55 protein-coding genes and 1 pseudogene (1 of these 56 running past the window's edge) are annotated in these 57,671 nt (G+C 34.7%); 37 read left to right on the top strand and 19 right to left on the bottom strand.

Annotated features, from left to right (window positions below; all coding sequences use genetic code 11):
- The 5 genes from BM211_RS04560 to BM211_RS04585 all read left to right on the top strand — a co-directional run.
- Positions 1-263 (top strand): thiol-activated cytolysin C-terminal domain-containing protein (locus BM211_RS04560; protein ID WP_305728494.1); only part of this gene is annotated, 263 nt, incomplete at its 5' end.
- A gap of 772 nt (positions 264-1,035) precedes the next feature.
- A complete protein-coding gene (locus BM211_RS04570; RefSeq protein WP_090995335.1) occupies positions 1,036-1,773 on the top strand; it encodes a YwaF family protein in 738 nt (245 codons plus the stop codon).
- A 250-nt stretch (positions 1,774-2,023) separates the two neighbouring features.
- Positions 2,024-2,491: a hypothetical protein gene (locus tag BM211_RS04575; RefSeq protein ID WP_256216832.1), complete on the top strand. Its 468-nt coding sequence runs from the start codon at positions 2,024-2,026 to the stop codon at positions 2,489-2,491.
- Between the two features lie 97 nt (positions 2,492-2,588).
- The gene (locus BM211_RS04580; protein WP_177206880.1) at positions 2,589-3,047 is read left to right on the top strand and encodes a GNAT family N-acetyltransferase; all 459 of its coding nucleotides are present in this window, start codon (positions 2,589-2,591) and stop codon (positions 3,045-3,047) included.
- 15 nt (positions 3,048-3,062) lie between these two features.
- A complete protein-coding gene (locus BM211_RS04585; protein ID WP_090995340.1) occupies positions 3,063-3,578 on the top strand; it encodes a P-loop NTPase family protein in 516 nt (171 codons plus the stop codon).
- Between the two features lie 287 nt (positions 3,579-3,865).
- Here the strand turns inward: BM211_RS04585 and BM211_RS04590 are convergent, their stop codons facing one another.
- Positions 3,866-4,306 (bottom strand): YaiI/YqxD family protein, encoded by a 441-nt coding sequence (locus tag BM211_RS04590; RefSeq protein ID WP_035437558.1) that lies wholly within the window; start codon positions 4,304-4,306, stop codon positions 3,866-3,868.
- A 531-nt stretch (positions 4,307-4,837) separates the two neighbouring features.
- On the opposite strand from BM211_RS04590, the gene BM211_RS04595 reads away from it, so the two are divergent.
- Complete coding sequence (locus BM211_RS04595) at positions 4,838-5,461, top strand: CPBP family intramembrane glutamic endopeptidase (protein ID WP_218160780.1); 624 nt, start codon at positions 4,838-4,840, stop codon at positions 5,459-5,461.
- Positions 5,462-5,742: 281 nt separating this feature from the next.
- On the opposite strand, the gene BM211_RS04600 is transcribed toward BM211_RS04595, so the two are convergent.
- Together BM211_RS04600 and bla are read right to left on the bottom strand one after the other, a co-directional pair.
- Positions 5,743-7,131 carry an MFS transporter gene (locus tag BM211_RS04600; protein ID WP_035437554.1) on the bottom strand — a complete coding sequence of 463 codons (1,389 nt, stop codon included), beginning with the start codon at positions 7,129-7,131 and terminating at the stop codon, positions 5,743-5,745.
- Between the two features lie 634 nt (positions 7,132-7,765).
- Entirely contained in the window at positions 7,766-8,695 is a 930-nt protein-coding gene (bla, locus tag BM211_RS04605; RefSeq protein WP_371261856.1) for a class A beta-lactamase, read from the bottom strand.
- 312 nt (positions 8,696-9,007) lie between these two features.
- Here bla and BM211_RS04610 point away from each other — a divergent pair, with 312 nt between their 5' ends.
- From BM211_RS04610 to BM211_RS04620, 3 genes are all read left to right on the top strand, one after another.
- A complete protein-coding gene (locus BM211_RS04610; RefSeq protein ID WP_090995707.1) occupies positions 9,008-10,780 on the top strand; it encodes a BlaR1 family beta-lactam sensor/signal transducer in 1,773 nt (590 codons plus the stop codon).
- 20 nt (positions 10,781-10,800) lie between these two features.
- The gene (blaI, locus tag BM211_RS04615; protein ID WP_035437551.1) at positions 10,801-11,181 is read left to right on the top strand and encodes a penicillinase repressor BlaI; all 381 of its coding nucleotides are present in this window, start codon (positions 10,801-10,803) and stop codon (positions 11,179-11,181) included.
- Positions 11,182-11,624: 443 nt separating this feature from the next.
- Positions 11,625-12,326: a hypothetical protein gene (locus tag BM211_RS04620; RefSeq protein ID WP_090995345.1), complete on the top strand. Its 702-nt coding sequence runs from the start codon at positions 11,625-11,627 to the stop codon at positions 12,324-12,326.
- A gap of 279 nt (positions 12,327-12,605) precedes the next feature.
- Here the strand turns inward: BM211_RS04620 and BM211_RS04625 are convergent, their stop codons facing one another.
- The 3 genes from BM211_RS04625 to dhaS form a co-directional block, all read right to left on the bottom strand.
- A complete protein-coding gene (locus BM211_RS04625) occupies positions 12,606-13,955 on the bottom strand; it encodes an erythromycin esterase family protein (RefSeq protein ID WP_035437546.1) in 1,350 nt (449 codons plus the stop codon).
- Positions 13,956-14,315: 360 nt separating this feature from the next.
- On the bottom strand, positions 14,316-15,314 hold the full coding sequence (dhaQ, locus tag BM211_RS04630) for a DhaKLM operon coactivator DhaQ (RefSeq protein WP_035437545.1): 999 nt from the start codon (positions 15,312-15,314) through the stop codon (positions 14,316-14,318).
- A 15-nt stretch (positions 15,315-15,329) separates the two neighbouring features.
- Positions 15,330-15,899, bottom strand: a complete 570-nt coding sequence (dhaS, locus tag BM211_RS04635; protein ID WP_035437543.1) for a dihydroxyacetone kinase transcriptional activator DhaS — start codon at positions 15,897-15,899, stop codon at positions 15,330-15,332.
- Between the two features lie 278 nt (positions 15,900-16,177).
- On the opposite strand from dhaS, the gene dhaK reads away from it, so the two are divergent.
- The 6 genes from dhaK to BM211_RS04665 all read left to right on the top strand — a co-directional run bounded on the left by dhaK (position 16,178) and on the right by BM211_RS04665 (position 23,007).
- Positions 16,178-17,935 (top strand): dihydroxyacetone kinase subunit DhaK, encoded by a 1,758-nt coding sequence (gene dhaK / locus BM211_RS04640; protein ID WP_035437541.1) that lies wholly within the window; start codon positions 16,178-16,180, stop codon positions 17,933-17,935.
- Positions 17,936-18,439: 504 nt separating this feature from the next.
- On the top strand, positions 18,440-20,092 hold the full coding sequence (locus BM211_RS04645) for a pyridoxal phosphate-dependent decarboxylase family protein (protein ID WP_035437540.1): 1,653 nt from the start codon (positions 18,440-18,442) through the stop codon (positions 20,090-20,092).
- A gap of 117 nt (positions 20,093-20,209) precedes the next feature.
- On the top strand, positions 20,210-20,857 hold the full coding sequence (locus BM211_RS04650; RefSeq protein ID WP_035437539.1) for a GNAT family N-acetyltransferase: 648 nt from the start codon (positions 20,210-20,212) through the stop codon (positions 20,855-20,857).
- Between the two features lie 291 nt (positions 20,858-21,148).
- Positions 21,149-21,910: a class I SAM-dependent methyltransferase gene (locus BM211_RS04655; RefSeq protein WP_035437537.1), complete on the top strand. Its 762-nt coding sequence runs from the start codon at positions 21,149-21,151 to the stop codon at positions 21,908-21,910.
- 29 nt (positions 21,911-21,939) lie between these two features.
- Positions 21,940-22,467 (top strand): DUF6886 family protein, encoded by a 528-nt coding sequence (locus tag BM211_RS04660; protein ID WP_035437534.1) that lies wholly within the window; start codon positions 21,940-21,942, stop codon positions 22,465-22,467.
- Positions 22,468-22,803: 336 nt separating this feature from the next.
- On the top strand, positions 22,804-23,007 hold the full coding sequence (locus BM211_RS04665) for a hypothetical protein (RefSeq protein ID WP_141771586.1): 204 nt from the start codon (positions 22,804-22,806) through the stop codon (positions 23,005-23,007).
- A 227-nt stretch (positions 23,008-23,234) separates the two neighbouring features.
- On the opposite strand, the gene BM211_RS04670 is transcribed toward BM211_RS04665, so the two are convergent.
- A complete protein-coding gene (locus tag BM211_RS04670) occupies positions 23,235-23,978 on the bottom strand; it encodes a GntR family transcriptional regulator (protein WP_090995348.1) in 744 nt (247 codons plus the stop codon).
- Between the two features lie 144 nt (positions 23,979-24,122).
- Between BM211_RS04670 and BM211_RS04675 the strand changes: the two genes are divergently transcribed.
- Positions 24,123-24,707: a Crp/Fnr family transcriptional regulator gene (locus BM211_RS04675; RefSeq protein ID WP_090995351.1), complete on the top strand. Its 585-nt coding sequence runs from the start codon at positions 24,123-24,125 to the stop codon at positions 24,705-24,707.
- A 4-nt stretch (positions 24,708-24,711) separates the two neighbouring features.
- On the opposite strand, the gene BM211_RS04680 is transcribed toward BM211_RS04675, so the two are convergent.
- On the bottom strand, positions 24,712-25,434 hold the full coding sequence (locus BM211_RS04680) for a DUF4386 domain-containing protein (protein WP_090995353.1): 723 nt from the start codon (positions 25,432-25,434) through the stop codon (positions 24,712-24,714).
- 1,121 nt (positions 25,435-26,555) lie between these two features.
- Between BM211_RS04680 and mraY the strand changes: the two genes are divergently transcribed.
- Both mraY and BM211_RS04695 read left to right on the top strand, forming a co-directional pair.
- Positions 26,556-27,509 carry a phospho-N-acetylmuramoyl-pentapeptide-transferase gene (gene mraY, locus BM211_RS04690; RefSeq protein WP_090995358.1) on the top strand — a complete coding sequence of 318 codons (954 nt, stop codon included), beginning with the start codon at positions 26,556-26,558 and terminating at the stop codon, positions 27,507-27,509.
- Positions 27,510-27,772: 263 nt separating this feature from the next.
- Entirely contained in the window at positions 27,773-28,651 is an 879-nt protein-coding gene (locus BM211_RS04695) for a radical SAM/SPASM domain-containing protein (RefSeq protein ID WP_090995362.1), read from the top strand.
- Positions 28,652-28,721: 70 nt separating this feature from the next.
- Here the strand turns inward: BM211_RS04695 and rluF are convergent, their stop codons facing one another.
- On the bottom strand, positions 28,722-29,438 hold the full coding sequence (gene rluF / locus BM211_RS04700; RefSeq protein WP_177206881.1) for a 23S rRNA pseudouridine(2604) synthase RluF: 717 nt from the start codon (positions 29,436-29,438) through the stop codon (positions 28,722-28,724).
- A gap of 321 nt (positions 29,439-29,759) precedes the next feature.
- On the opposite strand from rluF, the gene BM211_RS04705 reads away from it, so the two are divergent.
- The 3 genes from BM211_RS04705 (at position 29,760) to BM211_RS04715 (ending at position 33,898) form a co-directional block, all read left to right on the top strand.
- Positions 29,760-31,205 (top strand): DEAD/DEAH box helicase, encoded by a 1,446-nt coding sequence (locus BM211_RS04705; protein ID WP_035437524.1) that lies wholly within the window; start codon positions 29,760-29,762, stop codon positions 31,203-31,205.
- A gap of 346 nt (positions 31,206-31,551) precedes the next feature.
- The gene (locus BM211_RS04710) at positions 31,552-33,177 is read left to right on the top strand and encodes an ATP-binding protein (protein WP_035437523.1); all 1,626 of its coding nucleotides are present in this window, start codon (positions 31,552-31,554) and stop codon (positions 33,175-33,177) included.
- Positions 33,170-33,898 (top strand): response regulator, encoded by a 729-nt coding sequence (locus BM211_RS04715; RefSeq protein WP_035437521.1) that lies wholly within the window; start codon positions 33,170-33,172, stop codon positions 33,896-33,898. Before BM211_RS04710 ends, BM211_RS04715 begins: the two co-directional genes overlap by 8 nt.
- Positions 33,899-34,149: 251 nt before the next feature.
- Here BM211_RS04715 and BM211_RS04720 read toward each other — a convergent pair whose 3' ends face one another.
- Complete coding sequence (locus BM211_RS04720) at positions 34,150-35,184, bottom strand: 2-hydroxyacid dehydrogenase (RefSeq protein WP_035437519.1); 1,035 nt, start codon at positions 35,182-35,184, stop codon at positions 34,150-34,152.
- A gap of 31 nt (positions 35,185-35,215) precedes the next feature.
- Positions 35,216-36,274, bottom strand: a complete 1,059-nt coding sequence (locus BM211_RS04725; protein WP_035437517.1) for an AEC family transporter — start codon at positions 36,272-36,274, stop codon at positions 35,216-35,218.
- Positions 36,275-36,785: 511 nt separating this feature from the next.
- Here BM211_RS04725 and BM211_RS04730 point away from each other — a divergent pair.
- The 8 genes from BM211_RS04730 (at position 36,786) to BM211_RS04765 (ending at position 44,673) form a co-directional block, all read left to right on the top strand.
- A complete protein-coding gene (locus BM211_RS04730) occupies positions 36,786-38,243 on the top strand; it encodes a DASS family sodium-coupled anion symporter (protein ID WP_051957400.1) in 1,458 nt (485 codons plus the stop codon).
- Positions 38,244-38,901: 658 nt separating this feature from the next.
- Positions 38,902-39,606, top strand: a complete 705-nt coding sequence (locus tag BM211_RS04735) for a lantibiotic protection ABC transporter ATP-binding protein (protein ID WP_090995365.1) — start codon at positions 38,902-38,904, stop codon at positions 39,604-39,606.
- Positions 39,607-39,609: 3 nt separating this feature from the next.
- The gene (locus tag BM211_RS04740; protein ID WP_090995367.1) at positions 39,610-40,362 is read left to right on the top strand and encodes a lantibiotic immunity ABC transporter MutE/EpiE family permease subunit; all 753 of its coding nucleotides are present in this window, start codon (positions 39,610-39,612) and stop codon (positions 40,360-40,362) included.
- A gap of 1 nt (position 40,363) precedes the next feature.
- Entirely contained in the window at positions 40,364-41,122 is a 759-nt protein-coding gene (locus BM211_RS04745) for a lantibiotic immunity ABC transporter MutG family permease subunit (RefSeq protein WP_035437510.1), read from the top strand.
- Positions 41,123-41,174: 52 nt separating this feature from the next.
- On the top strand, positions 41,175-41,837 hold the full coding sequence (locus BM211_RS04750; protein WP_090995370.1) for a response regulator transcription factor: 663 nt from the start codon (positions 41,175-41,177) through the stop codon (positions 41,835-41,837).
- Positions 41,825-43,186: a sensor histidine kinase gene (locus BM211_RS04755; protein WP_090995373.1), complete on the top strand. Its 1,362-nt coding sequence runs from the start codon at positions 41,825-41,827 to the stop codon at positions 43,184-43,186. The genes BM211_RS04750 and BM211_RS04755 overlap by 13 nt, the downstream gene beginning before the upstream one ends.
- Before the next feature lie 169 nt (positions 43,187-43,355).
- Positions 43,356-44,189, top strand: coding sequence for a GNAT family N-acetyltransferase (locus BM211_RS04760; RefSeq protein ID WP_090995376.1), 834 nt, complete (start codon positions 43,356-43,358; stop codon positions 44,187-44,189).
- A gap of 43 nt (positions 44,190-44,232) precedes the next feature.
- Entirely contained in the window at positions 44,233-44,673 is a 441-nt protein-coding gene (locus BM211_RS04765) for an SMI1/KNR4 family protein (RefSeq protein ID WP_035437503.1), read from the top strand.
- 332 nt (positions 44,674-45,005) lie between these two features.
- Here the strand turns inward: BM211_RS04765 and BM211_RS04770 are convergent, their stop codons facing one another.
- Positions 45,006-45,200 (bottom strand): DUF3955 domain-containing protein, encoded by a 195-nt coding sequence (locus BM211_RS04770; RefSeq protein WP_090995379.1) that lies wholly within the window; start codon positions 45,198-45,200, stop codon positions 45,006-45,008.
- Between the two features lie 120 nt (positions 45,201-45,320).
- A complete protein-coding gene (locus BM211_RS04775) occupies positions 45,321-45,950 on the bottom strand; it encodes a formylglycine-generating enzyme family protein (RefSeq protein ID WP_177206886.1) in 630 nt (209 codons plus the stop codon).
- Positions 45,951-46,192: 242 nt separating this feature from the next.
- Between BM211_RS04775 and BM211_RS04780 the strand changes: the two genes are divergently transcribed.
- Positions 46,193-46,990 (top strand): MFS transporter, encoded by a 798-nt coding sequence (locus tag BM211_RS04780; RefSeq protein ID WP_256216839.1) that lies wholly within the window; start codon positions 46,193-46,195, stop codon positions 46,988-46,990.
- A gap of 161 nt (positions 46,991-47,151) precedes the next feature.
- On the opposite strand, the gene prsA is transcribed toward BM211_RS04780, so the two are convergent.
- Entirely contained in the window at positions 47,152-48,000 is an 849-nt protein-coding gene (gene prsA, locus BM211_RS04785) for a peptidylprolyl isomerase PrsA (RefSeq protein WP_035437498.1), read from the bottom strand.
- A 245-nt stretch (positions 48,001-48,245) separates the two neighbouring features.
- Between prsA and BM211_RS26925 the strand changes: the two are divergent.
- Positions 48,246-48,317 (top strand): annotated as a pseudogene (locus BM211_RS26925) (YjcZ family sporulation protein); the annotation flags it as partial.
- A gap of 31 nt (positions 48,318-48,348) precedes the next feature.
- Here BM211_RS26925 and BM211_RS04790 read toward each other — a convergent pair.
- Complete coding sequence (locus tag BM211_RS04790) at positions 48,349-48,543, bottom strand: hypothetical protein (protein WP_081904977.1); 195 nt, start codon at positions 48,541-48,543, stop codon at positions 48,349-48,351.
- Positions 48,544-48,749: 206 nt separating this feature from the next.
- Here BM211_RS04790 and BM211_RS04795 point away from each other — a divergent pair, with 206 nt between their 5' ends.
- On the top strand, positions 48,750-49,085 hold the full coding sequence (locus tag BM211_RS04795) for a DUF1878 family protein (RefSeq protein WP_090995384.1): 336 nt from the start codon (positions 48,750-48,752) through the stop codon (positions 49,083-49,085).
- Positions 49,086-49,092: 7 nt separating this feature from the next.
- Here BM211_RS04795 and BM211_RS04800 read toward each other — a convergent pair whose 3' ends face one another.
- Together BM211_RS04800 and BM211_RS04805 are read right to left on the bottom strand one after the other, a co-directional pair.
- Positions 49,093-49,650 (bottom strand): HTH-type transcriptional regulator Hpr, encoded by a 558-nt coding sequence (locus BM211_RS04800; RefSeq protein WP_035437495.1) that lies wholly within the window; start codon positions 49,648-49,650, stop codon positions 49,093-49,095.
- Positions 49,651-49,948: 298 nt separating this feature from the next.
- Positions 49,949-50,311 carry a YtxH domain-containing protein gene (locus BM211_RS04805; protein WP_035437493.1) on the bottom strand — a complete coding sequence of 121 codons (363 nt, stop codon included), beginning with the start codon at positions 50,309-50,311 and terminating at the stop codon, positions 49,949-49,951.
- 113 nt (positions 50,312-50,424) lie between these two features.
- On the opposite strand from BM211_RS04805, the gene BM211_RS04810 reads away from it, so the two are divergent.
- On the top strand, positions 50,425-50,616 hold the full coding sequence (locus tag BM211_RS04810) for a membrane protein YhzF (protein ID WP_090995387.1): 192 nt from the start codon (positions 50,425-50,427) through the stop codon (positions 50,614-50,616).
- Positions 50,617-50,653: 37 nt separating this feature from the next.
- On the opposite strand, the gene BM211_RS04815 is transcribed toward BM211_RS04810, so the two are convergent.
- Positions 50,654-51,088 carry an HIT family protein gene (locus BM211_RS04815; RefSeq protein ID WP_035437490.1) on the bottom strand — a complete coding sequence of 145 codons (435 nt, stop codon included), beginning with the start codon at positions 51,086-51,088 and terminating at the stop codon, positions 50,654-50,656.
- 551 nt (positions 51,089-51,639) lie between these two features.
- Between BM211_RS04815 and BM211_RS04820 the strand changes: the two genes are divergently transcribed.
- The 3 genes from BM211_RS04820 to BM211_RS04830 all read left to right on the top strand — a co-directional run bounded on the left by BM211_RS04820 (position 51,640) and on the right by BM211_RS04830 (position 54,409).
- Positions 51,640-52,386 carry an ABC transporter ATP-binding protein gene (locus BM211_RS04820; protein ID WP_035437489.1) on the top strand — a complete coding sequence of 249 codons (747 nt, stop codon included), beginning with the start codon at positions 51,640-51,642 and terminating at the stop codon, positions 52,384-52,386.
- Positions 52,379-53,605, top strand: coding sequence for an ABC transporter permease (locus BM211_RS04825; RefSeq protein ID WP_090995389.1), 1,227 nt, complete (start codon positions 52,379-52,381; stop codon positions 53,603-53,605). Before BM211_RS04820 ends, BM211_RS04825 begins: the two co-directional genes overlap by 8 nt.
- An 87-nt stretch (positions 53,606-53,692) precedes the next feature.
- Positions 53,693-54,409, top strand: a complete 717-nt coding sequence (locus tag BM211_RS04830) for an EcsC family protein (protein ID WP_035437486.1) — start codon at positions 53,693-53,695, stop codon at positions 54,407-54,409.
- Between the two features lie 377 nt (positions 54,410-54,786).
- On the opposite strand, the gene BM211_RS04835 is transcribed toward BM211_RS04830, so the two are convergent.
- Positions 54,787-57,195 carry a PAS domain S-box protein gene (locus tag BM211_RS04835; RefSeq protein ID WP_090995391.1) on the bottom strand — a complete coding sequence of 803 codons (2,409 nt, stop codon included), beginning with the start codon at positions 57,193-57,195 and terminating at the stop codon, positions 54,787-54,789.
- A 309-nt stretch (positions 57,196-57,504) separates the two neighbouring features.
- On the opposite strand from BM211_RS04835, the gene BM211_RS04840 reads away from it, so the two are divergent.
- Positions 57,505-57,671, top strand: the beginning of a protein-coding gene (locus BM211_RS04840; protein WP_090995395.1) for a PH domain-containing protein. 310 nt of this gene lie beyond the right edge of the window; 167 of the gene's 477 nt are visible here — the first part of the coding sequence; it begins with the start codon at positions 57,505-57,507; its stop codon lies beyond the right edge, outside the window.

A 57,671-nucleotide genomic window follows, 5' to 3' on the forward strand; every position in this document is an offset into this window, starting at 1 on the left:
TCTCATATGATCAAAATGGAAAAGAAGTATTAACTCATAAAACTTGGGATGGAAACGGTAGAGACAGAACTGCTCATTTCAATACAGTGATCCCACTTCCAGCGAATGCGAAAAATGTAAAAGTTATGGCGAAAGAATGTACAGGTCTTGCATGGGAATGGTGGAGAACAATTATTAATGAACAAAATGTTCCATTAACAAATGAAATGAAAGTTTCAATTGGAGGAACAACATTATACCCAAATGCTAATATTAGTCACTAATTAAAAGTGAAGCGCCCTGTTTACAGGGCGCTTTTTTACTTAGTCGTAAGTATATCGGCGCTTTTACATTATTCATTTTTAATGCTATAAACAACATAACGTTGTAAATCCACATTTTCGGGACGCTACCCCTATTAAATTAGTATTAGACTAAAGTAGTGAACCACTCTTGTAGGAGGTGAATTATATTGAAGAATTTTATATTAGACTCTCTAGGCCCTTTTTTGTATCAATTAGTCTTCGAACCAATTATTTGTATTTCATTTGGATTAATAGGTTTTTATATTTTTAAAAAGGTATGGATCGCACCTGTAATAACAATGCTTTTTCAAATATCTATGTCATTTTATTTTATGGAAATGGGAATTTCTTCGTGGTCCCTTATTTTCCCTTTCATTTCTTTTTTTATCGCTCTCTCTATCCACAAAACAAAGATATAGTTTATTTGGATTTGAGTCAATATTTTGGACACAAAAAGGTAAATCTAAACTATTTTTTATCAAAATAAGGTACTAAGAAGCTATATAGAAAAATAGAAACCAAGCAAAATGATAATACTACCTACTAAAAAAAGAAAGATATGAAACTAACTTTAATTAATTCCATAAAAAATATTAAAGTAACGTAGAGTAATGTCTATTAAACTTCAAAGCATAATATTTTAAAGTTAGTATAGCCATAAAAAACAGTAAATTTGAGCTTTTGCAGAAAGTAAATAAGTTGACGAGCCTTTCCTTTTTTACCATAATATTGGTAGAAAGGAGGTGGGAGCATGGAAGCATATTTTCGAGCAGCTCCATTAGAACCGTTTGTCCCATACTCGAAGCAACACGTTATTGTACTTCTTCTTATTGGTTTAGGAATTTATTTTCTATATCAATATCAGGATTTACTTCGCCAAGAGCAATGGAATATAATGGTTCGCTACACAATTGCTTTTTTATTTATAGGCAGTGAAATTGGATTGGACATATGGCAGGTGAAGGCAGGGCTTTTTAAACTTAGTACATCATTGCCATTTGAGTTATGTACGATTAGCTTATTTTTGGCATCCATTATGATTATAACGAAAAGTTATAGGCTATATGAAATTGTCTTTTTTACAGGAATTCTTGGGGCATCACAAGCCATTTTAACTCCAAACTTACAGTATGCCTTTCCGCATTTTCGCTTCTTAGAATATTTCATCGCACATGCATTACTCGTTCTGTCACCGCTCTTTATGACATGGGTGGAAGGGTATAGACCAACTTTTCAATCGATTAAACGTACGATGTTATTTTTAAATGCATTGCTACCAATTATTTTATTTGTAAACGGTAAAACAGGCGGGAACTATATGTTTTTAGCGCATAAGCCAGAAACAGCTTCCTTACTTGATATGCTAGGTCCTTATCCTTACTATATTATTTCATTAGAAATTGTTGCGTTTATTGCATGTCTACTCTTGTATATACCGTTTAATAGAAATAGAAGAAGTATGAACAAAAAAATATTAAGAAACATTTGAGTGAGAGACCACACCCCGCTATAAATTTAGCAGTGGTGTGGTTTTGTTATTCTATTTACTCTAAAGATTTTTGAATAGTTTTCTCTTGAAATACCATTCTATGGTCAATATACAATTTCTCTCCTCTAGACGGAAAATAAAATCAATTGTAAGATAATTGTGTATTTTATAAATGGTAATTTGATAAAGTATTCTGCTAGGTATGGGGGGAATAGACATGCAATTGGTTTTTTAAATTACATATCATCGTATGTACGACCACTATCGTCCGAAACTACTTCAAGCAATTCATTGTTTACATACTGAAGAATTGTGGAAGCAGGAGATGAATTCAATTGGTGGAATTGTTCTACACATTTGTGAGCATATAAAAAGAAATACAGTTCGGTACTCGAATTCAAATATTAAGTTTGAAGAAGGGATTGAAGAGTACCTTCCTCATTTAGACATATCATCAACTGCGTTATGTTCCATTATTGAAGAGACCTTTACGAATTGGAAAAGAGAGTTTGCGAAAGCTGTAAATAGTAAACAAAATGTAGAAATAGATATACATAGTCTCTTTCATCTTGTTGAACATACTGGCTATCATTTAGGACAAATTGTGGACCGCGTGAAACGAATAAAGAACACAAAATTTGATTTTTGTCAAAATGGACTAAATGAAAGAAATTTGAAAGCGATGATTGAAAATAATAGCGATTTGCTAGATTCATAAGTATTTCTTATTTATATGCTAAAGTTTTGACTAATTTTACCGAAATGAAAGATATTGTAAGATTGATTTAAGTATGAAATGAAAGGAAGCGATGCCAATGCTTACATTTCGTTGTGTCGATATCGAAAAAGATAAACAAACAATCATTCGATTTTTCACAGATACAGATGAAGAACTTGAGTTTCATGAGGGTGAATATATAAAGTATGCAAAGCAAAAACAATTGAATTTTCCAGAAGGGTTTGTTCTCTTAGAACGTGATCAACAGGCAGTCGGAGAATTAGTACTTCGGTATGATACGTATGAAGGAAGAGAGATTGGGTATGTCAGTTTTGTATATGTAATTCCTGAGGGACGCGGGAAGGGATATAGTAACGAGCTGTTTCAATATGCTGAGGAGCAGTTTAAAAAACGGAATGTGATGGAATATCATCTTCGCGTTGCACAGTCCAATTTGCGCGCGATTAAATTCTATGAAAAGCAAGGGTTTGAAAGATTGGGAGAAGAGCGAAATTCTTACAATCATCGCTGCTGGAGAATGGGGAAGAAGATGTAGATAGAAAATGGGGCGATGATTGTGCTGAAATATAAACATCCTAATAAAATTCATATCATAGGTTCTGTCGGAAGCGGGAAAACAACTTTAGCAAGAACATTATCCTTGGAGTTAAACATTCCATATTATGAGCTCGACAATGTCGTTTGGAAAAGGTCTGAAAATGGAGACATAAGAAATACGCCTGAAGAAAGAGATAGGCAGCTGAATGATATTGTCAGTTCTAATACATGGATTGTTGAAGGGGCTCATCATACATGGGTATCTCAAAGTTTTCAACATGCAGATATCATCATTTTTTTAGATGTAGCTCTTTCAAAAAGGGTATATAGAATAACGAAGAGATACATTTTACAACTGCTTCGGCTAGAAAAGGTAAACTATAAGCCGAGTTTTAACATGTATTTGAATATGTTTAAATGGACGAGAGATTTTGAAAGAAAGAATAAAGCGGAGATTTTGTATATGTTAGGGGAGCGTGGTGATAAGGTTGTTGTTGTGAGGGATAATAGGGAAGTTGATATAAGTTAAAAAAAGAGGTTTAAAACATAGAGAGTGAGCAAGTACAGGTCATGTATTTAAGTTAACATTCTAAAATGATAATAAGGATAAAACAAAGAAGTAAAAAAGAGCTAGCGTCATGGTAACCCTTTTTTACTTCTTTTGGTTACGCCGCTATACCTTCGTTCTCATTATTTTAACATATTTCCAAAAGAATTCCCCTTCCTCAAGGAACGAGAAGGATAGAAGTGCACCCCAATTGTTAGACACAGTCTAACAATTGGGGTGCACTTCTAAGGTAGATAAGGAGGGGTTATTCACAGTGAAATTGCTTTTTTAAAAAGCTCCCTAAATTTCTCCCTATCTTCTGATGTAAATGGTTTTGGCCCCTTTGTACGCTTGCCACTTTTTCGAGCCATTGCACTTAAATAACGTGTTTGTAATAATTGGTCAATGTTTTCATTTGTATAGCTATACCCATTGTGGTGAAGAACCGTACACCCTTTTGCTAAACCTAGCGAAGCAAGACCATAATCTTGCGTAACGATTATATCTCCTTTTTCTGCTAACTTCATAATCCGATAATCCGCAGCATCTGCTCCAGAATCAACATAAATCTTTTCTACCCCTGATGGTTGTTCCGCATTAGAAAAATGAGAAAAGCTAGTAACAAGGATAACAGGAATTTTAGCATTCGTACCTTCAGAGATAATAATATCTTTTACCGGACAAGCATCTGCATCAACATAAATTTTCATCTTTATCACTCCCATAAATAAGTTCGAGTTGATAATAAAGGCAGATTTAGCTTTTGTCAAACGAAGATGCTTTACTTAAAATCATTAAAAAAACAGTTATTCTATTAAAGGGCGCTTTAAGTGAGAAAGGATAACAAAAATTATCAAACTTTATTCCAAGGCTACAACTTCCTAATCGAGGGACAATTCCGTAAGCTATCTCTTAATTCAGATGGGCTGTTCCTTTAAAGATGAAAGGAAAATAAAATATTTTAAATAGGCGTCTTGACCTGTGGGAACACCATAGTATATATTCCAATTATGTGGGATAAAATGTAAAATTGTTCTATTGGCTTTATTTATTTTCTAATAAACTCAGTGGGGGGATATTGGTTGGAAAAAATAGTAAAGCGATATATTGTTTGGACATACGTAATATTTTATTGTTTTCTTCTACTAATTGGGATAACAATGAACGTTTTAAAAGCCCAAATACTAACTAACATATTGATAATTATATCAGCGTGGACTTCTACATTTGTTTTCATAGTTATGTTTCGTAAAATCAATCCAAAAGGTAATCTAAGGGAATATATAAAAAGTCAATTCAGGGAAAAAATAAAAATTTCAACGATATTATGGATTTTTCTACTTCAATTTTCTATTTTCCTAGGAAGTCTTTTATTTACAAGTATTGACCAGAACATACCAATAAAAGCTCAATTAGCTACTTCTTGGAGTACACTACTAGTGGCATTTGGTAATCATTTCATTCGAGGACCATTAGGAGAAGAACTGGGCTGGAGAGGGTATGTATTAAATGAATTGCAAAAAAAATTCAGCCCATTAAAATCAGCAATTATAGTTGGCGTGGTGTGGGGATTTTGGCATGCGCCGCTATGGTTTATATCTTCAGGATATACAGGAATACAATTGGTTCAATATATTATTTGTTTTTTAGTTTCTATTGTTTCTGTATCTATAATTATGACGGTATTTTATAACCTGAATCATAATCTAGTTATAACAATGATGATTCATCAATTTTTTAATTATTTTATGGCGATCCAAATTGGAGATAAACTACATACTTTTGTCATTACTACTATATTATATTTTATAGTTGCGGTAGCTCTAGTTTTGGTGAAATATAGAAAAACCTTTAATAAGTCGTAGCGGAGAACCATTATTTTTTCCGATATATGAAAGTAGATTTATAATGACTTAATCAAAGGAATTGAATATGGAGCAAAATAAAAGGTCAATTTCAAAAATTTATAGAGAAGCATTATAACAACAGAGAAGAGGAACAAATTCACGAATTTTTCCAGAGAAGAAATATGCAAGTAAAGTAGTTCGATGAAAGCAAATATTCGCTTTCAATCAGATTGTACAAATAATAAAAAAGAACCCTAAGATTTTAATCTTAGAGTTCTAACTTTAAAGGGTCTATAAATCTATTTTGTCGCTTTTCTTCCTACTAATACCCAGTACAGAGATAAACTGAATAGAGTAACTAGTACAAGAATGAATAGAATATTACTAAACATAGAAGCGTCCACATTGTTTATAATTCCAAGGAAATTTTTCTTTATTGCGGAATTGTCCATCATTGCTGCTGTGTAAGCAATTCCGATTGACATCGCAACATTTAGTGTTAAATTATAAAATCCGATTGCTGTTCCTGTTTTTTCTTTATCGATTGTACAAATGCAAGAGTCAAGTAATGGTGCATACATGAATGCAAATGAACTAGAGAAAAGAACCATTGATATTACGAATACAACAACAGAAGTTTTAATAAAGAATCCGCCTAATAGTAAGCTGAGCATAATGCTGCACATAGCAAGTGTAATACATTGTTTGCTTCCCATAACCTTCGCAACTTTTCCAGAAAGAGCTCCGACGATAGTCGCTGCTATATAGCCTGGAATCAATAATAGTGAAATTGTATCTAGCTGTAAACCATAGATCTTTTCAAGTAAGAATGGGAATAGGAAAATATATGCTAACTGCACAGAGTAAATGATAAACGCAACGCCAAGCAATGAGATAAACTGCTTATTTTGGAAGAATGAGATTCCGATAAAAGCTTTTGAGTTCTTACTAATATAAGTAAGGAACAAGGCAATTGCAACAATAAACAAGATTAGGTAAAGCCAATTGAAATCTGTAATATATAGTAGTAGGGACGCTGAAATGGCTCCAACTAGAAATAATCCTAATATATCTACATGACTGTTTTCCGTTTCTTCCTTAGGAAGATATTTCAAAATAAAAGGAAGAGTGAAAAGTGTTACTAAAGAAATTAAAAATAAAGTTGTCCAATGGAAATATGTTGAAACATAACCTCCAGTTAATGCACCGATAAGCTGTGAAAGAGCAAAACTACTTGTACTTAATCCTAAAAATTTCTTTTGTTCATCTGCAGGTAAATGCTTTGTGACAAAGATTACATATAACGTTTCAGCTGATGCTAAACCGGCAGTTTGAATAATTCGTGAGATAACAACTAGTAAAAACGAATGCTGAAAAATATATCCCATGACTGAACCAACGCAGATTAAAAGAATACCAGCGGTAAAAAGTTTTCTAAAACTAATAGAATCCGCTAAAGCTGCGTAAACGACTGCTCCAATTCCGATTACAAGACCAGCTAATGTTGCTTGCCAGCTAACTGTTGTCGCTGAAATGTTAAAATCCTTTGCCATATCAACAGAAATAATCTTAAACGAGTTGTCAATTATTAAACATAGTAGAAATAACAGTAAAGTAACAGGTACTGCTTTCTTAGCACTATATTCTTGAGTTTTCTTCATGCTTGAATTTGCACTTATTGTAGACATAGTGATATTTCTCTCCTTTTGTAATTCAGGAAATGGTCTTCCTGAGTCATGATTGTTTAACTATCAATTGATCAGATGGCTTTCGTAATTTTTACGCCATTTGTTTCCTATGAGGGATTTCCTTGTGCACAGTTGTATCCACTTTTGTGTCTTCCTTTTTATGATGTTTAAAGGAAGCGTTTGCATGTATGACTGAAATAATCATGCGTGATAACTATTTAAACTATCGTATAGTTGTCTAAAGACTTGTATACATATAAAGAGTGGAAAGGATACCATACTTCTTGTGATGTTTACAAAAAAGTATAGGCATGAATAGCGAAAAACATCTTATAGTTGATTCCGCTTTCATGATTATGCAAAATAACTCTTTGTGATATACGTTATTGTATAGTTGTCTAAAAACTTGTATACATCTTAACAATGAAAAGGATACCATACCTTTTTGTTGCTCACAAGTCATCTTTTCTTTTGGAATTTGTCTGTTTTGTTACAAAAAGAGAAAGGTTGTATATTTGAAGAGTTTGTAATAATTGAAGTAAAAAAGAGTTAGCATGACGCTAGCTCTTTTTGTACTTCTTTGTTTTATCCTTTAGATAACATTGGATTAATAAATGGGGAAACTGGGATATTATTACTTGAGAGCGTTAATTGTAATCGTGGCAGTCTGCGCGATCAGTTCATTATCATAGGTAGCATCCTTTGTATCACGACTGGACAGAATTGCAATGATAATGGGTTTTCTATTCGGTGGCCAAACGATTGCAATATCATTTCGTGTTCCGTAGCTTCCGGCTCCTGATTTATCAGCGACTTCCCAGTCTTTTGGTAATCCAGCGCGGATAAGTTTGTCTCCTGTAGCGTTTCCACGCATCCAATCTGTAAGAATTTTACGTTTGTCAGCTGGGAGTACATTTCCAACTGTGAAAGCCTTAAGATCGGTAGCAAGTGCTTTAGCTGTACTTGTATCACGGATGTCACCAGGAATAGCTTCGTTTAAATCTGTCTCAAAGCGATCTGCCTGGGTAACTCCATCACCAATCTGTTTGAGCGCTTTTTCAAATCCTTTAGGCCCGTCTAGTTCCTTAAATAAAAAGTTCCCTGCGGTATTATCACTGTAACGAACGGCAGCTTCTGCAATCTCTCCAAGTGTCATACCGGTATCTACATATTTCTCTGTAATGGGTGAATATTCAACTAAATCATCTTTTGTATAAGTGATAACTTCGTTTAATTTGTCAATTGGATTTTGCAGTAGCACTGCTCCTGCAGCTAAAGCCTTATATGTTGATGCGAAAGCAAACCGTTCATTTTGTTTATAAGAAACTGTTCGATTTGTACCGGTATCAATAGCATAGACACCTAGTCGAGCGTCGAACTTTTTCTCAAGTTGAGCGAACTCCTGATGAGTCGCATGATTTGTATGTTTGGTTTGCTTTGTTTTTTCTTTTGCTTCCACTTGCAATGGTTCACCTGTAAAGAGTTTTACACTTGCAAGACTTAAACTTAGTATGCCAACACACATCCCTATTTTTAGCATCCTTGTACTTTTCAAAATGATCATTCCTTTCACACTTTTAATACTTAAAACAAATGTTAAATTAGATACAATGTATACAATTTGAACACCGGTTTTTACTATTACATGTAAAACCTCCTAATTATTTGATTAGACTCTTATGTACGAATTGAAAGAACAACCTTATTCAAGGAGTTTCAAAAGATTACATTTGTAGTCTGATTACATCTGTAGTACAATATTACAGATGTAATCAAGTGAAGTCAACTCTTTATTTTTCATCATCAAGCTACTATAAATATGCTATATACCTGTTTTTAAAAATTAAAAAATCCAAGAGAGTTGGTGTTGAGAGACATGTTTTTAACTCATTTTATAATTGGCCTATTGGTGTCTTCATTTTCCGTTGTTGTTATTCTACTTACACGAAAATGGTTTGGAAGACAACTAACAGCAAAATGGCACTATCATTTGTGGATGTTTCTTTTTATCGCTTTAGCACTTCCATTCATACCTACTCATTTATATAATTTTAGTTCTCTCTTTAGCGGTGGGAATACATATCAGACTAATGCGCTCAGCCCTAATACAGAAATAACTGGAACTAATATGATGCAGGGTCTACACCTGATACAAGACTTTTCTGTATCTGTCAATCGGCCGGATCTGTCCTTACTTAATATGGGAGTGATGGGATTATGGATGTCAGGGGTGCTATTGTATACTTTTACTATAGTTCGTGGATGGATTACACTTAGAAGGATAAAGAATTATTCTTCTACGTTTTCCAATCAAGAAGTTCTCGTGCTTTTCGAAGAATGCAAGAAAAGACTACAGATTAAAAAATCAATAAAGATTGTTATTTCGAAAAAAGTCCAATCTCCAATGATATTCGGACTTTTTCAAACATATATCGTCTTACCTTCTCAGCATGAAAACTGGCTCAACTTGAAACATTACGAGTATATCTTTCTTCATGAACTGAATCACTATAAAAATAAGGATCTGCTGACAAATTACGTGATATTGTTCTATCAAATCGTTTATTGGTTTAATCCCCTTGTCTGGCTTGCTTTTAGAGAAATGAGATTAGATCGGGAAATCGCATGTGATACATCTGTTTTACATTTACTAGATGATAATTCATTTAGTGAATATGGAAATACAATCATTAATTTTTTAGATCTTTCGAAACGGTCAAGTAAGCTACAGTTAGTAACACAAATAAACGGTTCGAAGAGTCAAATCAAAAAACGAATTGAACAAATTGCTGCCTATAAGCCTGGAGCAAAGAAATCAATAAGAAAAAGCGTCTTTATTTATGTGTTGGCCAGTATCATTTTGACAGTCCAATTACCTGTCATTTCTGCATTTGCGACGGAGAACGACCGATACTATTTTAATAATGACGGAACAGTTTATGAGGATTTACATCAATTCTTTAAAGGGTATGAAGGAAGTTTTGTTTTATATGATCAGAGTGCAAAACAATATCGCATTTATAATGAAGAGAAAAGTGCGTTGCGGGTATCACCTGATTCCACATACAAAATCTATAGTGCCTTATTTGCACTAGAATCAAATGTGATATCACCCGAAGAATCCACCCTTTCATGGGATGGGACGGAGCAACCCTATGACGCTTGGAATATGGATCAGGATGTCTCATCTGCTTTACAAAAATCTGTAAACTGGTATTTCCAAGAACTAGATCGTAGAACAGGAATTGAAACAATACAATCTAATCTACAAGATATAAACTATGGAAACTCCAATGTATCTGGGGGGGTAGGTGAATTCTGGCACGAATCCTCATTAAAAATTTCTCCAGTCGAGCAAGTGCAACTGCTGCAAGCCTTTTATTATAATCAATTGGGATATAAGGAAGTGAATATCCAAGCTGTGAAAGAAGCACTATTCTTAGAAAAGAATGAAGAAGCTCGCCTATCAGGAAAAACGGGTACAGGAACAGTGAATGGAAAAAACATCAATGGTTGGTTTATCGGGTATGTAGAGACGAAGAACAATACTTATTTCTTTGCTACCAATATACAAAATGAAGATGATGTATCTGGAAGCAAGGCTATAGAAATTACTTTATCAATTTTAAAGGATTTAGGAATCTATTAAAGAAAATGGAGGGGATAAATATGGAGAAAAACATCCCTAGTATATCAGAATCAGAATGGGAAATCATGAACGTGCTTTGGGATAAAGCTCCTCAAACAGCGAATGACATCATACTTTCCTTACAGGAGAGTACTGATTGGAAACCGAAAACCATACGTACTCTTCTCGATCGGTTAGTTCAAAAAGATGTAGTAGGTGTCAATAAAAATCTAAGAGTTTACACCTTTTACCCGCTCTATACACAGGAAGAGTTCCAGCGTGCCGAGACCAAATCATTTATTAAGCGTATCTATGGAGGTACCCTGAAATCCATGCTTGCCCAATTCATTCAGGAAGATACCCTATCTGATGATGAAATCAATGAACTACGCTTTATTTTAGATAGGAAACCTAAAAAGTAATAATATTAAAAAAGGCGATTTGGAATTTTTTTAAATCGCTTTTTTCGGTCGAAATCGAAATAGTGGGGGACATATTACTCATGTAATTATCATTTCTACTCAGATTAAAAAGAATCACTTTCTTCCCGTCCGTTAGTCATAATGAACGAAACGACCCCATGCTCATTCCACCCCCATACGATAAAATGAGCTTTTTGGTTACAAGTTAGCACAAAATTTCGTTCTGGGGGCATTATGAGATCTTAACTTGATGGGCATGGACTGTTACTGCTTCTTTATTTGCAGGGTTTACTACATGGTCGGATAAAAAATCTTTAGGAAAGGTAGCAGTTACTATAGAGCGGATTTATTCATACTCATTGATAGGAATAGAAACGTCTTATATATTTTCTTATTGTTATTATATTTAAATAATACATAAAGATGAAAAAAGGGGTAAAGCCATGGATTATAACGCATTTCTTAAGCAAGTAATTAATGGAGATTGGAAGTCAACTCAAAAGGGTTTTATTGTTTATACTCCTGAAAAAACCATTGAATATTTTGAAGATATATCAAATGAAAAGGATATATTTTTAGCGGATTTTAAGTATGTTGAAGATTTATTTTTTGAAGCATGTTCTAATGTCATAGAAAAATTTTCTCGTTCCGAAAATAATAAAGATGTATTTGTACTCGCATTGTACGTTGATACTGAGGGCGGCTATTTTGGTATATCAATAAATACAGAACCGGAATACCGAAAGATAATTGATAAGTGGTATCCTGATGAATCAGAAGAAGAGCTTAATAGCTTATATGGAGTTCGGTACCATGATTCAGCATTTCCGTTTACCTTTTTCAGTGAATTAATCACTCCGCAATTAGAAGAAATCACAAACGCATACTATTGTATAAATACGGAGCATCCAATACTTGATGTTCAAAGAAAGATAGCATTTCGTAAATCCTTTTTTGAAGAACATCTAATATTAATAGGAATCAACGTGATGAATAGACTTAAAAATATATTTTCATTGTTGGATACAACAGAAGATTTTTTTGCTTATGTAACCTTGCATGATGTCAATGCTGAACTTTCCGAATTGTTGATCAAAAAAACAGTTCCAAATTTATTGTTCGAGCAGCTATTTTCCAAAAAATAAATGAAATGAATACAAAAGTCATTGAGGGATGTTCATCCTACGAAGGAATAAATCAAATCCTTTTTATAATTATTTTTTGAGGTGAAGAGAAAAGGAATAGTTCTAACTAGTTTGTATGATACATGAGACTCTTAGGCACCTATATAAAGTGTCTTTCCTTGTTCACATTCAGCAGAATACGTATAACCTAATCGTTTCATAAAATTAAAGAATAATATATTTCTTAAGGAACTATAAAACAAAAAGCGCACCATTTATTGCATTGGCGCGCTTTTTGTTTTACTTAATTCGTGAAGGGCTAATATGCTCTAGCCATAGAATCCCATCATATTGTTGGTTAGGAATCATGACTTCATCTAGACATCCCCAATACTGTCCGATAATAGGCATATACATCCAAGAGGTTTCAGGACGATTTTCCTCACCTTTTAAATTTACAAATACTTGCGGATGCTGTGCAGCCTTCAAAATTTCTTCGACACTATTTGTTTGATGTTTTTCTATTACAGAATAAGGCGTCTTATTATCCGTATCTAAACTACTACCACTATATGCATATAAACCGACTGTGTACATTTGATTTTTCAAATACTGTGGTATCATATCCATCATATTTGGGAATGGGCGTTCGGTTGCGGCTTGAATCATTTTAGAATTTTGTTTTCTAATATGATAATTGTGTCCCCACACAATTATTTTTTTATTCTTAAATTGCATCTCGCTTAACCATGCTAAATTCTGTGCCATCCGTTGATCTCGAGTGTAAAATGAGTAATCATCTGGATATTTTTCACGTGGAATTTTCTTCTGCTCTTTCACATCGCTTGGCATATATGTTTTAAGCGCATCGATTCGAATCTTGATTGATTTTTCTAGAAGATTTACATCATAGGATGTTTTAGGTGCTACTTGTTGCAATTCATTTTTATGTTGTTGGATAAACTCTTTTATGTTTTCATATTTGTCTAAAAGGGGTGCCTGCATTGCTTGAAATTCCTTATAAGAAGAGACAGAACGGTATTTTACGATTTCTTTTTCTGCTTCTACAAGTAATTTACCTACTTCAGGATCCAATTTCCCAATCCATTCATTTGCATATGTTGCAAATGTAGCAGTATTGACATTCCAAGGTATTTGTATATCAAATCCTGTTAAAATAAGAGGTGTTCCTTTTTCTTTTTGTTCTTTTATGTATTGAAATAATTCTTCCACATCTTCTGTAAACCACGGGTTATAAATAGCTTTCTTCATGGCTTGTTCAGCTGTTAAATCATCTATATTTTGATACACAGCATTCGCTTCCGCAAAGTTTGATTCAAATGCAATCACATCATAACCCATTTCTTCATGCAAATACTTAATGATACGAACCTTTGATTGATTCATTTCTGTTGAACCATGAGTAGACTCACCTAGTGAAACAATCCGTTTGCCCTGTAAGATTTGTTTCAAAAATGATAAATCTTCATTCGAGCTAGCAGTTGGTTCTTGTAATTTAACTGCATGTTCGCGAACCCAACTCTGCCATTTTTGTTGATCTGCAGGCATTTCTTCAGCAGATGCTACTGTCGAAAATGTTGTTAGCGCAAATAAAGTAGTTATGAATCCTTTTTTCCATTTTGAAAACACACATACCCCTCCTGATTTTTTATAACCTTTATTACATAAATCTAATTATCTATCATTCATTTGAAAAAATGGGAATAATTAGATTTATATATTTATACTAGAGGATAGGGTTTATAAAAATCAAGAAAAAGGTGATAATTGAGTTAAGTCATAAAATTCTGTAAATTTAAAAAGAACCGTTAGAGTAGAGTTCTAGGAAATATTCTGCATGGTTACTACAAGTATATGGCGTTATTAAGATTTGAGTTAGATAGGATTTAAAGAAAGACGGCTGCTATTTAATTTGTTGAAGTAATCAATATGTTTACGAAACACACAAAGCCTCAAGTGTGTTCATACATTCACACCTGAGGCTATTAGCTACCAGTTAGCCACTTCAACATTTGTCTTTAGCCACTTTTCCCAAAGGGGGTCCTCTATTTTCAGTAAACTTAATGACGTGCCTTGCATGTCTAAAGATGTTAGATGGGTTCCGACTTTGACAAATCGAATATCTAATCTTTCAAGTTCACATAAACGACGAATGTCATTGGCGAAGATATACTGTTCCATTAATGGGGTAGCACCTAAGCCATTAATTAGAATGGCAAACCTGTCTCCTTGTTTCCAGCGGTAAATGCTTTTGAGTTTGTTCATAAGCTCGATTGCCAATTTTTCAGAAGAAAATAATGCCTCTTTACGGTATCCTTTTTCTCCGTGGATGCCGACTCCATAAAAAACTTCATTGTCTTGCAAGGTAAAAGAAACTTTGCCTTGGATAGGATTGGTTGCTGGAGAGAGGGCGACTCCTAATGTATGCAGATTATGAATAACAGAGTGACCAACGTCTGTTAATTGTTGTAATGAATAGTTTTCAAGAGCTGCTGCTCCGAGTATTTTATGAACAAAAATCGTTCCAGCTACTCCTCGCCTTCTTTTATTAAAAGAAGCATCATCTTCAATGGAAACATCGTCATTTACAATTACATGATCAACAAGTCTTCCTTCCTCTTTTGCCAAAGCTTCAGCAGTTAAGAAGTTTTCTACGTCAGCTTTAAAGTTTTTAATGATTAAGAGGACACTCTTATCCTTAGGAACAGAGCGGATTGCTGCTAATATTTGTTCTGGTGTAGGAGGAGTGAAGATTTCTCCATTGACTGCTACTGAAAGCATTCCTTCACCTACATAACCAATATCAGCTGGTTCATGCCCGCTGCCGCCGCCGCTTATGATTACAACGTTTTGTCCAATTTCGGAAAGATCTTTCTGATAAATAATGTTATGTTTTGCGTTGTAACATATTTTATCGTTATGTTCAAAATAAAAACCATGTAACATATCCTGAACAATATTTTGAACATCATTCATGATTTTTTTCATTGTTTTTCCACCTTATCATTTGTTTGCTGATTGCTGGAGTAAAAGTACTAATTGATTGTTTATCATATTTTTCATCATAGAAGACATGATAGATGGATCTACAGCGCAGTGGTTTTCAATCCAGTCTTTTATCGTCCCAACAAATCCATGACTATAAAAAGAGGCCAGTGTATCTTTTTTCACTTCAGAAATAGCTAAATTACAGCCAACTAATAGCTCATCGATAATTTTGATGTATAAGTTTTTCGTATGTTCAAATAGATAGTAATTAAATGAGTTTTGCTCGATTACTTTAAATGCATTTTGGTAGAAGTGTTGATTTTGGTGAAAGTAATCAAATAATAAGTCGAAAATATTTTCCCATTTTTCATAATCAAGAAAGTCTATAATATTTTCCTTCGTTTCTTCTTTATAAATCCAACCTAACAGTTCAAATTTATCTTTAAAGTGATAATAAAAAGTTTGCCTGCGCATCTGACAAATTACCATAATATCACTCACAGATATTTTATGAAAAGGTTCTGTTTCCATTAATTGTTTTAGCGAGTTGGCTATAATTTTTTTGGAAATAATAGAAGAGGTCATTTGAATCCTTTCTACAACTTTATTCTTTTCTAATAATTAACATCCTATCTATAAATAAATAGGGATGTCTTTAGACAAATCGTAAATTTTGTCCGTTTATTGTAAAACGCTTTCATTTTAATATAGTTAGTAATAATACGCTTTCAAATATATCATAATTCAGAAGGGAATGTACCGTGGCAGCAATACTCTATGAATAAAGAAATCTATGAAAGTGTGTATACGAATAAGATAAACAATTTAAGAAAATAGCAAAATGTATAGAGGAGGAGTAATAAGTGAAAAAAATTATAAATAAACCTGAAACTCTCGTTATGGAGATGTGCAATGGAATGGTTATGGCTCATCCGGAGCTGGAATTGTTGAAAAAGTATAAGGTAATGAAGAAAAAAGAAATGGACGAAAATAAAGTAACGTTAATTAGCGGTGGCGGTAGTGGACATGAACCGGCACATGCGGGTTTAGTTGGGAAAGGGATGCTGGATGCTGCAGTCTGCGGGGATGTGTTTGCTTCACCTTCACAAATACAGGTATATCAAGCGATTAAAGCAACAGCTAGCAAAAAAGGTACGCTGCTCATTATTAAGAATTACAGTGGAGATATCATGAACTTTAAAAATGGAGCTCACTTAGCTACTGAGGATGGCATTCAAGTAGAATATGTCCGCGTAGATGATGATATTGCCGTAGAAGATAGTCTGTATACAGTAGGACGCCGCGGTGTTGCAGGGGTTGTATTCGTACATAAAATAGCCGGTGCAGCCGCAGAAGAAGGTATGGACTTGCTGCAGGTTAAAGCTGTAGCGGAAAAAGCAGCGGCAAATGTTCGCACAATTGGCCTAGCGCTAACATCCTGTACAGTTCCTGCTAGTGGATCACCTACTTTCAAATTGGGTGAAGATGAGATGGAATATGGCGTTGGTATTCATGGAGAGCCGGGCAGAAAACGGGAAAAAATGGCGACTGCAGACGAGTTGGCTTTACGCATGACAAATGACCTTGTGAAGGATTTACAGTTAGATGGTAATGAGGGTGCTGAAATTGCTGTTTTAGTAAACGGATTTGGTGGTACACCGCTTCAAGAACTTTATTTATTTAACAATGCGATTACTAGGGAGTTAAGCGGCAGAAATATACGGATAAATAGAACGTTTGTCGGTAATTACATGACTAGTATTGATATGGCCGGAATTTCTCTAACAGTAATGAAGCTGGATGATGAGCTGAAAACGTTGCTATCGAAAGAATGTAATACACCTGCATTTAAGGTAGACGGGCCAGTTGAGAGTGTAGAATACGTTGCTGTTGAGGAGAAAGAGGAAGAGAAACCAGTTTTCTTTGAGACGGAAACAGCGGAAGAACATGCGATCATCAAGAATGAGGTCATCACATTAGATAACATGGTTTATCTTGTAGATAAAATGAGCGAAGTCATTATCAAGAATGAAGTGCCTTTCTGTGAATTGGATACCCATGCAGGTGATGGCGATTTCGGAATGAGCGTCGCGAAAGGATTCAAGCAATTAAAACGAGAATGGAGTTCGATTTTGAATCAAGAACGTTTACATATAGGGAAATTCCTAGATGCATGTTCTATGGTTATTATGGAACATTGCGGCGGAGCATCTGGTCCAATTTGGGGCGGAGCTTTCCGAGCTGCAGCTAAGGCTGTAGAAAACAAAGAGGAATTAACAGTTAAAGATTTTGCTGACATGTTGCAAGCTTCACTTATCGGTATTCAGTCTATTGGAGAGCGATCTTTCGGAAGAGGGGCAGAAATAGGTGATAAAACGCTTGTGGATGCACTTGCGCCTTGTGTAAATTCTTGGTCAGAAAGTGCGATAACTGGCGTGGACGTTAAGACTGCTTTTGAAAAAGGGGCAGCGGCTGCCGTTAAAGGAGCGGAATATACGAAAGAAATCGTTGCTCGAATGGGCCGCGCTGGAACAGTTGGTGAAAGAAGCTTAGGTTATCCAGATGCAGGAGCCTACGCTCTAGGGGTTATATTTACAGAGCTCTCTCGTAGTTTAAAATAATAGCACTACTTTAGAAACGTTATCTTTTCTAGATATGACTAGGAAAGATAACGTTTTTTATGTTAGGGGGTCCCCATATAGTAAAAAATATATGAATAGGTGCCTATATCACTTCACGATAATCCTTTATAAAATGAACTCCCGCTCCATGATTAACAACCAACAAAGGGAGCTATCTCCAAATTTATTAACATAAAAAAACATATATGTTTGTTAATTTAGAATTTATTGTTAATTATTTATCAATTTCAAAAATACATATTCTTACATAATATACAAATATATACCTTTACTTTAATTTCCAAGGGAAATATAATTTTCTATGTAATTACATTTTTATGGGATTTTATCGTAAAAATTGGAAAAAGGGTAGGGGAAACAGAGTTAAACAGTCGGTGTTTGTTAATTTATTAACTTTGTTAAGTTTTTTATTCTCCTGTAAGTAATTTAAGTATTTTCATATAAAGAAATTGAAAATAGATATCTATAAGGAGATGAACACATATGAAAGATATTTTAGAATTATTCCCAAGTGCTGATGGTAATCCAAAAACACAAGAGCTATTTTTGGAATCGATAAAAAGAATAGTTAGCAATCTTGGTCATTTAAAAAATGAAAATCGAGCAACCTTAGGAAATATTGAGGAAAAATCAGTAGAATATTACAATGAATTAATTTGTAGCAGTCATATACCAGAAACGGGTATTGGTATCCCTAATGTTATTGAAGAGCTAAACCAATTTATGAACGGACACCCTTATCCGAATAAATATTATTTATCTAATGCTGTACCTCTTCCGAGCATTCCATCATTACTAGGTACATTGACCATGACACTATTAAATGGTAATGGCGTTTGGGATGTATATGGTCCTGCAGCAGCAGAAGCAGAAGTAAAAGTTGTGTCTATGCTCTCGAAATTGATTGGTTATGATCCAAATAATAGTGGTGGTTATACAACATGGGGGGGACAAGGCTGCGTATTTTCAAGTTTACGCTTAGCTATTTCAAAAAGCTTTCCACAAGCAAAAGAACAAGGTGTTCCTCGAAATGTATATTGCTTTGCTTCTGAGAATGCACATTATAGTTTATTGAAATCGGCGGAGGCAACAGGAATTGGTACAAATAATTTAATTAAAGTAAAAGCTGATCCTTATACAAATTCTATAGACATAGAAGATTTAGAGAAAAAGATCATAGAAGTTATCGACAAAGGAGGCATCCCTCTTTATATTCTAGCAACTATGGGTACAACAGATACATTTGCGATTGATAATATAAAGAAAATTAAAGAGGTTGCTGAATTAATAGAAGATCAATACAAATTAAACCCTATTTACATTCACGCTGATTCTGCAATGGGCGGTTTCTATAGTTTCTTTAATCATTATGACTTTGAACAGAATCCACTATTGTTTGAACCTTTCGTAAGAGATGCCTTGCAACAAATACAAGAACAAATGCAATACATGTATCTTGCTGATAGTGTATGTTTTGATTTTCATAAATTGGGTCAAACCCCTTATGCTACAAGTATTTGGATTGTTAAAAATCATAATGATTTGCGCATTATGGATATAGAACAAAATGACACCCCTTATCTTGGTAACAGATCATATGGTAGTTATCATACAGGCTATACATTAGAATGCTCACGGTCTGGAAATGCTATTCCAATGTACGTGAATTTACTAGCATTTGGCGTGGAAGGATATCAAAAATTATTAGCAAATTATGTTCGAGTAAATCTTTTATTTAGAAAAAAATTAAGAACAGCTTTACCTCAAGTAGCCGTAACGAATGATTACACGTATGGTCCAATTACGACATTTCGTTTCTATATGCATGGCGATGGTGAAGAGAATTGGAATGAAGAAAGAACAGGAAAATCAACGCAAGAAACTATAGAGGAAACAAACAAATTAAATATTGAAATATTTAATCACCTAGGAAAAAATCGAGATCAGATCTTTTTAGGCGATACAACTCGTTCTTGTGTAGTTAACGTTATAAATGGAAGTGAACGCTATCCAATTTCAACTATTAAGTTTTTCTCTATATCCCCATATACAACAGTTGAATGTTTAGATGAGATTGTGGCATTTATTAAAAAACATGTTCTTATTGTAACGAATAATATCTATGCTTGTGTTTAATAAATTCATATATTATTGATTTAATATTCAAGGTTTAGTTCATTTTTCATTAAGAAATATCACTAATATCTTTATAAACATACCTAATTTAATTGTCTATGAAAAGAGGAATAATAGATGAACATAGAAATACTAGGAACTCAACATATTAAAGATGCAGCTACCTTAATTGCACAATCTTTCGTAAATGGTGAACCCCTTGTGAGTGGTTTGCAAATTCCTTTCGCTTCTTTTAATAAAATGTGTGAAGAAATGGTAAGTCAAGCCGTTTCTCAATCTATGTCATTTGTAGCAATGGAAAATTTCCAAATGATAGGCGTTCTCTTAGTAAGAAAAGCCAATCAACCACTTATAGATAAAGAAAAAGCAAACGAAATATGTCCTCAAATGGGCTCGATTTTTCAACTATTAGATACATTAGAAGTAAACTCAATAGAATTCTCCCATCTACATAAAGAAAATTTAGTTTACCTAGATATGGGAGCTTGTCACCCAGATTGGATGGGGAACGGCGTAGTCACTGATCTTCTTTCACATGCAATGCAAGAAATAGCTCTAAAACGAAATTTTGATATAGTTGCTGCTTGTACAAATAAAATTTCTCAACAAGTTCTCAAAAAACGATATAAACCTGTTCAGATTAACGAAATTGTATATAGTGACTTTCTTTATCAAGGTATGTATCCATTTTCACACATAACATCTTCTTTAACAGCTCAGTTGTTATATATACCTCAATCACAATTAGTAATTAAGGCTATTTAAAATATATAGAGGCCAACACATATTGAAAGATTTGGGTGTGAATGCCACTGTTTAATAAAATGGAACAAAAATACAGTGTAAGTAAAGGTTTATAAAATATTATAGGAATTAAAAAAGCCAGACATCCAATTCAGGATATCTGGCTTGATTTCGTATTAAAAAAGACATGACACTATCTACATGATATAAAAAACTGAATTATAAGTCTATATCTTTTTTTGAAAAAATGAAAAAATAAGAGTGTGCACAAGAAACGTAACGTTACGACCAATATAGAAAAGAGGGCGTACGATGAGAAGAACAATGACGACTGATGAAGCAATTAAGCGTTGGAACAAACATGCTGAACATTTTACAGCAAACTATGATGAGCATGGCGGTATTCATAGAGAGGTATTGTTAAATCCTGCACTTTTTTCATTAATAGAAGATGTGAAGGGAAAAAAACTTTTAGATGCTGGATGCGGAGAGGGTTATTTAAGTAGAATCCTTGCCAAACAAGGAGCCACTGTGACAGCTGTTGATTATGCGGAAAAGATGATTGAAATTGCTAAACAAAGAACGAAAAGCGATGAAGCAATCGAATATAAACAAGGGAATTGTGAGAAACTCGATTTTCTAGCAGATGCACAGTACGATATGATCGTTTCAAATATGGTTATTCAAGACTTAGAAAATTATGAAGCAGCATTAGGTGAGATGTACAGGCTCTTAAAGCAAGGTGGTACATTTATTTTCTCCATTCTTCACCCTTGTTTTATCACGCCAAATAGTGGATGGATGGGGCGTGAACAAGTCGATCAACAATATTGGAAGGTTCAGCGTTATTTTTATGAAGGGGTATATGATCAAAGGTTTCCGATAGATTCTGATGAAAAGATTGTATTTTATCATCGGACATTGACGAGCTATTTTAAAGCGATTCACCGAGTTGGGTTTACTTTAGTAGATGTTATCGAACCGATGCCTTCTGTAGAAATGCTAAAAAAGTATCCGCAATTTGAAGAGGATTTACACTGTGCGGACTTCATTATATTTAAATTAAGAAAATAAGCAGTCATATATGATAAGGAGGGAAATGTGTGCGGATATTTCATGTCAGTGAAGAGAGTGATATTCAAGTGTTTCAGCCCCGATTACCGAATCGACCGGATTTAGATCCAATGAAAGGGCTCGTATGGGCAATAGAGGAACGGTGCTTACCTAATTTTTTAACACCGAGAAATTGCCCGCGTGTTTGCTATTATATCGGTCCAAATACATCTGAAGTTGATATGCAAGCATATTTATCATCAAAGTCATGTTCGCATGTTGTCGTTATTGAAAACAAATGGTTTGAAACGATGAAAAATACGAAATTATACTTGTATGAATTTGATAGAAAGCAATTCACACTGCAAGACGAGAATGCTGGCTATTATGTAAGTGAAACAGTGCAAATTCCAATTGCCAAGTGGGAAGTAGTTGATATATTTCAAGAACAGTTCACACGTAATGTTGAATTGCGCCTAGTAAATAACTTGTGGGATATTTGGGATGAAATTCAAAACACAACATTTCATTGGTCAATGTGTAGAATGCAGTTTGCGCAGCCGAGGTTTGAGGGATAAGTTGTGATCTGATAAGGGAACCTCTTTTGAATAATCTTTTCAAAAGGGGTTTTCTTGTTTTGATGTAATAGGAGAGTTTGAGAAGGATTTTTATAAAGTGAAACTTCCGTCAGTGGGGGGGTCTTCATCCCTCACTGACGGTTAGTTGAACCAATCGGGCTTTTACGGGCAGTAAGACCCCACCTATCTTCTTTGCTTCTCTCTAAATCTTGAGGTGGGGGTCTTACTGCCCACGAATAGCGGGATAAATCTGAAATAGAGTTGTACCGTTTTAAAAAAAGGGATTTGCAAATGTTAACAGAAAAGAATATTGAGAAAGAAAAATGGAGGGTATATATGACGAATTACTTATTGCCGAATTTTATTATTAAAGAACGTAGTAAGGTATCGGAATATTTTATTAAATTAAACATGTATGATTTTCACCGTTCTTACATACCGATGTGGCTAGAAAAACATAAATTGAATCAAGAATTTGATTTGGATAGTCTATGGAAAGTTAGAGAAGAATGTATCCAAGAGTTGTCAGCAACATCATAAGAATTTTAGCTTCCTTATGTAATTAACAGGATGTCTTATTTATATAAACATCATGGAAATTAGTTGTTTTTTATAAAAAGTAAATTTGTGATTATGTATGTAGAGCAAGTTTTGATCAATCTGCTTTCTCCTTTTGTTTGAAACATTACATGTGGCAGAAAAGAGGCCCTGACCGCTTCTATGTACGGCCAGATCCTCTCGCCCTCCTAAAAAAGGGGTTTCTCTCATTACTTCGATGTTTTAATCTTAATCTGACTAAACTCTTTCGGTATATAATATTTGTTATAAACAACAGGATACTTATCGCTAATATAGACACTTTCTAAAATTAAATCACATTCCTCACCGTGGAACAGCTGATATTTTAATGACGACGGTGTATTGACAGAAGTAGACCGCTTAATTTCAATGGTAGAGGAATTAGCGAGTTCATATATTTTCTCCTCCAACATTTCTAATAATTGGTTCTCGTTTTGTAAGTCAAGGTTTAACTTCGAAACCGCTTCGATTGGCATCATCGTAAAAGCAAAAGCTACGATTTTATCGTTACTTTTATACCAGCGTTCCAATGCAACCACTGCAGTCATTTCTTGATTTAATACTTGCATCGCATAGTCTGTGACTAGATCAATTCGAAAAATAAGTTCGATATCATCTATTTTTTCGGTATAGCATTTATATAAAGGGTTCCCTAACTTTTCCAAGCCATCCATACCTTCATTATGATGAAAGTATGTAATGAAATTTCCTTTTCCATGGATATTTTTCACCAATCCATCTTCTTGCAACAGTGCTAAAGCATGTCGTAATGTCATTCTGCTTACACCAAATATTTTTGCTAATTCGGGTTCTGTTGGAAGTTTGCTGTTTGGAGGAAATGTTCCATCCATGATTAATGTATACAACTGGTCATATACAGTGACAAATAACGGCTTTTTTTGTTTGCTGAGTTCTTTAAGTTTATTGTTCATGTTTTTATACCCCTATAGCTTTTTCAAATTCATAACTATCAATTGCGAATTCTTTGTTCTATTGTAACTTACTTTTTGCTGGAAATTAATGCGCTTTCAAAAATTCATTATTTCGATTGAATCAATCGGTGAAAGGGAAGTTATATGGAAAAAATATTATTGAAGTATTTAAGTAAATTTACAACGTTTAACGAAAAAGAGCAACAGCAAATTGTTAAAGACATACTGATTGAAGAATATAAAAAAGGAACAATGCTCCTTAGACAAGGGGATATTCCTATGAAATGTTACTTCGTATTACAGGGATGCGTTCGGCAGTATTCAATAGATGAAACTGGGAGGGAAGTCACATCTAATTTTTACACAGAAGAACAGGCGATTGCGAATTTTAATTATCATAAACAAGATAAGGCATCGTCGTATTCTTTAGTTTGTATAGAAGACTGCATATTGGTCGTTGGTGATCTTGCTGCCGAACAGGACATGTATAACAAATATACACAATTGGAAACAATGACTCGCAAGATGATTGAGGAAAAACTAGGTGACATGCAAGATGAATTGGCTTCATTTATCGCCTCTACACCTGAAGGACGCTACAAGTCACTATTACGGAAACGACCTCATTTAGTCAATCGTGTCCCTCAACATCAGTTGGCGAGCTATCTTGGGATTACTCCAGAGTCGTTAAGTAGAATTAAGAAGCGCATTTATAAAGAGAATTGTTAGGAAATTATCGTCCATTTTGCGAGGTTTTTCCGCCTTTCAATAAGAGCCATATGCCGAAGCCAAGTTCTCCGGCAATCATCGGTATACTAAACAAAATTTGAAGTATGGAAATGAACTTGTCATTCTCTGAAGAAAACGTGTTGCAAAAGTGAATGACAATATAGCCTACTGAGGCAAGAAGCAATAAGATGCTAATGACTTTTGGTATGCTGGCTGATTTAAAAGTTAAGTAACCGACAATCATAAGGTGTCCACCAAAAATGATTAAGCCAATCGACCAAATCGATTCAAATGCTTCTAAAAATAGCATAATATGTGCTTGAAGTTGATCAATTTTAAAGAATGATAGATAAGTTGTATTTTTCGTGAGAAGCAGTACAAATAGTAAATTGAGTATGGCAATTCCTAATACCGTCGCATAAATAAGACGGAGCCATGCCGCGAGTAATGAAAGGTTTTTATGAATGGGCTTTAAGAAGATATAGAAAGCCCAGGCGACCACAATATCCGTTATTAGGATGATGAACCAGCCAAAGATTTCCGCCTTGAAAAGAAGAAGTGCCGCCATGATATTGTGATAGGTTGCACTATCGTCCCCTTTTACAACGAGGTTTGCATGGGCAAATCCAGAGGAAAAAAATGCAACAACTGCCATGATGATAAGAGATATGCCAGCAGTCAGAGCAACTTTTCGCTGATTGGATTGCTCTTCTATTGAAACGGTCATAAAGTAACCTCCTAATTATATGTTTGGTTTTATTTTAAGGGGGAAGGTTATGTGCGGGCATTGACTTAAGTCAAGAGCAGGAATTCTTTTTTCTAAAAAAGCGAGTTTCCTACTCATACAAATGAGCTCCATAGAATTACGGCTCCTACCCTTGTTCTTTGCGGTAATAAGAAAAAAGTCGGACCGGAGGAAAAAGCGGGGACTATTATATTTAACCATATTCCAAAAGCTACTCTCGGTGTATTTAAAAATGCTTTTGATCCCTTAACGACGATGAGACGGGATATCTTTAACGAAATGGTACTGGATTTTCTTGGAGATCGTCCGTTGCAATCTTATGAAACTGTGACGTATACAAGGAAGTAACTTAAAAGAGGTAAAGTGAAATCTTTATTTTATTGTAACTACTCAGTCCCTCTATGAAAAAAAGGCAGAAAAGCACTTTTTTTCATAGAGGGACTGGCTATGTATGGCTGAGTAGTTACATTTTATTTCCGATAGCAGCTTCCAAACAAAATATAGTAACAACAGTTTCCTCAAATAAGCATATTTTCGTTTATGAGAGATTATGATGTAATAGTGATAGAACAATAGTTAATCCTGTTTTAAGATTTAGAGATTACGAGTGTATGTAACCTGGTTCCTGAACAGGAAAAACGGCTGGCTCGTCATCAGTAGGGAGTAAAATAGTAAAAAAGATGGTAAAGGCAAGATAGATTTTATAGTCTCTTATGAAAAATAATTTAATTCCTCTTAAGCCATCCTAAGTTACCTATAAATACTTTATTGTAAATTACCATGCTTGTATGGTAATTTTTATTATATAAATTTATGTTTGGAGGTAAATATGGAACGTTTCTCAATTTATATTTTTTGAAAATTTGTACTTCTGTGAGGTTAAGTAGCATACATAGAACTGTATTAGTGTTATTCGCTATGAAATTTGTGAGATTTCTAAAATATTTACTAGATTTAGAAGGTGAATTTGTCCAAGTATACTTAAATAAATGGAATTATATTCGCCTCTCTTTAGCTAAAATGGATGCAAAGAAATCTTTAATGAAAAATTCTTAACTTAAAAATTTTGAATATACAAAAAACTAGAAACGGGTGAATAAATTATGTTAGTGGATCTTAAACTACTTATACTGTCATTTGTTTTAGTCGTTATTGCTACACCATTTATTCTTTTTATATTGAAAAAAATCAACTTTACCCAACCTATTCGAAAAGAGTTACCTTCTGACCATCAGAAGAAAAAAGGAACTCCTCTAATGCTGGGGATTGTTTTTTACATTGGAGTAATTATTTGTCTATATTATAACCATTCGCCTTTAATGATACTCTTATGTTCTACATTTATACTATTTGGATTTATCGGATTTCTTGATGATTTTTGGAAGGCTTATAATCAAGATCCTGGTGGGGTATCTAGCAAAACTAAATTAATTTTACAGTTCACGTTTACTAGTTACATTCTTTATACTTTAATAATGAACTTTGACTTTGAGTTCAAGATTTCTCTTACTCAAGATAATACTTTATATTTACCTAGCTTTGTATACATCATTCTAATTACTTTATTTATTGTAGGTACGGCCAATGCAATAAACTTTACTGATGGAATGGATGGACTCCTAGCTAATGTTTCCATACCTTCTTTTTTATTTTTTTTCTTAATAAGTGAGCATCAAGAAATAAGGATTTTTTCATTAGTGATGATTGGATGTCTAATAGGATTCTTAATTTATAACTTGTACCCTGCAAAAGGGTTTATGGGTGATACAGGTTCTCTTGCAATTGGTGGAATTTTAACCTTCTTTTCTGTTATTGAACACGTAGAGATTCTAGTACCATTATTATTTATTATTTATTTTGCAGAGCAATTCTCAGTAATTATACAAGTGTATTATTTCAAAACAACCGGGTCTAGAATATTTAAAATGACTCCTATACACTTTCATTTCGCATTAAAATATGGTTGGCGCGAAAATCAAATTGTAAGTATATTTGGTTTAGTTTCTTGGATAACTATGCTAATTTGTTTTGTTTATTATAAACTATTTTTGATTTGATTAATAAATCAATTTCATAATTTCTCCCCCCTTACTACAATTGAATTTCGGGAGCACGACAGAGGAGGTGTCAAAGATACCTTCTCTGTTTCATATGCGACAAGGAAGTTACTTTAAGATATCCTTCCATTCTTCCAAACAAAAAAATAGTAACAATAGTTTCCTCAAATAAGCATGTTCCCATTTATGAAAAATTATGCTGTAATAGTGATAGAACAATAGTTAACCCAGTTCTAAGTAGTCAAAGAAGTGAGGAATCGAGATTGGGAAAGTTTAAGAAGTTTTATTTAGAGATTACGAGTGTATGTAACCTCGCATGCAGCTTTTGTCCGCCAACAGAACGGCAGAAGCAATTTCTTTCTGTGGAGGATTTTACAAAGCGATTAGATCAAATTAAGCCTCACACAGACTATATTTATTTACATGTAAAAGGTGAGCCGCTGCTCCACCCTAAAATAGGTCAATTGTTAGATATTAGTCATGAAAAAGGATTTAAAGTTAACATTACAACGAACGGAACATTAATTAATAAAAAGAGAGACAAATTATTAAATAAACCTGCGCTCAGACAGATGAATTTTTCACTTCATAGCTTTGATGGCCATGAAGGTTCTACAGATAAGGAAGGATACGTACGCAGTATACTTTCTTTCATTAAAGAAGCAACGAGTCAATCAGATTTAATTGTTTCGCTCAGACTATGGAATTTAACGCAAGACAATAAGACGAATCTTGAAATAAAGCGAAACAGAGAGTTGCTAGAAATTATTGAGAAAGAATTTAATTTACCGTACAAGATTGAGGAGAAGCTTACGCCAGGAAAAGGTATAAAAATTGCGGACCGCATCTTCATCAATCAAGATTACGAGTTTCAGTGGCCTGCACTGCATGAAGAAGAGGATGATGGAAAGGGCTTCTGTTATGGCCTTCGAAATCAAGCGGGTATTTTAGCGAACGGAACGGTTATTCCTTGTTGTTTAGATGGTGAGGGCATTATCAATCTTGGAAATATTAACGATGCTCCGTTTTCTGATATTATCGAAGGGGGACGAGCAACAAACCTAGTAGATGGTTTTTCACGAAGAGAGGCCGTAGAGGAACTATGTAGAAAATGCGGATATCGCAAACGATTTGGGAAATAGATAGGAAAACGTAAAATAGTACAGTAAAAAATGGACCAAAACAGTTTCTTCCTGTTTTGGTCCATTTTTTTTACCATTCCTTTGGCTCATAGTTCAAGTCTTGGAATAATCGATTGCGCTCTTTTTTAGATAAGTCTCTCCATTGTCCAACGGGTAGATTACCTAAATGAATATTCATAATTCGAGTTCGCTGTAGTCTATAAACATCGTAGCCAAGTGCTTCACACATGCGACGAATTTGACGATTTAGTCCTTGAGTTAAAGTGATTTGAAAAACGTATTTGGAAAGTTGTTCCACCTGACAAGGCAGCGTTTTCGTACCTAAAATTTTTACACCTTCAGCCATTCGTTTTAAAAATTCAGGAGTAATCGGCTTGTCTACTGTAACAATGTATTCTTTCTCATGCTTATTTTCAGCACGTAAAATTTCATTGACTATATCTCCATCGTTCGTAAGGAGTATTAAGCCATCTGAATCTTTATCTAGTCGCCCAATATTAAAAATTCTTAATGGGTGATTGACTAAATCAACAATATTACCCTTAACATTTTTTTCTGTTGTACTCGTAATACCAACGGGTTTATTTAAGGCAATATAAACATAATTACTTGCCATGCGTATTTGGTTACCGTTTACACGAACATCATCCCCGGGCTCGACTTGGCTGCCTATTTTCGCAACCTTTCCATTTATCGTGACTCTTCCTTCATTGACTAATTTATCTGCACCGCGTCTAGATGCTTTTCCAGATTCACTAATGAACTTATTAATACGTATGTTAAACACAACCTTTAATAGAGAGTTAATAGTATTAGAATATTGGATTTACATTTGATTTTCAAGGGGACAAGCATAATGAATTACAGAATAGCGGAAAAAACAATAAAAAATATATGGAATGTGTTTTGATTGAGAGATAACTTTGTTCAGAAAAAGATGTGTTAGATTTTGTAGGCATATGTGTTGGAAATGACGTATACTTATTAATACTCTACATTGATGCATTTTCTGAAGGCTTGAAAACAGGTTTAGCAGGAATTATGCATATGGTATTCATACAATGGTGAAAAATAAATAAAAGAATATATAACAAAATGAGGTTAGTATATGAGTCCACAAAGTTTTAACAATTACGCATTGAGTAAGGAAATTATAAGAGCACTTGCTAGCTTACAATATGAAAAGCCAACAGAAGTGCAAGAGAAAGTCATCCCAATTGCATTAGAAAAGAAAGATCTTGTTGTAAAATCACAAACAGGAAGCGGTAAGACAGCTTCTTTTGGGATTCCGCTTTGTGAAATGGTTGAGTGGGAAGAAAATAAGCCGCAGGCGTTAATCCTTACACCAACAAGGGAACTTGCTGCGCAGGTAAAAGAAGATATTACGAATATAGGCAGATTTAAGCGTATTAAAGCAACTGCGGTTTACGGGAAATCTCCATTTGCGCGTCAAAAATTAGAACTAAAGCAAAAGACACATATTGTTGTCGGCACTCCTGGACGTGTATTAGATCATATTGAAAAAGGGACTTTCTCGTTAGAGTGTTTGAAGTATTTGGTGATTGATGAGGCAGATGAAATGTTAAATATGGGCTTTATCGATCAAGTAGAAGCGATTATTGACGAACTACCTACGAACCGAATGACGATGCTATTTTCTGCGACATTACCAGCAGATGTTGAAAATTTGTCTCGTACATATATGGAATCACCAATCAACATCGAGATTAAAGCATCTGGTATTACGACAGATAAAATTGAACATAGCCTTTTAGAAGTGAGGGAAGAAGAGAAGTTCTCTCTTCTGAAAGATATAACAACTATTGAAAATCCAGATAGTTGCATTATTTTCTGCCGTACGCAAGAAAATGTAGATGATGTATTTAGACAGCTAAAACGTTCTGGCTATCCTTGTGATAAAATTCATGGTGGTATGGTGCAAGAAGATCGGTTTGCAGTAATGAATGACTTTAAAAAAGGGAAATTCCGTTATTTAGTAGCGACAGATGTAGCAGCACGAGGAATTGATATTGAGAATATTACGCACGTCATCAACTACGATATTCCATTAGAAAAAGAAAGTTACGTACACCGTACAGGAAGAACAGGACGTGCTGGTAATAGCGGAAAAGCAATTACATTTGTAACTCCGTATGAAGAGAGATTTCTAGCAGAAATCGAAGAGTATATCGGTTTTGAAATTTTAAAAATAGATGCACCTTTAAAAGAAGAAGTTACAAAAAGAAAGGCGGCATTTGAAGAAAAAATAAATGCTAAGCCAATTATTAAAAAAGATAAAAGTGCTAGTCTAAATAAGGGAATCATGAAGCTTTACTTTAATGGTGGGAAGAAAAAGAAAATCCGAGTAGTGGATTTTGTTGGTACAATTGCCAAAATTCCAGGTGTTACAGCGGATGATATAGGAATTATTACGATACAGGATAATGTTTCTTATGTTGATATATTAAACGGAAAAGGACCACTTGTTTTAAAAGTAATGAAAAACACAACGATAAAGGGGAAGCAGTTAAAGGTTCATGAGGCAATTAAATAAAAGGTAAACTATACCCCGAATCATGGACACTTAAAAAAAGCTCCATGATTCGGGGTTTTTGTGTATTTTTATACTTTTCGGTATGACTCAGCTCAGCGAATCGACTACTTGTATGTTGAACATCGTCGAAGGATCTTTATATCGTGTCGAATCGCCGATATATTGCAAAGAACGGTCGATAACGGAAAACGTACTAATCTTAGTATGTTTTTTCAACACACAATTGAAGGCAATGCACTTCATTTTCGATTGGTAAATATATACTTGTGACGTATTTTTGAAGAAGTAGAAGCGGAGATAGAAAATTGTTAAAATAGCAATAAACTAATATAGAAGGATTTTAGATATGATGCGAAATAAATGGTTATCTAAATTATCATTAAAAACAATGACGACATTATTGGTGTTACTATCAGTCATCGTTTCGTTAATAGCAAGTGCGACTCTGTTACATTTTTATGTATTGGATCGAGAAAAAGATGTTGTAAATGAAAAATTGAAAAATACTGCTAGAGTGGTTGCAAAAGATCCTCGTGTCATAAATGGAGTCGCGAATGATTCGTCTAGTGCGGCTATAGAGCAGTATACGCTGGAAGTGATGGAATCAACCGGTGTTAGCTTCGTTGTCGTGCTTAATAATGAGCTCATTCGAAAATCACATCCAGATAAAAGCGTCATAGGAAAACCTTTTTCGGATATTGAGGATGCCAAACAGTCATTAAATGGTTCTGAGCACTTTTCTAAGCAAGTTGGTGTATTAGGAGAGGGAACACGTTTCTTTACGCCGATTTGGAATGAAAAAGGTCAGCAAGTTGGAATTGTTTGTGTAGGTTTTGTACAGAAAACAATAAATAAAGAGTTATGGAATGCACAGAAAAATCTATACTTTGGCTTAGGGGTTGGGCTTTTTGTAGGAATATTGGGTGCGTTATATTTAGCGAAGCAATTAAAGAAAATATTATTAGGATTCGAACCTACGCAGATCGTAGCGAATATAAAGGAACGCGATACGATTATAGATTCTGTAGGTGAAGGAATCATTGCGGTGACTCCAGATCGAAAAATCCTTTTACAAAATTTAAATTTTACAGAACTCATAAAGAAGGCTAAGTTTATCGGGAACAATATGAAAGAAGGATACCTTGATAAAGATATCTTTTCAACATTTTTTGGAGAAGTATTTACAACAGGAGAGTCAATTTCCGATCATGTAATTGTCGTGAATCAGTTTGAGTTCATCGTTAATATTCAGATTATTCATATAGATAAAAAGGTTTATGGAGCGGTTGCAACGTTACGTGATCAATCAGAAATGCAGCAACTTATTCGAGAGCTTAGTGGAACAGAACAATATATTGACGCCTTGCGTGCGCAAAATCATAAATTTATGAACCAATTGCATACGATTTTAGGATTGATTGAATTAGAAAAATATCAAGACGTCAATCACTTTATTCGTGTGTTAAATGCTGATTATCACCGAGAGATCGGGTTTGTAGCTGATAAAATTAAAAGTCCAGCAGTTGCAGGGTTTTTAATTGGAAAAACGAGTGAGTTAAAGGAACAAGGTGTAACGTTAATAATAGATGCAGACTCTTATTTTCCAAGTATGAAAATGGGTGAGATGCTTCATGATTTGTTATTGTCAATGGGGATTTTACTAGATAATGCTAAGGAGGCTATGTCGTTAACGTTGATAAAACAAGCGACGATCTTTCTGCACTATGATGATGAGGAGGAAGTGATTCTAATTGAAGTGAAGGATACAGGAGTAGGCATAGATGAAGCGCTAATGGAACGAATATTTGAGAGAGGATTTTCAACAAAAGGCGGGGCCAGAGGCTACGGATTGGATGCTGTTCAATCAATTGTCAAACAATATGATGGGCTTGTTGAAGTACAATCAGAAGTAGGGAACGGAAGTGTTTTTCGAATGGAAGTACCTTATAAACGGAGGAACATAGATGATTAAAGTTATCATAGTTGAGGATGACCCTATGGTTGCAATGATCAATCGGCAATTTATTGAGCGGTTTGAAGGTTTTCGAATTATCGCTTCTGTCGGCAATATTGGAGAGCTATGGGATGTAATTAATAAGAATGTACCTGATTTAATCTTACTTGATGTTTATTTACCAGGAGAAACGGGAATTGATTTTTTACAAACGGTACGTCAAAAACAGTTTTCCATACCAATTATTATGATTACAGCAGCTCATGATATACCTACCATTAAGAAATCACTAGAGTATGGGGTAATTGATTTCTTAATTAAACCCTTTTCATATGAAAGGTTTGAACTGGCAATAGAAAACTTTCTTCAATATCATTCACTAACTACTAAGTTAGAAGAAACCGATCAAGATACGTTAGATCAGTTATTAATAAAAGAGAGAGTCCCTTCTCTTGTAAATCCTGCTTGTAAGGAATTGCGTTCAAAAATTCCTAAAGGATTATCTAAGCTAACGTTAAAAAAGATTCTTCATGTGCTAGTGAAACAAGAGGGGCATTTTTCAACAGAGGATATTGCGAAAGAAGTTAATTTATCACGTATTTCAACAAAGAAGTATTTGCTGTTTTTAAATGAGATAGGTTATTTAAGTGAAGAATTAAAGTATTTAGCAGTTGGACGACCAATTATGGTATTTCATGTTGTTCCTGAGAAAGAGCATTTGATCATGGCTTTTAAATAAGTAGCATTGTTGACAGATATAAAACCCCTTTCTTTTTATGGGAGGAATGAGAGGATCTGACCGTGCATAGGAGCGGTCAGATCCTTTTTTCTGCCACATGCGAAGTAAAACAGATAGAGCGAACGAGTGTAGTATGCATAGCAGGGATTGAGAGGTTGAAAAATTTACATCTTATACGTCGAGGCGTTGAAGCCTTATAAAAAAAGAGTCAAACTCGATACAGTTTGACTCTTTTTTATGGAATATAGTAATCAATTCATAGAAACAAGTTCTCGTTTGTTCGGTAAAGGAACAGCGTTGGCTGTGTGCCCTTTTGTAATGATATCATGAAGGTTTTCGTAGCTTGTTTCAATCATATTCGTAAGTGCTTCATCTGTATTCGATCCCATATGAGGTGTCACGAGGACACGAGGGTATAGGTCTAGTAGCGCTTGAACGGTTGGATCTAATTTTTTAGTTGTTCTGTCAAACTTTTGAAAGAATATGTTTTCTTCATTCTCAAATACATCTGTCGCAAATCCTTCTAGTTTATGAGATTGCAGCGCATGAAGAATGGCTTCGTTATCTTGCAGTTCACCACGAGCAGTGTTAATGAGAATGGCGCCATCTTTCATTTTTGAAATGAATTTGGCATCGATCATTTTATCATTTGCTCCTGGAATATAAGGGACGTGTATACTTACGATATCACTTTCTTTTAATAAATCGTCCAATTCCATAAAGGTAACCGTCTGCTGTGCTGCATCACTTTGGAATACATCATATCCAAGCACTTCAGCGCCAAGCCCTTTAAAAAGTTTCGCTTCCGTTAATCCAATTTTACCAGTACCAATAATACCGACTTTACAGTTTCTAATTTCTTTGCTGAACATAGTTCGATCTACAGTAAAGTCTTGATTCGCAGTTTTTGTTGTTGTGTAGGTTGTATGTCTTAATAATGACATAGCAAGTGTTAAAGATAGTTCTGCAATGGCATTTGGAGAGTAGGAAGGAACTCTTGCCACGTGCATATCGTAATCTGCTGCGGCTTGCAAATCAATATGATTATAGCCAACTGTACGTGTGAACAAATATTTTACACCGTATTCTTTTAGTTTTTTAATATTTTGCAAATCTGCTATGCAATTTCCTCTTAATAAAACAGCATCCATTCCTCTAGCAGTTTTAATATTGTCGTGTCTAAGTAAATCTTCAATCAAGCATAGCTCGAAATGATGCTTATTTAATTGATTAAAAAATGGTACTTCATTGTCTCTAACTCCGTAACAAACTACTTTTAATGTCATTTTTCATCTCTCCATTATCATAATAATTTTTTTATCCAAATATCCCTGTAACGCTAATTAAATTAATGACGATAATCCAAAGCGGAATCATGACAACTGCACAAATTGTAGAAAGTAAAGATGCATTAGAAGCAAGCAGCGCATCTTTATCAAAACTAATTGCATAGGCGGCTGCTACAGTAGCGGTTGGTGTCGCCATCATAATGACAACAACCCCTACGGAAATCGCGCTCATTGAAAGAATTCCTGTTAGTGAAAGAATCGCTAGAAATACAATATTGATAATAGGAACTAACACAATTTTGTTTATGCTGTAGATGAAAGATGTTCGATCTGTAATCGCTGTTTTGAAGTTTACAGCGCCGAGTGTTGCCCCAATAGAAAGCCAAGCAAGTGGTGAAGCTAGTCCTGATAAATAAGTCATCGGTTTATAGAGCCAAAGGGCAGTCCGATCAATTCGTAAAAATGCAACATTTGATAGTTTTCCATTAGCAGCTGCAACGGTCACTTGAGGTAAATATTCCTGGAACATCCAGATAAATAATCCGAGAAAAGTTGCAATGACAATCGGATTTACAAACATTTCTTTTATATTTTTTGCTTCCATTTTCAGTCCGCTCATCTTGATATAACCATACGAGTATAGAAAAATGCGGTAGCCAATATTAAAAATGGAGGCGTATAGGACACCTTTAGGTCCATATATAGCACCTACAATAGGAATACCAAAGAAAGTTGTTGAACCGAAAATTGTTAAAACACGCAACGTATCTTGCTTGTCACCTTTAAATTTCAGGTACATCGGCTTAGAGGCAACAATTAAAATAATGTAAATAAGTAATCCCCAAATTAAAATGTTCATTCCTTCAGCCAAAGATTCCTGATTAATATCCATCATAAAAGATGTAAAGGCTAAAGCAGGTAAAGCAACGGATAATACGACTTTTGATAGCATCTTTCCAACTTGATCATTAAAAATCCCTTTTTTACGACAAAAGAAACCTAGTAAAATAATGAAGATTGTTGAAGTAATGGCACTGACAATATTCATATCAGTAACGGTCTTCTGAATAATTTGAAATACATTCATGGATTTTTCCTCCAAACCAATTTTTATGTGAATAAATTCACAAATGTTGATAAAATTTTAGCCGGCTATTTCTTATAAGGTCATCATAAAGTTATTTGACTTATTAAAAAATAATTTGAAATTAACATAAATTATGTAATTAAAGTAAGTGAAACATTGAGCAAGGTTTATGCAGCTTTACAATAATAGGAAATGATAGGATATCTTTCGATAGTTTCAAATCACTTTCGTTAATTACGTAATATAGAATTGAGGGAATATTTCGTATAAAATTAAGTCAAAAAAGGAAAGATAATGAAGTTGTAGGTGGAACAAATTATTATGATCGCTGAGATTTCATTAGTGATTGAAGCGGGATTAACAGCAGAAGAAGATGTAGCTTTAACGATTCATGTTGTTAAATGATAAATTGCTAGTTACAACTTCTGTAATGAACGAAAGTGATATGCAATTTGTAAAGCGCTTTTATTAATTTCACGATAGATTGTAATAACAAAAGGTGGAGAATAAATTGGAAAAGAAAAAATTGATATTCATTTGCCTCGCATTTGCAGTATTTTTTATAATCGTTTTGCTTCCAACACCTGATAGTCTCCCGGTTGCAGGACAAAGGGCACTGGCAATATTAGCTTTAGCAGTTATTCTTTGGGTGACTGAAGCGGTAACGTATCCAGTAAGTGCTGCGATCATTGCCTCATTAATTACGATTTTTATAGGACTTGCACCAACGATTGAAAATCCATCCGTAACTTATACGAGTCAAGGTGCTTTAAAATTAGCGCTTAGCGGATTTAGTTCTTCGGCTGTTGGACTTGTGGCTGGAGCACTATTTATCGCTGCCGCTATGGAAATAACAGGTTTGCATAAACGTCTTGCTCTATTCATTATGTCAAAAGTAGGAACAAAAACGAGTAGTTTAGTATTTGGAACGATTGTAGTCAGTATCATTCTTGCTTTATTCGTACCGAGTGCAACGGCACGTGCAGGTACAATTATTCCGATTCTAATGGGAATTGTAGCAGCTTTCGGCTTGCCGAAAACAAGTAGATTATCGGCTTTACTTATGGTAACGGCTGTTCAATCGATTTCTATTTGGAACATTGGGATTAAAACGGCGGCTGCACAAAATATGGTTGCTTTAGGATTTATAGAACAATCATTTGGTTCTAATATTACGTGGGGACAATGGTTGTTGTACGCTGGGCCTTGGGCTGTTATCATGTCAGTTTTATTATTCTTTGTTATGAATAAGCTCATCAAACCTGAAATCGGAGAATTACAAGGTGGAAGTGAGATTATTGGTGCTCAATTAAAAGAATTAGGTAAAATTTCATCAAAAGAGTGGCGATTAATTATTATCTCACTTGTATTGTTGGTCTTATGGGCAACAGAAGGAACTGTTCATCCATTTGATTCTACTACGGTTACTATTGCTGCTGTTGCAGTTATGTTGTCCCCTGGCATTGGAATCTTTTCATGGAAAGAAGTTGAAAGTAAAATTCCGTGGGGAACAATTCTTGTATTCGCAATTGGAATTTCGTTAGGAACACTGCTATTGCAAACGAAAGGTGCATCATGGTTGTCCGAAAAAACATTAGAATCTTTTGGATTAACTAGTATGCCGCTGATTTTTATTATTATGGTGCTAACTTTATTTAACATATTGATCCATTTAGGTTTTGCAAGTGCAACAAGCTTATCTTCAGCTTTCATTCCAATTGTTATTGCACTTGTGATATCAATGGAACCAACGTCCTTTCATGGACCAGGGCTTGTATTAATTCAACAATTTGCTGTTAGCTTTGGATTTTTATTACCAGTAAGTGCACCGCAAAATATGCTTGCGTATGGAACGGGTGCATTTACAACAAAAGACCTTTTGAAATCTGGTATTCCAATTACTCTCGGAGGTTATATCTTAATTGTCATTTTCAGCTTAACATACTGGCAATGGGTAGGTTTACTTTAAAAAGAGGGAGAATTAAAAACATCATCATGGAATCGGACTATGCCAAAAACTTTGCAAAGCAGCATGGCGGGGCAAAAGTTATTTTGGAAATAGCGGTGTAGTGGAGAAAATGAAAAAAAACATCAGACGTTAATCTGATGTTTTTTTTTTGATTCTGTAAATCAGCATCTCAAAAAGAAGGAAACCCATAAAATTATTATGAGACCAAAAGGCGCGCCAGATTAGGAATGTATAAAAAGATATATAGAATCATAGAAAAGGAAAAAGCGAAACCTATTGATAGAGCTGGGGTTTCGCTTTTTCCTTGCTACTGATAATGATGTCTTATATATGTATACAACATTCATTGTAATTCGTTGTTTGTTCGGTAAGGTTTTTGTGTCGAATATCGTCGGAGGGTCTTTAAATCTTGTCGAATCGCCGATATATTGTGAAAATCGCTGATATATTCTAAAAAGAGGTCGATATATCGTGAAAATCGCCGATATATTGCGAGGAACGGTCGATAACGGAAAATGGGTTAGCTTCTTATTTACGTATATAACGCGGTGAACCAGTAATTAATAAATTTTCAATCGCCATGTTTTTTCATTTCCTTATAAAATCCTTATAATTGTCATTTATTCTAGACTCACCAAATACAAGGAGGAAGTTTAGAATGAGTGAGATGATTTTAGAAACAAAGAATCTTTGTAAAACATTTCAAAAGCAAAGGGTGGTACAAGATATTTCAATTTCTGTACCGAAACATTCAATTTATGGACTGTTAGGTGCGAATGGGGCAGGGAAGTCGACTACTTTAAAAATGATAACGGGCATGCTTGCGCCTACTTCTGGTGAGATTTATTTTGATGGTCATACATGGACGCGGCAAGATCTACATTCTATTGGTGCCTTAATTGAATCCCCTCCGCTTTATGAAAATTTAACAGCAAGAGAAAATTTGCTAGTTCGTACGACTGCTTTAGGATTGCCAAAGTCAAGAATTGATGAAGTATTGCGTGTTGTGGAGCTAGAGAATACAGGTAAGAAAAAAGCAGGGAAGTTTTCGATGGGAATGAAGCAGCGATTGGGAATTGCGATTGCGTTGCTTAATCATCCGAAGCTTTTAATATTAGACGAACCAATGAATGGACTTGATCCTTTTGGAATTCAAGAATTAAGAGAATTGATTCTTTCTTTCCCTGGCAAGGGGATTACTGTCATTTTATCCAGCCATATTTTAAGCGAAGTAAGCCAGGTTGCAGATCATGTTGGGATTATATCGAACGGTGTATTGGGGTATCAGGGGGAACTGAATAAGAACGATGACTTGGAAAACTTATTTGTACAAGTTTCGAGGAAATATAAAAGGGAGGCATAAGAAATGATTCCATATGTTGCAGCTGAAAAAATAAAAATCAAGCATACTTTTTTGAATAAACTCATATGGCTAGCACCATTCGTCCCCATACTGTTAGCTTTTTTAGTATCGGGTGATTATGTTCAATTAAATAGTTACAACTGGTGGTACACTATGATTCTTCCCGGAATGCTCTCTTTAAGTTGTGTCCTTATTGCGGAGAAGGATAAAAAAATGAATAATCGGGCTGTTTTATCGTTACCTATTTCCTTAAAACGAGTATGGCTTTCTAAAATATTACTAGTTTTAGGGATTTTGATTTGTTCTTGCGTGATTTTTTTCTGTGGAATTCAGCTATTTGGTTTACTTGTAAATATAAAGGATTTCAAAATGATTCCTGCGGTGAATGCATTATTAGGAATTGTTGTTGTAATCGTTACTTTTATGTGGCAAATTCCTATATGTTTGTTTTTAGGTCACAAAATAGGTGTATTTCTGACGATTTTATTAAATATGGGTGTAAATGTATTTTTAGGAATTCAATTTGCAACAAAAAGTATGTGGCTGATTAATCCATTTACATATCCAAGCAGACTCATGATTCCGATTGTAAAAATACTACCGAATGGTTTGTATGCAGAACCAGGAAGTGTAACGTTCACACCAGAGCTTCTTTCCTATCATGTAATACTGCCAGGAGTAGTTATTTCTGTAATGCTGTTCCTTTTGTTCACTTATGTGACAGCAAAATGGTTTGAAAAACAGGAGGCAAAATAAAATGGGAGTTTTGTCAAGGGTATTAAGAGCTGATTTTCTAAAAATGAAACACACAGTTTTTTTCTGGATACATATAGTGATGCCAATTATCGGAATTGCTTTATTTTTAGGTTACTATTCCTTTTCAAATTTTGCTTCTATTAATAAGGCTTCAGGCTATATACAAGTACTATCGATAACTTTTCCGCTCTTAATTAGTATTGTAAGTTCTTTCGTTGTGGAACAGGAAGCGTTGGCAGGGAACTTTACAGAACTTTTATCAACGGAATACGGAAGAAGAAAAGCATTTATTAGTAAAGTATGTTTGCTTTTAATATGCGGGTTTTGTTCTACTATATTGGCAGTCTTTGGGTTTGCAGCAGGGTTTCATTTTCTGCTAGGGCAGAATGAACTTCCACTGTCTTTCTATGTTGAGATTTCTTTCGTCCTTTTTGGATGCCAGATTTTTATGTATCTATTCCATCTGTTTTTGAACTTTCGCTTTAGTAAAGGTGCTTCCATTGGGGTGGGCATTATGGAAAGCTTGCTGGCAGCTTTAATGTATACTGGACTGGGGGATGTGATTTGGAAATACATGCCGTGTGCGTGGGGGATGAGGTTGAGTAATAGTTTTTTTACATACAGATTAAATCCAGATTCGTTTCATGCTTTACTAGTAGATATTCAAATGGGAGTAGTTATATGTATTTGCTCGACGATCATTGCGTTTGTTATATCACTTATATGGTTTTCCTACTATGAAGGGCGAAAAGAAATGTAAACACATTTTGTAAACACAGCATTATAATGGAAGTTGAAGGAGGGGGAACTATATGGCAAAAATATTAGCAATTGATGATGAAGAAGGCATTCTTTATATTATAAAAAGCGCTTTAGAAAAAGAAGGACATGAGGTAACTGCCGTTCGTAATCCTCTAACAATTTCCAAAAATAAATTTTGTCATTATGACTTAATTTTATTAGATGTCATGATGCCGGAAATAGATGGATTTACACTCTGTCAGGAGATCCGAGACTTGGTTGATAGTCCGATTGTGTTTCTAACTGCGAAAACATTGGAAAAGGATTTGATCACAGGGCTTAGTCTTGGCGGAGATGATTATATTACAAAACCTTTTGGGATCGGTGAACTGCGTGCAAGAGTGTCAGCGCATGTAAGGCGTGAACATAGAGAAAAGCAAAATGCATTTTCTCTATCAGGTCTTACATTTCATCTATCGAGTAAAGAAATATCGTATGACGATACGGTTATTCCATTTACGAAAAGCGAGTACGGAATTTGTAAATATTTGGCTCTGAATCACGGCCAAGTATTTTCAAGAGAAAAGATTTACGAAAGTGTTTTTGGGTTTGATGGCGAAAGTGATAATCAAGTCATTGTGGAGCATATTAAAAACATTCGCTCTAAATTATGTAAGTATGGTATGAATCCAATAGAAACAGTATGGGGAATCGGGTATAAATGGAAAAGGTAAAAAAACAAATTAATCTTCGCAAAATTTTTATACGGTATATTTTCGCATTTTCAATAGGGACGATTGCTTTAGTCACTTTTCATATTAGCTTGTTCAGTTTTGGAGTTAACACAGGGGTCATTCTTCCGGCAAATTATTATGAGAAACAGATTGAATCGCAAAGAGACGCCATAGTAAAAGCAAAACAGGGCGATGATCGGATTTTAAAACAATATAAATATGTTGTGTATGACCTTTCTGGAAACATCATTCAAGGAAATATTCATAAAAATGATGCGAGAAAAATATGGGATAACGTAAAGAACAACGAAATAGGTGGCGGGGGATACTACTATGCAGTTATGAAGCGAGATAAAGATATTTGTGTCGTTTTATATACGTTGCATACAAATTATAAAAATCCTGTTTTACAGAAGTATTTACCAATCCCGGACATTTCTTTGATTCTCTCTTTTATCCTATTATTTGCTGCAGAAGTGCTATTTCTATCTCGTTCTTTTGGAAAATCATTGTCAAAGGAAATGCTGATTTTAAAAAAGGTAACTGATAAAATTCAAAAGGAAGATTTAGATTTTCAAATAGGGAAATCTAGAATAATAGAAGTAAATGAAATATTAGATTCCTTAGTAAAAATGAAAGATGAACTGAACGATTCACTGCGTAAGCAGTGGGAGATGGAATCGAATAGAAGAGACCAGATTGCTGCTTTAGCACATGATGTCAAAACGCCATTAACGATACTAAGAGGGAATGCCGAGTTGTTAAACGAGATCATGCTGGATTCGAATCAAAAGAAATGTAATGAGCATATTTTGAAAAGCGTTGCTGAAATGGAAATGTATATGCAATCTTTGCTCGACATTACGAAAAGTGAAGAAGTTACTTCACTTCAATTTAAGCAAATAGACCTTCAAAACTTTATTGATCATATTATAGAAGAAAGTGCAATTTGTGCTTTGGACAAACAGTTAAATCTAATAAAAGAAGTTAAGGACATACCGAAATGTATTCATGGTGATGAGGCTGCTTTGAAAAGAGCGATTATGAATGTAATGATGAATGCGATGGAATATTCCCCAGTAAATGGTGACTTGATGTTTTCAGTTGAAACGAGTAATAATAAGATCCGGTTCATTATCGAGGACTCGGGAAGAGGGTTTACAAAAGAAGAAATGACTTCAGCTACAGAACAGTTTTATCAAGGAGATAAAAGTAGAAATTCAAAACATCATCATGGCATCGGACTATATATTGCCAAAAATTTTGCAATGCAGCATGGCGGAAATATGTACTTAAGTCATTCAGAAAAGCTAGGCGGAGCAAAAGTTATTTTGGAAATAGCAGTGTAGTAGAAAAAATGAACAAAAAACGCATCAGACGTGGATCTGATGCGTTTTTTTATGATTCTATGAGATGTTACAAATACATTTTCATATCTTTTGTAGGAAATCAAAGTATTGTAGAGAATATTTTCATGTTGGGGAGCAAGATGACATTTCAATTAGAGGAGAATTGTACATGATAAGGGAATGTAAGTTTGAAGATTTAGAGCAGCTTATGAAAATGAGTAGTATGGAAGTAATAGATTATGATTTGAATCATATGATGAATATTTTTAAGGACGCTAAAAGTTTTTTAGTATGGGATGAATTAGGAGTAAAAGGCTTCGCTTATGTAATTGTAAGAAATGAAGAGAAAAGAGAGTGGGATGTCCAAGTTTATGTAGATCTAAAGGAAAGAAGAAAAGGAATCGGTACGTTACTTCATCGAGAAATTTATAATATTGTAGAAAGAGAAAATCCGAGTGTTTTAGTTACAGAAGTGAGAGTGGATAAGGAAAATCCAGCTGTTTTTTACGAAAGAATGGGGTATAAAAAGTGGTTTGGATCACCAAGTATGTGTTATACGGGAGGAGTTCAACCAGATGTCGATATTGAATTTATTCCGTATGAAGATAAGTTTTACGGACAATATGCTGAATGCAGGGCAGAATGTTTTTATGATATAGCTGTGAAAAATGATTTTAAGCCCTATGTAATCCCGCTAAGTGAAAAAGATAAAAATGCGTTATCTAAAAGGCCGATATATGTAACGTTACATAATGAGCAACTTGTTGGAGCAGTTACTGTTGAGGATGGACATTTAGATCATATTATGGTTTCCCCGGCATATCAGGGGAAGGGATATGGTAAGAAAATTACGCAGTTTGCGATGAATAAAGCATTAAGTAAAGGGGCTACTTCTGTTCAACTTTGTTATATAGAAGGGAATAGTAAGGCGGAGAATTTGTATCAATTGTTAGGGTTTGAAACGGTTCAGATTATGCATGTGTATAGGAAATTTATGGAGTAATGATGCTTGGATAGCAAATAGAAAATCCGAGGGGAGATTTTGAATGAAATGGATAAACTTCATTAAGAGTATCTCAGTAGACTGCAAGTTTTATCCGCCAGCACGAGAAGAAGAAATCATCCGTATAGAAGAGAAGCTTCAAGTGCAATTTCCAGATGAATTGAAAGATTTTCTTCGTGAAACGGATGGAGTGACATACACTGCGTATGACCTATCTTTAGTTTGGAGCGCTAAGCTAATTCAAAGAGAAAATTCTTATATGTGCGGACAGGAATGTTTTGAAGCGTTTCATATGCCTTTTGATTCGATGCTATTTATTGCTGATGCTGGGAATGGAGATCTCTTTGGCTACCGCGTAAACAATGGAGTGATTGGAAAGCGTGATATTTATGTTTGGAATCATGAAGATAACAGTACAACTTGGGTTGTGCATTCTCTACAGTCATTCATAGATGGTTGGTATAATGGAAGGATTTCTATTTAGGGAAATAAGCAGTTTTCGGTATGATTCAGTTCAGTGAAGCGACTGCTTTTGGGGCAGCTTTTTCACCCTGCCATAAATAAGAAAAAGAACACCTCGTTATGACATCCCGTACAGCTATCTCCCGAGAAACACCAAATCGTTCTTTTAGTTCAAACTAATATAGATAGCTTTAAATCTCCTAATAGATGTAAGTGTAGGTAGTCATTACGTTCAACTAAAAATGAAGAATAACTTCTATTTAACAAAGTTATTTATAAGTAATTGGGCATCTATAAAAAAGATAATAAATTTAAAATTAAAAAAGAGCCTTATTAAGGCTCTTTTTTAATCTATTACTTAACTTTTTTCATTTTACTTACAAAAAGACTAACGATACCGATAGCAATTAATGAATAACCAATTGGTAGTAAATAAAATGGTTCGACTAGAGTACCATCCGAAGCGACTGTAGATCCGGCAGTATTAAAGCCAACGATACATCCGATTCCGAAAATAAATGGTAGTGAAGCTAAAATATATTTTTTCATATGAAACCTCCAAGTGTAGGCCTTTTTTTATAAAATAACTGCTTTATAGTTGTAATTATAGTACTGTCATATAGTTAGTACTATTTATATAGGTGACAAAAAGCTTACAGTATTGTCATGTTAATAAGATCGGGCAAGACGAAATCCGAGGTCGTCGATGCTAAACGTTGGATGGCTACGCCGACGACAGGAAGCCCCGCAGCCTCTGGCCTCTTCAGCCCAGCTGCCTCCTCGGAAAATGCGGTAGGAGCCGTAAACTTGTTCATCATATAAATCCCAGCACCACTCCCAAACATTCCCTAACATATCATATAGGCCCCATTCATTCGGTTCCTTTCTTCCTACTTCATGGACCCTGCCTCCTGAATTTTCATTATACCAGGCAATTTGATCAAGCTCTCCGTATCTATAACCAGTAGTCCCTGCTTTACATGCATATTGCCACTCTGCCTCTGTAGGAAGGCGGTAGCCATCTGCTTCCCAATCACAAATTATGTTGTTACCATCTTTATTTATAGAATAACACTCTTTCAATCCAGTTTTTTGTGAAAGGAGATTACAAAAGGAAATAGCATCGTGCCAAGAAATATTTACAACTGGTTTTAAATCTTCATTAAAAGAATGAGGTGCACAGTATAGACCCATAGTTACAGGATACTGGGCAAGAAGAAAAGGTTTTATGTCAGCTTTCCATTTACTTTTTATTCTGTCGTCTCTTAATTCTACTTTGCCCCCTGGAATTTTTATCATTGGATAGTCAATGTAACTTTTTATTTTATTTGACACTATGTCGACCTCCTAATGAACTTTGTTTTACAAATTTTACCTCATTTAGAAGTGTTAAAGCAATCTAAAAATTACGCTGTTTTTTGCAGATAACGGCTTGTTAGTGTTGCTTTAAATGAAAGCTTGTATTTACAATTAGCTACTGGTTGGGGAATTTATCAACTGCTATTGGAGGAATTATTGGAGCATTTCTTTTTAAAAACTACATGTTTGAGTTGTTTATTGGGATTTCACTTATCTCTTTGTTATCTGTATTCACGACCGTACTCTTCATCACAGAAACCTACACACCGAAACCTTCATCTAAGTCTTCTAATAATAAGAAAAAATTTTCATCAATAGAGATGTTTCAAACTTATTCAACCGTTTTAAAAGATAAGCTATTTATGTTTTATATTCTCGGAGCGATCTTGATCTTTTCATTGGAACAGTCTTTAACAAACTATATTGGGATTCGTCTTGAAAAAGATATACCCCATCATTCAGCTTCATTGTTTGGAATAGACGTCATGATTGATGGCACAAAGATGCTCGGTTTTCTCCGCACGGAAAATACAATTCTTGTCGTTCTCCTATCAAGTGTTGTATTGTTCTTATTTGAAAAGTGGAGTGATCGCTGGACGCTAGTTACAGGAATGTTGATCTTTTCTATATGCTTTAGTGTTTTTGCTGTTACAAATAGCGTAATGTTTCTTTTTATTGCCATGTTTATTGGAACAATTGGTGAGCTGATGTATGTTCCGATTAAACAGGCGATGATTGGGGAACTTGTACCAGCTAACGCTCGTAGCACTTATATGGCTTTTAATAGCTTGACTTTCTACGGAGCAATGATTGTATCTTCGTTGTTGATCATCGTTGGAAAGTGGATTCACCCTATATATATGGGGGGATTGCTTCTTATTTTAGGATTAACTGGTACATTTTTGTACTACATCATAACAAAAACGCTAGACTCTAAAGTTAGTGATAAGAATGAAGGAAAAGTACCTGTTTCTTATTAAAGGGCTAACGGATGAAAAGAAACGAACTAGAAAACGATTTTCCGCAATCGAGCGCGATACTTTGCTTATTTCAGATTTTTAATCAAACTTTATTCCAAACGAACAGTTAGCCTTATATTCAATATTAAAACAAAAAAGCCCGGCAATTGCCGAGCTTTTCATTATTTCTTAGCTTCTTTGTCTGCTTTTGGAGCTTCGAAAATATCTTTTAAGTCTTTATCTTCGATTTTCACATCTGATTTTTTCATTTCTTTTGTAACAAGATCGTTCATAAATTGAGCATCTTGCATTTTCTTGTCAACAAGATCGTTTTTAATGCGGTCTTTTTCTTGATCAAGTGGTTTTAATTCTTTAATATCAGTTACTTTAATGATGTGGTAACCGTATTGTGTTTTTACAGGCTCACTGATCTCGTCTTTTTTCAATTTATATGCAGCATCTTCAAATTCTTTAACCATGCTACCTGATTTGAAGTATCCTAAGTCGCCGCCTTTATCTTTTGAACCTGGATCTTGAGAGTTTTGTTTTGCTAACTCTTCAAAAGATTTGCCTTGTGCAAGTTCACCTTTAATTTTTTTCGCAGTTTCTTCATCTTTTACAAGAATGTGGCTTGCTTTAATTTCAGGCTTGTAATTGTCTTTTATTTCTTTATCTGTGATGCTTTTCTTCACAGCTTCTTTCATTGCAAGTTCACCGCGAACAGTTTCTTTTAAATCTTTTTCAGTCATGCCGCTTTGTTTTAATAAAGTAGCAAATTGATCGCCGTATTGCTTCTTATATTCGTCAAATTGTTTATTAACGGCATCATCTTTAACTGGGTAGTTTTTAATAAATACTTTTTGCATTACTAGGCTACGTAAGACGTTTTTACCGCCTTGTTTTTTCATTGCATTGTATAGCTCGTCTTTTGTTACGTCCCCAGCTTTTGATGTTACAACTTTGTCAGAAGTGCCGCATGCTGATAATGTGAATACACTTGTTACAGCTAGGGCAAGTATTGCTTTCTTCATGAAATAAACACTCCTACTATTATGTATTTTTGAATCCCGCATAAACGGGCAGTAATCCCCCATTAATGGAAGTTTCACTTTATAGTATAAGCAATATGTACAAAAATTAATATAACATATTTCGATGCATTTTCCTATTGATAAAGAAAAAATACCCATTTGCCTGCGGCGATTGTCAGATTCGATCATGGCACCATTCTGGGCTTACATGCATACAAAGAGAAATGAGGAGGTTGAATTTATATATGAATCAACAATTAATTTTGTGGCTTGTGTTATTTATTTTATTAGTAATAGTAGGTATAATTTGTTTATAGAGGAAAAAATGTGAGGAAGGGGTTTCCTTCCTCACTTTGCATGAAATATAATTTCTATATAACTAGAAATTAATAGAATGGTAATACATACGTTAATGAACCGAAAGACACTCGTTTGACGTCGGTCAGATAATTGTTTCTGTTGACACAGTGAATGTGTCATAAGGTTTGTATAAGTTAGAACGATAAGTGCAAAAGCGATAAATATAATTGTTATAATTGTCACGAGGAGAGTCCTCCTTTAGAAAAAATACATATAATCCTATTGTATCATACGATAATTTATTCGTGTTATAAAATTCTGAAATGGGAAAATCTAGATTATATACATATCAAAATGAAAAAACATGTCCTCTTTTTAATGTGGGCGAGAACGGGTTTGTTTTTATATGCTGCATAGGAAACGATTTATATAGAAAGAGAGGGAAGAAAGTGAACGTTGTGAAACGGTTAGAACAAGCAGAATATTATGTATCACTTCTTTTTAATATGATAGATGAACAAAAGTGTCCATTTTATTCTTTAATTATAAAGAATAAAGTGATGAAACGTGATGTGGAACGTTTGTTAGCTCTTTGTGAACAAATGAATGAGCAATACATAATGGAAAAGCAAGAAGGTTTGCTTTTATTTGATGAGCTGCTGGATAAATTTGAAGAAGCGCTTCCAGAAAGTCTCGAAGGAAAAGAGACGGCGGAAGCGCTCGATCATCAAGGGTTGTTTCAACCATTGATGCAAGAGTTTTTACGTATGATGGCGAAAAAATAATAAATTATCACTTTTTAACAAGTTTTTCATCGTGCTCGATAAAATTATCCTCGATATTATCCAGTGATTTCTCGAAAATGTCGATAAAGTCTTGCCCGTAAATATTTCGCAAAATGGCGATTAATTCGATGTTTTCTGGAAATTTACCGTAGAAATTGCGAAGAGCTAAAGCTCCATTAAAGACAGAATTACTTTCAGGCTCGTATTCCTCCATTAATTGTAACAGTAATTCTTCACCTTTTTCTGTAATTTCAATATACGTGTTTCGTTTGTCATCTTCTTTCTTTGAAAAGATAAGAAGACCGCGTTCTTCTAGTTTTTTAGAGAAGTTAAAAGCGGTGGATACGTGCATGACACCGAACTTCGCAATTTCTGAAATAGAAGCCCCTTTTAAATGATACGCAATCCATAAAATATGATGTTCATTAATATTTAAATCATATGGTTTAATCCACTGTTGCCAATCTTTTTCCACACACTTCCATAATGCTTTTGATAATTGAGCCATGCGTTGGCTGAAAATCATCGCTTCTTTTATTGAATAATTTTTGTCACCGTTTTTCATCGATTCACCCACTTTATACAATTCTTATTCATTACTATCTATTATGCCAGTAAAATAAAAATTAATAAAGTGTTTTTGTTAGAATTGTGAAAATTTTTCGTTAAAATGACAAAACTATACAAATTTCGAGTAATTATAAAAGTGTTATCTTGTTAGACAGGACAAAGATTGACGGAATTTTATTCTGATTTGGGCGTAGCAAGGAGAAGAGGATCATTGTATAAAAAATACGGCACATGTATGTCATGTGCCGTAAAAGAGACGGTAAGAATCAAAACGATTTGTTATATACGAAAAATTACGCTTTATCAGGAACCGCTTGTTGTAATTTTTCAATTGATTTTTGAATGTTTTCAATTTCTTGTTCAATGTGGCGCTTATTTTGAGAAATATCTTGTCTCCATGTTGATAATGTTTCGTGCATATCATCTTTTAATTCTTGAATGACTTCTTTTCCTTCAGAAGCTGTTTCAACAATTTGTCGACTTAGTAATTTTGTATCTGCTGTAATATCAGCTAATGTTTTTTTTATATCATTTCCTTTTTCTTTTAACTTATTGCGCATATCTCTTCCAGATGAAGGAGTAGAAAAGAGTACAGCAAGTCCAGCGACAGCTCCGCCGCAAATGATGCCAGTTAGAAAGGATTTTGATTTTGACATAAAAAGTGCCTCCTTAATTTGTAAAACTTTCCGTCATAGATGGAAGCTTTATAACATTGTTATACTCATGATGTGTGAAACTGTGCATATGCATAAGACAAGGGGGGAGAAAAGTGAAATGGATTACAAGCATTTGTTTTATTGTCAGTCTTTTCTTTCTTGTACGAGCAATGCAATTATTATTTATTTTAAAACAGAAAAGATCGTACCCGCCAATCCTTTTAGTAAAGCAGCAAATTGTTAGGTTTGCGTTTATTGGCGGGGTGTGCACGGCATGTACAATCTTATTGTACATACTACAATAGATCTAATCTTTTCAATTCATCGTTTTAGGTGCAAGTGTTATTTTACGCTAGTTGCAATTGTGTTTGCGATGTTGTGTAATTCTTCCATTGTGTAATCACTTTGGTGAGATTTCCACACAGCACCGAAACCATCTTTTTCGCCGTAGCGTGGGATTAAATGAAGATGGAAGTGAAAGACAGTTTGTCCTGCTTTTTCTCCGTTATTATTTAATAAATTGAAACCAACTGGATTATATTCAGTTTTTATCGCATTCGAAATTTTTGGAACGACAGAGAAAATGTGTGAAGCAATTTCTGGTGTTAATGCAAATACATCTTGTTTATGTACTTTTGGAATTACGAGTGTATGTCCTTTTGTCACTTGGCTAATATCAAGAAAAGCGAGTACATGTTCATCCTCATATACTTTTGCGCAAGGAATTTGCCCCTCAATAATTTTACAAAAAATACAATTATCCGCTGTATGATTCATATTCCTCATCCTTTCAGTAGTCTTAGCCGTATTTTATCATAATTACATAATAGAAAAAACACGAAAAGCAGGAAGCTGGTGAGCTTCCTGCCTTCGGAAGAAGGTTTGAAAAAGCATTTTCGTTTAATCTACCTTTAGGAGACACCTCATTTGTTAGGAAATGCGCGGTAACTCGACATATATTCTGCCGTGGACACCCCATTTTCAATGAAATGATGTTGCAATCCTTCAGAAATGAATTGTTTATTTTATAAAACAGTATCTACTCTCCTCGAGACACCCCGTTTCTAAAATGAAACAACTTATATGACTCCGTGTAAATTACCTTTGTCCATTATAGACACCCCGTTTCATGATGAGTTCGCTAGGCTGTGTTCATCACTTTTGTGGTTGCTTTTTCAATGTGTTCCTTCCTCACTAATTATGATGTCCGCTTTTGCTTAATATATGCAGAGGAAATTTTTTCTTTTAATCGTAGGTCAGTACTATGAAGGAGCTTTACTTTTTTGGTAAGATGATTACATATAGATAAATGAAGAAAGTGGTGTCATATGGAACAATTATTACGTGTGGAAAATGTTACAGGCGGATATACGAAGCGACCTGTATTACAAAATATTTCATTCTCTGTTAAGAAAGGAGAGCTTGTCGGTTTAATCGGTTTAAACGGTGCAGGAAAAAGTACAACGATCAAACATATTATCGGATTAATGGAGCCGAAACAAGGCCACATTACGATTAATGGTAAGACGTTAAAAGATGATATGACCGCATATCGCTCTAGTTTCTCGTTTATTCCAGAAACCCCAGTGCTCTATGAGGAGCTAACGTTAGAAGAGCATTTAAAGCTAACCGCAATGGCGTATGGCATTGATGAGAAAGAGTATGATAAGCGCGTAGACAAGCTGTTAAAAGAATTTCGCATGAAAAATCGTATGAAGTGGTTTCCATCTCATTTTTCAAAAGGGATGAAACAAAAAGTAATGATTATGAGTGCGTTTTTAGTTGAGCCTTCATTATATATTGTAGATGAACCGTTTGTTGGATTAGATCCGCTAGCGATTCAATCATTGCTGCAAATGATGGATCAAATGAAAAAAAGCGGTGCGGGCATTTTAATGAGTACACATATTTTAGCAACAGCAGAGCGTTATTGTGATTCCTTCATTATTCTGCATCAAGGTGAAATCCGGGCACAGGGTACTCTCAAGCAGCTGCAAAGCGAGTTTAACATGCCGGGAGCAACGCTTGATGATATTTACATAGCACTAACGAAGGAAGAAGATGCTGATGAATAGTAAAGGGTTATGGAAAGAAAGGTTTCGTTATTTTTTAAAGGAAACGCGCACATACGGTAAGTATGTATTTAATGATCATTTGAAATTTATTTTTGTGTTTATTATCGGTGCCGGTGCATTTTATTATCAAAAATGGCTACAAACATTAACACCTTCATTTCCAACCGCAGTTGTGATGGCGGTGCTGCTTGGACTTGTCTTAACCGCAGGATCAGTGCAAACGTTATTAAAAGAAGCGGATCTTGTATATTTACTTCCAGTAGAAGAAAAATTAAAAGCATATTTCGTAAAAGCATTTCAATTTACGTTTACGATCCAGTTATATATTGTAGCGATGGTAAGTGCAGCGCTTGCGCCGCTCTATTTCCAGCAGATGAAACAATCAGGACAAACATACATAATCATTGTACTTGCGATTGTGCTAAGTAAAGTTTGGAATTTATTTGTGACGTGGGAGAAGTCTTATATGACAGATGGCCGTATTCATCCTACAGACTGGCTTATCCGTTTTGTACTTAACTTTTTCCTTGTTTATTTCCTTGTTGAGCGCGCTTCAGCTTTGTATACGGGAGCAATCGCCTTTGCGATGGTCATCTATCTCGTATTTTTACAGCAAAAAGTAAAAGGAAAACCGCTGAACTGGGAATATTTAATTGCTGAAGAAGGAAAGAAAATGATGCTGCTATACCGCATCGCCAATATGTTTGTTGATGTACCGGCATTAAAAGAACGGGTCGCTCGCCGCAAATGGATGGATTTTGTACTGCAAATCGTACCCAATAAAAGTACCTATTTATTCTTATTCTTGCGCACGTTTTTACGCTCAGGAAATTACTTTGGACTGTATGTCCGCTTACTAGCAATTGGCGGTATCATTTTATCCTTCGCGCCGTTTCTTTATGTCCGTCTTCTTGTCGGTGCTGTGTTTTTATATTTAATCGGTTATCAGCTGTTAAGCTTATGGAAGCATCATCGTTTGAAATTATGGCTTGATCTATACCCTGTCCCAGAAGAAGCAAAAATGAAAGACTTTCTGACGTTATTATGTACGTTGCTGTGCGTAGGCGGCGCTATTTTCACTGTACTCTTTGCGTTTGCAACGAAAGATATGATGATGACAGGACTTGTTTTTCTTGTAAATATGTTATTTAGTGTGGGATTTGTTTATCAATACGGGGCAAAGCGCTTGAAAAAATTATCCCGCATAAACGGGCAGTAAGCTGGAGAAGACGGGGAAGCGAACTGCCCGTAAAAGCCCGATTGGGAAGTTTCACTTTATTCCGCATATAGGGAAAGGAAGAAGAGCATGACTGAATATGAACAAAAGGTCATCTTAGAGTTACAGCAGTGGAAAAGAAAAATTATTAAAAGCTCATCTGTAATGACACGTTTCTCTAAAACAGTTCAAACGAAAATGCAGCAGCTCATTCCAGAAAAAGTGCAAAATATCCTTACAGAAACGATAAAAAAGATGGTGCAAGGCATTAGTATTGGTTCGAATTTCATCAAACCGAGGCTAAAAGAAACAGATTGGTCACTGCAAAGAAGAGATGAAGAAGTGCTAAAGAAGATCGATGAGTACAAAAAGGTTGCAGCGGCAGAAGGAGCCGGAACAGGAGCAGGTGGTTTTTTACTCGGGCTTGCTGACTTCCCGCTCTTGCTTAGCATTAAAATTAAATTTTTATTTGATGCGGCAACATTGTACGGCTATGATACAAGTAAACAAGAAGAGCGCTTATTCATTCTTCACGTATTTCAGCTTGCGTTCTCAAGCGATAATCACCGAAAAGAAATATGGAAGGCGATTGAGACGTGGGATACAAATAAGGAAAATCATGTAGACTGGGAGAAGTTCCAGCAAGAATACCGCGATTATATTGACCTAGCCAAAATGCTGCAACTCGTACCTGTCATCGGTGCACCGGTAGGAGCGTATGCGAACTATCAACTTCTGCAGCGGCTTGGTGAAGTGACGATGAATTGCTATCGGCTGCGGTTATTGCAGCGGGAAGGTAAGATGTAATTTATATAAAGGACCTGACTCTCATGTCAGGTCCTTTTCGTGTACTGAACGTGTCGGACATTGCCGAGAAATCTTTAAATCGTGTCGAAGCGCCGATATATTTTAAAAAGTGGTCGATACATTGTGAAAAGCGCTGATATATTTTAAAAAGCGCCGATATATCAGTGAACATATAAGAAGGAGCCGATTCAAATGATGAGTCGGCTCCGTTTTTCTTAAGAAGTTAGGTGGGAGATAAACTGCTGGCATGCGCCCGATTGGTGAGGGCAAATAATCAGTGGGGGATGAAGAAAACCCCCACTGATTAAAGTTTCACTTTATAAGTCGCTCCTATGCATGGCCAGATGCTCTCGTCTTATACAACAACTTTCGTTCTATCATCTACTAATAGGGAGAATAACTTCAATCGTTGTTCCCTCATTCACTTCACTTTCAATCCATATCTTGCCTTGATGCATTTCAACAATTTTGTAACAAATCATTAATCCTAAACCAACCCCATCTTCTTTAATGCTATAAAAAGGTTCGCCAAGGTATGGGATACGTTCTTGCGGGATCCCGCATCCTTGATCAATAAATCGAATATTGATTTGATTATGATCAGCCAGGTCGATTTGAATGGAAATTTCTCCTCCCGTTGGCATCGATTCAATGGCATTTTTTAAAATATTAATGAATACTTGTTTTAATTGATTCCCTTCACAATGTATCATTGGAATAGTAGACATAACTTCAGTCTTCATTTGTACATTATTCATGAGTGCTTGGGGTTCAAGTAGCATGACAACTTGATTCATTAACACACTTATATCATTAGGTTGAATTTTCACTGCTTGGGGTTTGGCGATTGCCATAAATTCATTCGTAATGCTTTCAATTCGATTAATTTCGGATGATACTATATCTATATAGTGATGATTCGTTTCATTTTCCACCGTTTTTAATAATTGCATAAATCCTTTCATCGCAGTTAAAGGATTTTTAATTTCATGAGCGATTGCTGTAGATAATTGACCTACAACAGCAAGTTTTTCAGATTTTCTTAATAATTCTTCCGTCTTGATTCGTTCGGTAATATCGCGAGAAATACTTAAGAAAACCTCTTTTCCATTCAATTTGAATACACGAATACTAAACTCTGTCACGATTTTCTTTCCTGTCTGAAAAACATATTCATCTTGCAAAGTAAAGGAATCTTCCCCGTTTTTCATTTTTTCTATTAAATTTTTTAAAAGGGGAGAATCCGTAGAAACAAGATCAGAAAATGGGGTACTAACAATTTCATCTCTACTTAAATTAAACCTTTCACACCCAATCGCATTTACTTCAATCACTCGAGTGGGAGTTCGATTTTGATCCAATTCTACTACGTAGACCGCATCCGCCGCCTGTTCAAATAGGGCACGATATTTCAATTCACTTTCTTGCAGTTGTTGATATAATTGATGTCGTTCTTTTTCTGCTTGTTTTCTTTCAGAAATGTCCCTGCATATCGCAGAGAGAGCCATTATATTCCCTCTTGCATCTAGAACAGGTGAAATTGTCATGCTTATATCAATTAAATCCCCGTTTCTTCGTTGTCTAACGGTCTCTAATCGAGTAATGGCAGATTTTCCAGACAAAATATTTTGAATAATTTCTATCGATTCATTCATTAAGAAATCGGGCACACAAGGAATTTTTTTACCGATTACTTCGTGTACAGACCAATCAAATATCGTTTCATAAGCTTTATTTGCTTGTAAAATATGCCCTTCGCGATCAATGATCACAATCGCATCTATGTTGTTATCTACAAATGACTCCAGTAATTCTTTAGTCGTTTTTAATTCATCTTCTACTTTTTTTCTTTCTGTAATATCAATTGCAGAGCCAACAACTTCAATTACTTTTCCATTTCGTTTAATTGGCCGAAGTGCGATTAGCGCAATCGTTTCGTCATCTGGCCAAGGAATTTCAAATATCACTTCATCCCCCTCCCATGCTTGTACATAATACTTCAGTAATTGAGGAACAAGATGGGGAGGGATAATGGAAGGATCGATCGTACGTAAACTTTTTCCTACCACTTGTTCAGAATAAAATCCCTTTTGATAATAAAATTGTCCATCACACATCGTATGTATAAAGTGCGTATCTACTTTAATAAATTTAAAAATTCCACCTTGTAGTTCACGGACAGTATCTTTAAGTTCTTGCTTCGATCCTTTTAATTTTTGATTTGTTCTAAATAATTCTTGTGTTAAGAAATATAACTTTTGATAAGCTTCCATCAGAAAAATGCCGCTTAAAAGGCCTAAACTTATAAAAAATAAGTTTTGCATGTAAAGAATGTTAGATATTACAGCTGGAATGAAAAATTCGCCTACCAATCGAATCATAGCTATATAACAAATCAAATAAAGAAAGCTAGCTTTAAACGGATGTAAGTTTTTGAAATATGTTTTAAAGATAGTAAATAGAATGCCTATCCCTAATAAAGCAACGAGATATGGTACACAATACCCATCCATATAAGTAATACGCATGATAAAAATACTAAGTACCGTAATCCAACCGGCAGTACGACCAAAGTAAACAAACGAAAAAATGAGAGGAACAGCTCGAAGATCGTAGTAAAACCCCATGTATTTAAAAGAAAAGGTCATCAAAATAGCTGCAATAATTGCCCCATATATTTTTTCAATGAACTGGTTGGGTTTCAATATAAACACTTGGATGAATATAGTTGAACTCACTAGGAAAACAAAAATAAAAAGGTTAATGAAAAAGTCTTTGATAAACATATTGTGAACCCCCCTATATCAAACAAATTCGACAAAAAAGGGTAAAATCCTACAAATATTTTATAGAAATAGAGAGACTGTTTTTTTTAACTAAGCTGCTGCTATGCAGAATACAACATGACTGCTTCTATGCATGACCATTTGCTTGCAGTTGCCTAAAAAGAAAGAGGGTTTTTATGTTGATTATTTAATTTGTAGCTGTAATAAAGGAAAACATTCCCTTTATATATCTTGTTTTCCAATTATGTTTTTAATATGATTATAGAGTCATAGAAAAGCCGCACTAGACTAAAAATTAGAGGTGAAAGAATGCAACCATTAGAAAATGAAATTAATCCAAAGATGGTAAGAGTATGGCAAATTAGCTCGCTCATTACATCTGGAATCGGTCTTATGATTACAATTGCTTATTCTATATTTATGATTAAATTTGATTGGACAGGCTGGATATTTGGTGCACTTGTAATTGGACTTCT

The organism is Bacillus sp. 491mf, from assembly GCF_900112415.1.
Taxonomy (GTDB): Bacteria; Bacillota; Bacilli; order Bacillales; family Bacillaceae_G; genus Bacillus_A.

Coding starts and splice junctions, on each gene's coding strand:
- bla (WP_371261856.1), bottom strand. CDS start 8,695: ATGATCATTTTGAAAAGTACAAGGATGCTAAAAATAGGGATGTGTGTT.
- dhaS (WP_035437543.1), bottom strand. CDS start 15,899: ATGACCTCTTCTATTATTTCCAAAAAAATTATAGCCAACTCGCTAAAA.
- BM211_RS04645 (WP_035437540.1), top strand. CDS start 18,440: ATGAAAGATATTTTAGAATTATTCCCAAGTGCTGATGGTAATCCAAAA.
- BM211_RS04600 (WP_035437554.1), bottom strand. CDS start 7,131: ATGTCTACAATAAGTGCAAATTCAAGCATGAAGAAAACTCAAGAATAT.
- dhaQ (WP_035437545.1), bottom strand. CDS start 15,314: ATGAAAAAAATCATGAATGATGTTCAAAATATTGTTCAGGATATGTTA.
- BM211_RS04735 (WP_090995365.1), top strand. CDS start 38,902: ATGAGTGAGATGATTTTAGAAACAAAGAATCTTTGTAAAACATTTCAA.
- BM211_RS04770 (WP_090995379.1), bottom strand. CDS start 45,200: ATGAAAAAATATATTTTAGCTTCACTACCATTTATTTTCGGAATCGGA.
- BM211_RS04710 (WP_035437523.1), top strand. CDS start 31,552: ATGATGCGAAATAAATGGTTATCTAAATTATCATTAAAAACAATGACG.
- BM211_RS04720 (WP_035437519.1), bottom strand. CDS start 35,184: ATGACATTAAAAGTAGTTTGTTACGGAGTTAGAGACAATGAAGTACCA.
- BM211_RS04580 (WP_177206880.1), top strand. CDS start 2,589: ATGCTTACATTTCGTTGTGTCGATATCGAAAAAGATAAACAAACAATC.
- BM211_RS04750 (WP_090995370.1), top strand. CDS start 41,175: ATGGCAAAAATATTAGCAATTGATGATGAAGAAGGCATTCTTTATATT.
- BM211_RS04705 (WP_035437524.1), top strand. CDS start 29,760: ATGAGTCCACAAAGTTTTAACAATTACGCATTGAGTAAGGAAATTATA.
- BM211_RS04595 (WP_218160780.1), top strand. CDS start 4,838: ATGTTTCGTAAAATCAATCCAAAAGGTAATCTAAGGGAATATATAAAA.
- BM211_RS04775 (WP_177206886.1), bottom strand. CDS start 45,950: ATGATAAAAATTCCAGGGGGCAAAGTAGAATTAAGAGACGACAGAATA.
- BM211_RS04755 (WP_090995373.1), top strand. CDS start 41,825: ATGGAAAAGGTAAAAAAACAAATTAATCTTCGCAAAATTTTTATACGG.
- BM211_RS04665 (WP_141771586.1), top strand. CDS start 22,804: ATGACGAATTACTTATTGCCGAATTTTATTATTAAAGAACGTAGTAAG.
- BM211_RS04650 (WP_035437539.1), top strand. CDS start 20,210: ATGAACATAGAAATACTAGGAACTCAACATATTAAAGATGCAGCTACC.
- BM211_RS04590 (WP_035437558.1), bottom strand. CDS start 4,306: ATGAAAATTTATGTTGATGCAGATGCTTGTCCGGTAAAAGATATTATT.
- BM211_RS04740 (WP_090995367.1), top strand. CDS start 39,610: ATGATTCCATATGTTGCAGCTGAAAAAATAAAAATCAAGCATACTTTT.
- BM211_RS04825 (WP_090995389.1), top strand. CDS start 52,379: ATGAATAGTAAAGGGTTATGGAAAGAAAGGTTTCGTTATTTTTTAAAG.
- BM211_RS04575 (WP_256216832.1), top strand. CDS start 2,024: ATGTACGACCACTATCGTCCGAAACTACTTCAAGCAATTCATTGTTTA.
- BM211_RS04675 (WP_090995351.1), top strand. CDS start 24,123: ATGGAAAAAATATTATTGAAGTATTTAAGTAAATTTACAACGTTTAAC.
- BM211_RS04655 (WP_035437537.1), top strand. CDS start 21,149: ATGAGAAGAACAATGACGACTGATGAAGCAATTAAGCGTTGGAACAAA.
- BM211_RS04680 (WP_090995353.1), bottom strand. CDS start 25,434: ATGACCGTTTCAATAGAAGAGCAATCCAATCAGCGAAAAGTTGCTCTG.
- BM211_RS04715 (WP_035437521.1), top strand. CDS start 33,170: ATGATTAAAGTTATCATAGTTGAGGATGACCCTATGGTTGCAATGATC.
- BM211_RS04830 (WP_035437486.1), top strand. CDS start 53,693: ATGACTGAATATGAACAAAAGGTCATCTTAGAGTTACAGCAGTGGAAA.
- BM211_RS04820 (WP_035437489.1), top strand. CDS start 51,640: ATGGAACAATTATTACGTGTGGAAAATGTTACAGGCGGATATACGAAG.
- BM211_RS04570 (WP_090995335.1), top strand. CDS start 1,036: ATGGAAGCATATTTTCGAGCAGCTCCATTAGAACCGTTTGTCCCATAC.
- BM211_RS04745 (WP_035437510.1), top strand. CDS start 40,364: ATGGGAGTTTTGTCAAGGGTATTAAGAGCTGATTTTCTAAAAATGAAA.
- BM211_RS04670 (WP_090995348.1), bottom strand. CDS start 23,978: ATGAACAATAAACTTAAAGAACTCAGCAAACAAAAAAAGCCGTTATTT.
- BM211_RS04765 (WP_035437503.1), top strand. CDS start 44,233: ATGAAATGGATAAACTTCATTAAGAGTATCTCAGTAGACTGCAAGTTT.
- BM211_RS04780 (WP_256216839.1), top strand. CDS start 46,193: ATGTTTGAGTTGTTTATTGGGATTTCACTTATCTCTTTGTTATCTGTA.
- blaI (WP_035437551.1), top strand. CDS start 10,801: ATGGAGAAAAACATCCCTAGTATATCAGAATCAGAATGGGAAATCATG.
- mraY (WP_090995358.1), top strand. CDS start 26,556: ATGTTAGTGGATCTTAAACTACTTATACTGTCATTTGTTTTAGTCGTT.
- BM211_RS04800 (WP_035437495.1), bottom strand. CDS start 49,650: ATGAAAAACGGTGACAAAAATTATTCAATAAAAGAAGCGATGATTTTC.
- BM211_RS04805 (WP_035437493.1), bottom strand. CDS start 50,311: ATGTCAAAATCAAAATCCTTTCTAACTGGCATCATTTGCGGCGGAGCT.
- BM211_RS04610 (WP_090995707.1), top strand. CDS start 9,008: ATGTTTTTAACTCATTTTATAATTGGCCTATTGGTGTCTTCATTTTCC.
- prsA (WP_035437498.1), bottom strand. CDS start 48,000: ATGAAGAAAGCAATACTTGCCCTAGCTGTAACAAGTGTATTCACATTA.
- BM211_RS04725 (WP_035437517.1), bottom strand. CDS start 36,274: ATGAATGTATTTCAAATTATTCAGAAGACCGTTACTGATATGAATATT.
- BM211_RS04835 (WP_090995391.1), bottom strand. CDS start 57,195: ATGTTTATCAAAGACTTTTTCATTAACCTTTTTATTTTTGTTTTCCTA.
- BM211_RS04585 (WP_090995340.1), top strand. CDS start 3,063: ATGATTGTGCTGAAATATAAACATCCTAATAAAATTCATATCATAGGT.
- BM211_RS04815 (WP_035437490.1), bottom strand. CDS start 51,088: ATGAATCATACAGCGGATAATTGTATTTTTTGTAAAATTATTGAGGGG.
- BM211_RS04760 (WP_090995376.1), top strand. CDS start 43,356: ATGATAAGGGAATGTAAGTTTGAAGATTTAGAGCAGCTTATGAAAATG.
- BM211_RS04620 (WP_090995345.1), top strand. CDS start 11,625: ATGGATTATAACGCATTTCTTAAGCAAGTAATTAATGGAGATTGGAAG.